General features: G+C 42.5%; 53 protein-coding genes (1 of these 53 running past the window's edge). 37 read left to right on the forward strand and 16 right to left on the reverse strand.

What is annotated here, in order from left to right; all coding sequences use genetic code 11:
* Positions 1-28 precede the first annotated feature (28 nt).
* The 10 genes from AB6735_RS07250 (at position 29) to AB6735_RS07295 (ending at position 8,134) form a co-directional block, all read left to right on the forward strand.
* Positions 29-1,240, forward strand: a complete 1,212-nt coding sequence (locus AB6735_RS07250) for a glycoside hydrolase family 88 protein (RefSeq protein WP_370995209.1) — start codon at positions 29-31, stop codon at positions 1,238-1,240.
* A 3-nt stretch (positions 1,241-1,243) separates the two neighbouring features.
* Complete coding sequence (locus AB6735_RS07255) at positions 1,244-2,341, forward strand: alginate lyase family protein (RefSeq protein ID WP_370995210.1); 1,098 nt, start codon at positions 1,244-1,246, stop codon at positions 2,339-2,341.
* Between the two features lie 138 nt (positions 2,342-2,479).
* Positions 2,480-3,172 (forward strand): hypothetical protein, encoded by a 693-nt coding sequence (locus tag AB6735_RS07260; protein WP_370995211.1) that lies wholly within the window; start codon positions 2,480-2,482, stop codon positions 3,170-3,172.
* A 209-nt stretch (positions 3,173-3,381) separates the two neighbouring features.
* Positions 3,382-3,933, forward strand: a complete 552-nt coding sequence (locus AB6735_RS07265; RefSeq protein ID WP_370995212.1) for an RNA polymerase sigma factor — start codon at positions 3,382-3,384, stop codon at positions 3,931-3,933.
* A gap of 11 nt (positions 3,934-3,944) precedes the next feature.
* On the forward strand, positions 3,945-4,760 hold the full coding sequence (locus AB6735_RS07270; protein ID WP_370995213.1) for a zf-HC2 domain-containing protein: 816 nt from the start codon (positions 3,945-3,947) through the stop codon (positions 4,758-4,760).
* Between the two features lie 9 nt (positions 4,761-4,769).
* Positions 4,770-5,618, forward strand: coding sequence for a DUF4097 domain-containing protein (locus AB6735_RS07275; RefSeq protein ID WP_370995215.1), 849 nt, complete (start codon positions 4,770-4,772; stop codon positions 5,616-5,618).
* A 14-nt stretch (positions 5,619-5,632) separates the two neighbouring features.
* Complete coding sequence (locus AB6735_RS07280; protein WP_370995216.1) at positions 5,633-6,460, forward strand: DUF4097 family beta strand repeat-containing protein; 828 nt, start codon at positions 5,633-5,635, stop codon at positions 6,458-6,460.
* 77 nt (positions 6,461-6,537) lie between these two features.
* Positions 6,538-7,119 carry a Crp/Fnr family transcriptional regulator gene (locus tag AB6735_RS07285; RefSeq protein ID WP_370995218.1) on the forward strand — a complete coding sequence of 194 codons (582 nt, stop codon included), beginning with the start codon at positions 6,538-6,540 and terminating at the stop codon, positions 7,117-7,119.
* Positions 7,120-7,200: 81 nt separating this feature from the next.
* Positions 7,201-7,617 carry a VOC family protein gene (locus tag AB6735_RS07290; RefSeq protein ID WP_370995220.1) on the forward strand — a complete coding sequence of 139 codons (417 nt, stop codon included), beginning with the start codon at positions 7,201-7,203 and terminating at the stop codon, positions 7,615-7,617.
* Positions 7,618-7,627: 10 nt separating this feature from the next.
* Positions 7,628-8,134: a cupin domain-containing protein gene (locus AB6735_RS07295; RefSeq protein ID WP_370995222.1), complete on the forward strand. Its 507-nt coding sequence runs from the start codon at positions 7,628-7,630 to the stop codon at positions 8,132-8,134.
* Here AB6735_RS07295 and AB6735_RS07300 read toward each other — a convergent pair.
* Positions 8,131-8,985, reverse strand: coding sequence for a pirin family protein (locus AB6735_RS07300; protein WP_370995224.1), 855 nt, complete (start codon positions 8,983-8,985; stop codon positions 8,131-8,133). The genes AB6735_RS07295 and AB6735_RS07300 overlap by 4 nt on opposite strands.
* Positions 8,986-9,030: 45 nt before the next feature.
* Positions 9,031-9,738: a class I SAM-dependent methyltransferase gene (locus AB6735_RS07305; RefSeq protein ID WP_370995226.1), complete on the reverse strand. Its 708-nt coding sequence runs from the start codon at positions 9,736-9,738 to the stop codon at positions 9,031-9,033.
* Positions 9,739-9,922: 184 nt separating this feature from the next.
* Here AB6735_RS07305 and AB6735_RS07310 point away from each other — a divergent pair, with 184 nt between their 5' ends.
* Entirely contained in the window at positions 9,923-10,633 is a 711-nt protein-coding gene (locus tag AB6735_RS07310; RefSeq protein ID WP_370995228.1) for a TIGR00297 family protein, read from the forward strand.
* Between the two features lie 59 nt (positions 10,634-10,692).
* The gene (locus tag AB6735_RS07315) at positions 10,693-11,460 is read left to right on the forward strand and encodes a zinc-dependent peptidase (protein WP_370995230.1); all 768 of its coding nucleotides are present in this window, start codon (positions 10,693-10,695) and stop codon (positions 11,458-11,460) included.
* Between the two features lie 115 nt (positions 11,461-11,575).
* Here the strand turns inward: AB6735_RS07315 and AB6735_RS07320 are convergent, their stop codons facing one another.
* A complete protein-coding gene (locus AB6735_RS07320; protein WP_370995232.1) occupies positions 11,576-12,394 on the reverse strand; it encodes an MBL fold metallo-hydrolase in 819 nt (272 codons plus the stop codon).
* Positions 12,395-12,503: 109 nt separating this feature from the next.
* On the opposite strand from AB6735_RS07320, the gene AB6735_RS07325 reads away from it, so the two are divergent.
* Entirely contained in the window at positions 12,504-13,163 is a 660-nt protein-coding gene (locus AB6735_RS07325; RefSeq protein WP_370995233.1) for a YceH family protein, read from the forward strand.
* Positions 13,164-13,313: 150 nt separating this feature from the next.
* On the opposite strand, the gene AB6735_RS07330 is transcribed toward AB6735_RS07325, so the two are convergent.
* The gene (locus AB6735_RS07330) at positions 13,314-17,627 is read right to left on the reverse strand and encodes a two-component regulator propeller domain-containing protein (RefSeq protein ID WP_370995234.1); all 4,314 of its coding nucleotides are present in this window, start codon (positions 17,625-17,627) and stop codon (positions 13,314-13,316) included.
* A gap of 209 nt (positions 17,628-17,836) precedes the next feature.
* Between AB6735_RS07330 and AB6735_RS07335 the strand changes: the two genes are divergently transcribed.
* On the forward strand, positions 17,837-18,058 hold the full coding sequence (locus AB6735_RS07335; protein WP_370995298.1) for a VF530 family DNA-binding protein: 222 nt from the start codon (positions 17,837-17,839) through the stop codon (positions 18,056-18,058).
* A 208-nt stretch (positions 18,059-18,266) separates the two neighbouring features.
* Here the strand turns inward: AB6735_RS07335 and AB6735_RS07340 are convergent, their stop codons facing one another.
* Entirely contained in the window at positions 18,267-19,577 is a 1,311-nt protein-coding gene (locus tag AB6735_RS07340) for a DEAD/DEAH box helicase (protein ID WP_370995236.1), read from the reverse strand.
* Positions 19,578-19,929: 352 nt separating this feature from the next.
* Positions 19,930-20,154 carry a CDGSH iron-sulfur domain-containing protein gene (locus AB6735_RS07345; RefSeq protein ID WP_370995238.1) on the reverse strand — a complete coding sequence of 75 codons (225 nt, stop codon included), beginning with the start codon at positions 20,152-20,154 and terminating at the stop codon, positions 19,930-19,932.
* A gap of 315 nt (positions 20,155-20,469) precedes the next feature.
* Between AB6735_RS07345 and AB6735_RS07350 the strand changes: the two genes are divergently transcribed.
* The 6 genes from AB6735_RS07350 to AB6735_RS07375 all read left to right on the forward strand — a co-directional run bounded on the left by AB6735_RS07350 (position 20,470) and on the right by AB6735_RS07375 (position 27,574).
* On the forward strand, positions 20,470-21,501 hold the full coding sequence (locus AB6735_RS07350; protein WP_370995241.1) for an aldo/keto reductase: 1,032 nt from the start codon (positions 20,470-20,472) through the stop codon (positions 21,499-21,501).
* 108 nt (positions 21,502-21,609) lie between these two features.
* Positions 21,610-21,957, forward strand: coding sequence for an MmcQ/YjbR family DNA-binding protein (locus AB6735_RS07355; protein WP_370995243.1), 348 nt, complete (start codon positions 21,610-21,612; stop codon positions 21,955-21,957).
* A 205-nt stretch (positions 21,958-22,162) separates the two neighbouring features.
* Positions 22,163-22,981 (forward strand): peptidoglycan-binding protein, encoded by an 819-nt coding sequence (locus tag AB6735_RS07360; protein ID WP_370995245.1) that lies wholly within the window; start codon positions 22,163-22,165, stop codon positions 22,979-22,981.
* Between the two features lie 580 nt (positions 22,982-23,561).
* Positions 23,562-24,890 carry a Gfo/Idh/MocA family protein gene (locus tag AB6735_RS07365; protein ID WP_370995247.1) on the forward strand — a complete coding sequence of 443 codons (1,329 nt, stop codon included), beginning with the start codon at positions 23,562-23,564 and terminating at the stop codon, positions 24,888-24,890.
* 78 nt (positions 24,891-24,968) lie between these two features.
* Positions 24,969-26,336, forward strand: coding sequence for a DUF1080 domain-containing protein (locus tag AB6735_RS07370; protein WP_370995249.1), 1,368 nt, complete (start codon positions 24,969-24,971; stop codon positions 26,334-26,336).
* 416 nt (positions 26,337-26,752) lie between these two features.
* Positions 26,753-27,574, forward strand: coding sequence for an alpha/beta fold hydrolase (locus AB6735_RS07375; RefSeq protein WP_370995251.1), 822 nt, complete (start codon positions 26,753-26,755; stop codon positions 27,572-27,574).
* Positions 27,575-27,654: 80 nt separating this feature from the next.
* On the opposite strand, the gene AB6735_RS07380 is transcribed toward AB6735_RS07375, so the two are convergent.
* Positions 27,655-28,683 (reverse strand): GntR family transcriptional regulator, encoded by a 1,029-nt coding sequence (locus AB6735_RS07380; RefSeq protein WP_370995253.1) that lies wholly within the window; start codon positions 28,681-28,683, stop codon positions 27,655-27,657.
* 172 nt (positions 28,684-28,855) lie between these two features.
* On the opposite strand from AB6735_RS07380, the gene AB6735_RS07385 reads away from it, so the two are divergent.
* Positions 28,856-30,514, forward strand: a complete 1,659-nt coding sequence (locus AB6735_RS07385) for a glycoside hydrolase (RefSeq protein ID WP_370995256.1) — start codon at positions 28,856-28,858, stop codon at positions 30,512-30,514.
* Between the two features lie 208 nt (positions 30,515-30,722).
* Here the strand turns inward: AB6735_RS07385 and AB6735_RS07390 are convergent, their stop codons facing one another.
* The 3 genes from AB6735_RS07390 to AB6735_RS07400 form a co-directional block, all read right to left on the reverse strand.
* On the reverse strand, positions 30,723-31,736 hold the full coding sequence (locus tag AB6735_RS07390; protein WP_370995257.1) for a cytochrome d ubiquinol oxidase subunit II: 1,014 nt from the start codon (positions 31,734-31,736) through the stop codon (positions 30,723-30,725).
* A gap of 11 nt (positions 31,737-31,747) precedes the next feature.
* A complete protein-coding gene (locus AB6735_RS07395; protein ID WP_370995258.1) occupies positions 31,748-33,055 on the reverse strand; it encodes a cytochrome ubiquinol oxidase subunit I in 1,308 nt (435 codons plus the stop codon).
* Positions 33,056-33,307: 252 nt separating this feature from the next.
* Positions 33,308-34,339 carry a LacI family DNA-binding transcriptional regulator gene (locus AB6735_RS07400; protein ID WP_370995259.1) on the reverse strand — a complete coding sequence of 344 codons (1,032 nt, stop codon included), beginning with the start codon at positions 34,337-34,339 and terminating at the stop codon, positions 33,308-33,310.
* A gap of 129 nt (positions 34,340-34,468) precedes the next feature.
* On the opposite strand from AB6735_RS07400, the gene AB6735_RS07405 reads away from it, so the two are divergent.
* From AB6735_RS07405 to AB6735_RS07440, 8 genes are all read left to right on the forward strand, one after another.
* Positions 34,469-35,977 (forward strand): xylulokinase, encoded by a 1,509-nt coding sequence (locus AB6735_RS07405; protein ID WP_370995260.1) that lies wholly within the window; start codon positions 34,469-34,471, stop codon positions 35,975-35,977.
* Between the two features lie 67 nt (positions 35,978-36,044).
* On the forward strand, positions 36,045-37,373 hold the full coding sequence (xylA, locus tag AB6735_RS07410; protein ID WP_370995261.1) for a xylose isomerase: 1,329 nt from the start codon (positions 36,045-36,047) through the stop codon (positions 37,371-37,373).
* Between the two features lie 52 nt (positions 37,374-37,425).
* Positions 37,426-39,126, forward strand: a complete 1,701-nt coding sequence (locus AB6735_RS07415; RefSeq protein ID WP_370995300.1) for a sodium/sugar symporter — start codon at positions 37,426-37,428, stop codon at positions 39,124-39,126.
* Between the two features lie 243 nt (positions 39,127-39,369).
* Positions 39,370-40,563, forward strand: coding sequence for a mannonate dehydratase (uxuA, locus tag AB6735_RS07420; RefSeq protein WP_370995263.1), 1,194 nt, complete (start codon positions 39,370-39,372; stop codon positions 40,561-40,563).
* A gap of 164 nt (positions 40,564-40,727) precedes the next feature.
* Positions 40,728-42,137, forward strand: coding sequence for a glucuronate isomerase (gene uxaC, locus AB6735_RS07425; RefSeq protein WP_370995264.1), 1,410 nt, complete (start codon positions 40,728-40,730; stop codon positions 42,135-42,137).
* Positions 42,137-43,177 (forward strand): PfkB family carbohydrate kinase, encoded by a 1,041-nt coding sequence (locus AB6735_RS07430; RefSeq protein WP_370995265.1) that lies wholly within the window; start codon positions 42,137-42,139, stop codon positions 43,175-43,177. Before uxaC ends, AB6735_RS07430 begins: the two co-directional genes overlap by 1 nt.
* Positions 43,174-43,833 (forward strand): bifunctional 4-hydroxy-2-oxoglutarate aldolase/2-dehydro-3-deoxy-phosphogluconate aldolase, encoded by a 660-nt coding sequence (locus AB6735_RS07435; RefSeq protein WP_370995266.1) that lies wholly within the window; start codon positions 43,174-43,176, stop codon positions 43,831-43,833. Before AB6735_RS07430 ends, AB6735_RS07435 begins: the two co-directional genes overlap by 4 nt.
* A 131-nt stretch (positions 43,834-43,964) precedes the next feature.
* Positions 43,965-45,272 carry an MFS transporter gene (locus AB6735_RS07440; protein WP_370995267.1) on the forward strand — a complete coding sequence of 436 codons (1,308 nt, stop codon included), beginning with the start codon at positions 43,965-43,967 and terminating at the stop codon, positions 45,270-45,272.
* A 56-nt stretch (positions 45,273-45,328) separates the two neighbouring features.
* On the opposite strand, the gene AB6735_RS07445 is transcribed toward AB6735_RS07440, so the two are convergent.
* Positions 45,329-45,562, reverse strand: a complete 234-nt coding sequence (locus tag AB6735_RS07445; RefSeq protein ID WP_370995268.1) for a hypothetical protein — start codon at positions 45,560-45,562, stop codon at positions 45,329-45,331.
* Between the two features lie 114 nt (positions 45,563-45,676).
* On the opposite strand from AB6735_RS07445, the gene AB6735_RS07450 reads away from it, so the two are divergent.
* Positions 45,677-45,955 carry a DUF3820 family protein gene (locus AB6735_RS07450; protein ID WP_370995269.1) on the forward strand — a complete coding sequence of 93 codons (279 nt, stop codon included), beginning with the start codon at positions 45,677-45,679 and terminating at the stop codon, positions 45,953-45,955.
* Positions 45,956-46,038: 83 nt separating this feature from the next.
* Positions 46,039-46,689 carry a peptide-methionine (S)-S-oxide reductase MsrA gene (gene msrA / locus AB6735_RS07455; RefSeq protein WP_370995270.1) on the forward strand — a complete coding sequence of 217 codons (651 nt, stop codon included), beginning with the start codon at positions 46,039-46,041 and terminating at the stop codon, positions 46,687-46,689.
* Positions 46,690-46,774: 85 nt separating this feature from the next.
* Here the strand turns inward: msrA and corA are convergent, their stop codons facing one another.
* Both corA and AB6735_RS07465 read right to left on the reverse strand, forming a co-directional pair.
* Positions 46,775-47,899, reverse strand: coding sequence for a magnesium/cobalt transporter CorA (gene corA / locus AB6735_RS07460; RefSeq protein WP_370995271.1), 1,125 nt, complete (start codon positions 47,897-47,899; stop codon positions 46,775-46,777).
* Positions 47,900-48,541, reverse strand: a complete 642-nt coding sequence (locus AB6735_RS07465) for a WbqC family protein (RefSeq protein ID WP_370995272.1) — start codon at positions 48,539-48,541, stop codon at positions 47,900-47,902.
* Between the two features lie 14 nt (positions 48,542-48,555).
* Here AB6735_RS07465 and AB6735_RS07470 point away from each other — a divergent pair, with 14 nt between their 5' ends.
* Both AB6735_RS07470 and AB6735_RS07475 read left to right on the forward strand, forming a co-directional pair.
* A complete protein-coding gene (locus AB6735_RS07470) occupies positions 48,556-49,440 on the forward strand; it encodes a lysophospholipid acyltransferase family protein (RefSeq protein WP_370995273.1) in 885 nt (294 codons plus the stop codon).
* Entirely contained in the window at positions 49,437-50,528 is a 1,092-nt protein-coding gene (locus AB6735_RS07475; RefSeq protein ID WP_370995274.1) for a glycosyltransferase family 2 protein, read from the forward strand. The genes AB6735_RS07470 and AB6735_RS07475 overlap by 4 nt, the downstream gene beginning before the upstream one ends.
* Here AB6735_RS07475 and AB6735_RS07480 read toward each other — a convergent pair.
* Positions 50,497-53,034 carry a mechanosensitive ion channel family protein gene (locus tag AB6735_RS07480; protein ID WP_370995275.1) on the reverse strand — a complete coding sequence of 846 codons (2,538 nt, stop codon included), beginning with the start codon at positions 53,032-53,034 and terminating at the stop codon, positions 50,497-50,499. The two genes, AB6735_RS07475 and AB6735_RS07480, sit on opposite strands and share 32 nt — an antisense overlap.
* A gap of 110 nt (positions 53,035-53,144) precedes the next feature.
* Positions 53,145-53,567: a type II 3-dehydroquinate dehydratase gene (gene aroQ, locus AB6735_RS07485; RefSeq protein WP_370995276.1), complete on the reverse strand. Its 423-nt coding sequence runs from the start codon at positions 53,565-53,567 to the stop codon at positions 53,145-53,147.
* Positions 53,568-53,609: 42 nt separating this feature from the next.
* Here aroQ and xerD point away from each other — a divergent pair, with 42 nt between their 5' ends.
* Positions 53,610-54,509: a site-specific tyrosine recombinase XerD gene (gene xerD / locus AB6735_RS07490; protein ID WP_370995277.1), complete on the forward strand. Its 900-nt coding sequence runs from the start codon at positions 53,610-53,612 to the stop codon at positions 54,507-54,509.
* Positions 54,510-54,661: 152 nt separating this feature from the next.
* Positions 54,662-55,000, forward strand: a complete 339-nt coding sequence (locus tag AB6735_RS07495; RefSeq protein WP_370995278.1) for a hypothetical protein — start codon at positions 54,662-54,664, stop codon at positions 54,998-55,000.
* Between the two features lie 68 nt (positions 55,001-55,068).
* On the opposite strand, the gene prmC is transcribed toward AB6735_RS07495, so the two are convergent.
* The gene (gene prmC / locus AB6735_RS07500; protein WP_370995279.1) at positions 55,069-55,947 is read right to left on the reverse strand and encodes a peptide chain release factor N(5)-glutamine methyltransferase; all 879 of its coding nucleotides are present in this window, start codon (positions 55,945-55,947) and stop codon (positions 55,069-55,071) included.
* A 134-nt stretch (positions 55,948-56,081) separates the two neighbouring features.
* Between prmC and ribD the strand changes: the two genes are divergently transcribed.
* Together ribD and AB6735_RS07510 are read left to right on the forward strand one after the other, a co-directional pair.
* The gene (gene ribD, locus AB6735_RS07505) at positions 56,082-57,131 is read left to right on the forward strand and encodes a bifunctional diaminohydroxyphosphoribosylaminopyrimidine deaminase/5-amino-6-(5-phosphoribosylamino)uracil reductase RibD (protein WP_370995280.1); all 1,050 of its coding nucleotides are present in this window, start codon (positions 56,082-56,084) and stop codon (positions 57,129-57,131) included.
* A 116-nt stretch (positions 57,132-57,247) separates the two neighbouring features.
* Positions 57,248-57,671: the 5' end (the start) of an EamA family transporter gene (locus tag AB6735_RS07510; protein ID WP_370995281.1), read on the forward strand. The gene runs 443 nt beyond the window's last position; only the first 424 of its 867 coding nucleotides appear in the window; its start codon is at positions 57,248-57,250; its stop codon lies off the right edge, out of view.

Raw genomic sequence — 57,671 nt, forward strand, 5'->3', positions numbered from 1 at the left:
AACTGGTTATAAATTTTTTATAAAACCCATGAGAACCAAAAACTTGATCGTCTTTTTTGTGCTGACTTTTTTGTCCACGAAAGTATTTTCACAAACCGATGTAGCCAAAGCCTTTTCATTTGCGCAAAGCCAAACCGCTTTGATGTTAAAAGAAGTGGACACTATAAAATCAGACCCGGCCAGCTCGGCACTGGTATCTCCGCGCAGTTTAAACGCTGATGGAAAATTGGTCATGGTACCTTCCAAAGATTGGTGCAGCGGCTTTTTTCCGGGTGAGCTATGGTTTTTATATGAGTATACAAAAGATAAAAAGTGGATGACGCTTGCTCAAAAATTTACCGCGAATATTGAGGTGGAGAAAACAAATGGCATTACCCATGATATGGGTTTTAAGGTATATAACAGTGTGGGTAATGGTTATCGTTTAACCAAAGACTCGCACTATAAAGAAGTACTTATTGAAGCGGCTAAAACATTATCAACCCGGTTTAACCCGATTGTGGGGTCGATTAAATCATGGGATAACCGTAAACAATGGAAATTCCCGGTTATTATTGATAATATGCTTAACCTGGAGCTGCTGTTTGAAGCCACCCGCTTAACCGGCGATTCTTCCTTTTATAAAATTGCGGTAACGCATGCCAATACAGCCATGAAAAACCATTTCAGGGCCGATTATAGCTCCTATCATGTAATTGATTATGATCCGGAAACCGGGAAAGTACTGCATAAGCAAACCCACCAGGGCTATGCCGACGAATCGGCCTGGGCACGCGGACAGGCATGGGGCCTTTATGGTTATACCATGTGTTATCGCGAAACACATAATAAAGCCTATTTAAAACAGGCCGAAAATATTGCCAAATTCATTTTCAGCAATCCCAATTTACCAGCAGACCTGGTACCATACTGGGATTATAATGACCCGGCGATACCCAATACCCCGCGCGATGCTTCGGCCGCGGCTGTAGCTGCTTCGGCATTATATGAGTTAAGTACTTATAGCACAAACGCAAAGGAATACCGCTCAACCGCCGATAAAATTGTTAAAACGTTAAGTGAAAAATATCGGGCAAAACCGGGTGGCAGCAAAGGTTTTTTATTGATCCACAGTACTGGCCACAAACCAGCCGGTACTGAAATAGATGTACCTATAATTTACGCAGATTATTATTACCTGGAAGCTTTGTTGCGTAAACAGCATTTGTATAAAGGTCAGCCTGTAATTAACCGTAATTAATCCATGAAAAAAGTAGTTTTATTGATAAGTTTTCTTATTGCAGGCCTATGTGCACGAGCGCAATACGTTAGCTTAAGCGATGCCGAAACACAGGCGTTAAAAAAGAATATAGAAAGTAAGGAAGAGGTTAAAAAAGCATTTGAATCCTATAAACATACGGCAGAACAGGCTTTAAATGAGCAGCCAAATCCTATCGAAATTATTGTATCGCAGGGGGTATTGGCGGGTAATCCGGCAAAAACAGCCAGTCTTAAAGCACTGCAGGATGGTAATAAGATTTATGCTTTGGCTTTATGCTACAGATTGTATCAGCAAAAAGCATATTTGCAAAAGGCGCAGGATTTTCTGCTGGCCTGGGCCAATACCAATAAGCCGAATGGTGATCCCATCAATGAAACCAAACTGGAAGATTTCATCACCGGGTATGATCTGATCAGGAATAACGTTTCCACGGAATTAAAACAACAGATTGATAACTGGTTGATCAAAGTTGGTGAAGCAGAGCTCAACAGCGCCTCTGCCAAACCAGGTAAAACAACAAGCTTTAATAACTGGAATTCGCATCGTATCAAAACTATCACCTTGGTTGCATTTACATTGCATAACACAGGTTATGAATCCCGGATTTACCAGGAACTGGAAAAGCAGATCAACGCTAACCTGAATGCCGATGGCAGCGGCTTTGACTTTTTGGAAAGAGACGCACTGCATTACCATACCTATACGCTTGAGCCCTTGTTGCGAGCCAGTATGGTTATTTACCGGGCCACAGGCAAAAACTATTTTAGCTATCAGTCAGAAAAAGGAGCGTCTATTCAAAAATCGGTTGACTTTTTAGTGCCCTTTGTAACAGGAGCCAAAACCCATGGCGAGTTTGTAAACAGCAAAGTCTCGTTTGATAAGAAACGCGCCGAAAATCACGAAAAGGGATATGAAGCAGGTACTTTGTTTGAACCGGCCAACGGTGTTTATACTCTTTCGCTGGCCGCTTATTTTAACCCGCTTTATATAAAAGATATACAACAGGTTAACAGCGTAAGACAAAAATTCAACTGGCAATTGATCCTTAATCAGATAATGAAACCGGTAACCAATAATTAATAAGCGGATCCAGACATTCAGCTCCACTGAAAATAGTCATTTATACGAATGCGTAAAACCCGCATACCAATAGCGTGTTTGTACTGTTGTGAATAATTGATAGTAAGCAGACTTTTACAGGTAAATGTTAAAGTCGAAATGAAAAGGGTCATCACTTTCCTCACGCTGCTGTTCTTTGGGTGTCAATTAGCCATAGCGCAAAATTGCAACCAGTTTGTTGGTGCGGTGAGTGGAAAAAAATTGACCTATTTAAATCAGGATGCCAAAGGAAATTCCACCGGAAAACTCATATACACAGCTACCAAAAAAGATGCCTCTACGGTAACCGTACACAGTGAAGTTATTGATAAAAATGGTAAATCAGCAGGTGGTGGCGATTCTGAAATAATTTGCGATGGCAACGCCATTAAAATTGATATGAAGGCCTTTGTTCCGGCTTCTTCCATGAAACAATTCAGCAATATGAAAATGACCGGAGACGCCAAATACCTGGCTTACCCGCTTAATCTGAGCATTGGTCAAAAGCTGGATGACGGAGCGGTTACTATTGATATCAGCAATAACGGGCAATCCATGTCGCAAATGCAAATGGATATTGTTAACCGGACGGTTGAAAAGGCTGAAAGTGTTACCACTAATGCCGGGAGTTTTGATTGTTACAAGATCACCTATGATGCTACCATGAAAATTAAAATGATGGGCATCGGTATTCCCGTACATATCAAAGCCGCCGAGTGGTATTCCCCCAAATTGGGTCGCTTTGTAAAATCAGAAACATACGATAAAAAATCAAAGCTCATGGGTACCATGATGCTTGACACTATAAATTAATACCCCGCCGATTGAGGTGCGATAACATTAACAACGAAGAATTTATACCTACCTTACCGCAAGAAAAGACAGGCCGACATGAATAATGAAGGCCTTCTTTTTTTACTTATTTTTTACTCACAATCAGTAAATTACAATATTTCTTAAATTTCTTGTAACCATTTCTTTTTACAGATGTCTCCAATGTAAATTAAAACAACTAAACCTGTTTGAATACGCTAAGTGACAATGCCATCATGCTCCGGGTTAAAACCGGTGAACTGGAAAAAATGGGGCTGCTTTTTGAGCGGTACCACAGGGCTCTTTATGGCTTTTTGTTTCACATGACCTATAACCGCGAGGGTAGTGAAGATATGGTTCAAACTGTTTTTTACAAGATGCTCAAATACCGTAACAGCTTTACCGGCGAAGGCGAGTTTATGGCATGGATGTACCAGGTAGCACGCAACGTATTAAAAGATAGCTATAAAAAGAAATCGGAGAATGTTTCGCACTTTGATGTTGCGGATTTTGCAGATAGGATTGAGGGAGGTATAGCGGCCGATGAACAATTTGAGCTCAGACAAACGCGTACCGAGCTTCATGGGGCAATGAAAAAATTAAGCGATGATCACCGTGAGGTTTTGATCATGAGCCGCCTCCAGGAGCTAAAATATCAGGAAATAGCACAAATACTTCAAATTACTGAGGGTGCTGTTAAAGTAAGGGCACATCGGGCTATGCAGGAGTTAAAACAGGTTTATTTAAAAAGGAAATGCTAAACAGGAATAAGATGAAGTGTGATCAATACCAGGAACTGTTTACAGATTATATAAATAAACAGTTAACCCCTCAGCAACAAACAGAACTGGAGCATCATGTTGCCGGTTGTGCTAATTGCGGGCAGGAATTGGCGGCCATGAAAGAGCTGTGGGATGAACTGGGCGATTTGGAAACACCAGAGCCATCTGTAAATGTAAAGGTGAAGTTTTACGCCATGCTGGATACTTACGCGGCATCGGTCGCGGAAAAAAAAGGCTTTTGGGATAAGCTATCGGATAACTGGAACCGGTTATGGCAATTGCAGCCACGCTGGCCGCTGGCCTATAGCCTGATTGTGATATTGATCAGTTTTGCTTGCGGGTACTGGGTTTTTTCTTCAGGCCGTAGTAACAAGCAAGATGAGCAATTACAGGTACTTTCGTCACAAGTGCATGAGTTAAGGCAAACAATGATGCTGGCCTTGTTAGAGAATCCATCAGCATCTGAGCGAATGAGGGGGGTAAGTTATACCAGCGAGATAAAACATGCCGATAAACAGGTGATCAACGCGCTGCTGACTACCTTAAATAACGACCCTAATGTAAATGTACGCTTAAGCACCTTGGATGCCCTGGCGCATTTGTCTGATCATCCCGAGGTTAGGGAAGGGCTTATCCGTTCTATTTTAGACCAAGACTCGCCACTAATGCAATCTGCCATAGCCGATGTAATGCTCAAGCTGCAGGAAAAACGTTCGATAGGCTCATTTAAAGAATTATTAAAACAAAAAGATCTGGATCGCGGTGTGCGTGAAAAGATCAAGGAAACAATAACACAACTTATTTAAAACCAGTTTATGAAAAAAATATGGATCCCCGTTTTGGCGGGAGCAGGGCTTTGTTTTGCCCAATTTTCGGCCTCGGCCCAGGAGTTTAAGCAACATATCAGCAAGCAGTTTACCTTTCAAAGTGGTGTTGTAGCTATTTACAATGTGTATGGCTCCATCAATGTAGAGGGTTATTCGGGCGATAAGGTTATCATGGAAATTGATGAAACCATCTCTGGCAGGGATCAGCAGATTGTGGATCAGGGAAAAAATGAAGTTAAGCTTGCCTTTGATCAAAAACCCGATAGTGTGATAGCCTATATCGCGAAACCCTATAATTCAAAACCGCATCATAGCTGGCATGATGGTAATGATACAGAAGTTAAGTATAAAATTAAGCTGGAATTTACAGTGAAGGTACCGTTCAATGTCAATCTCCGAGTATCAACAATTAATGATGGTCATATCACAGTTAAAGATGTTTACGGGGCGTTAAGCATCAACAATATCAATGGTCCTATAGATATCATAAACGCCAAAGGTACCACAGATGCTCATACCATTAACGGAGGGGTTACGGCCAACTATCTTAAAGTTCCGGCAGAAGCTTCATCCTATAAAACTATCAATGGAGAGGTAAAGGTTACTTATCCCGCAGGTTTGGCCGCTGATTTGGAGTTTAAAAGTATGAACGGTCAGTTTTATACAGATTTCCCCAACGCAGAGGTAATGCCCGGTAAGGTAATTACCACACAGTCAAAAAATAATAAAGGCACAACCTATAAACTGAGCAAAAACTCCGATGTAAGGATAGGGGCAGGCGGTAAACTATTCAAGTTTGAAACCCTCAACGGGGATATCTATATTAAAAAGCAATAATAAAAGCTAAGGACATGAAAATGATAAAAACTATAAAAATTACCGGGATACTGATTGCCGTTTTATTAACAAATACACGTATCCAGGCACAAAATGGTTCAGGGCAATTGGTTGTTCCCTTAAGCGATCCAGGTAAGCCTTACAAATTAAGCGCAGGGTTGGTACGTGGCTCCATTACCGTGACAGGTTATGAAGGTAAAGACATTGTAATAGACGCCCAATCGGGAGAAGAAAGGCAAGGGCATGTGAAAGAGAGCGGAAATGGCATGAAACGCCTGATAGGCAACAATAATCTGGATGTTACTGCCGAAGAAAAGAACAATGAGGTGAATGTAGGCGGCAGTGCAGGCAAGTTTGTTAACCTTACTATCAAAGTGCCGCAAAATGGAGGCAAACTAAAGGTATCAACTATAAATGACGGCAATATCATTGTCTCCAATGTAAAAGGTGAGCTGGAGATAATTAATGTGAATGGTCATATCAAACTAACCGGTGTTTCTGGTTCTGTAGTGGCCAATACTATAAATGGTGATGTAACAGTTACATTCAGATCTATCGATCCTAAGGCGGCTATGGCATTTACCACATTGAACGGGAATGTAGATGTTACTTTCCCAGCCACACTGAAAGCGAATGTAAAGCTCAAATCAGACCGGGGGGATATTTACACCGACTTTAATGTAGTAAGTAGCCTGCAGAAACCGGCTGTTACCCGTACAAATAAAGGCGGTATGTACAGCCTTAAAATTGATGATTGGGTTTACGGAAAAATTGATGGTGGTGGTCCGGAATTGCTGATGAAGAATATGAACGGTAATATTTATATCCGTAAAGCAAAGTAGGCAACCCACTTGCTATTGTAAAAGCATAAGCGTTATCTTGGTAGTTTAACTTTGGAAATCATTTAAAGAGTTGAACATTGGAAGAACTACTGGAAAAGTTTTGGAAAGGGATAAACAACTATGCCAAATTATCAGATGAAAGCCGGGCAGCCTGGGAAAAAGGTTTAAAAAGAAAGGTGTATAACAAGAATGACCTTTTTTTAACAGAAGGACAGATACCCCGAACGGTTGCCTTTGTTGGCGAAGGGTTGTTTGCACAAAGCTATACATCTGAAAATGGTGATACCATTATCAAGCGGTTTTTCCCCGAAGGATATTTCGTAGCATCAACCAGCGCCTTATTATTAAAAGGGCCAAGTATGTTCACCATTAAGGCGCTGGAGCCAAGTGTGGTGCTGGAGTATAATTTTAATGATTTTAAACAGTTAACAGAAAAATACAGCGATATAGCAGCCATGTATATTCGGTATATGGAACTGCACTGGATCATTGAAAAAGAGCCGCTGGAGATCGCCTTCCGTTCCGATACAGCCAAAACCAGGTATATTCAATTTTTAAAAAACTATCCCACACTCGAACCCAGGCTAAAGCAGCACGAGGTAGCGGCATTCCTGGGTATAACGCCCACACAATTAAGCCGTATCAGGGCCGAATTATAAATTTTTAGAGTCTCAACATTTGTAAACGTTTTTACTCAGGCGGTTATGGAAATTTGTTTTATCAAACAAAAACAAATTATCATGACACAGATCAATGCCTATTTAAAATTTAATGGAAACTGTCGCGAGGCGATGACTTTCTATAAAAATTGCTTTGGCGGGGAGTTAACCCTTCAAACCGTTGGAAACTCGCCAATGGCCGAATTTATGCCGCATGAAGCTCCGGAAACCATTATGCATGCCAGCTTAATTAGTAATGGTATTACCCTGTTTGCCTCTGAATTGACCGAGCCCGAAGGTATTAATCATGGCAATGCAGTTTATTTATGTATCGGCAGTGAAAATAAGGAAGAGGTTAAAACTTTTTTTGAAAAGCTTTCGGCAGAAGCCCGGTTCATCTCGCCATTACAGGATACGCCATGGGGCGCCTTCGGGGTAATTACAGACCGGTTTGGTTTCGGCTGGTATTTAAATTATGAAGTTAAAACTCAGGCATAATATCAATATCATGAATACTTCAACAAATCATTATGTCGACGAACTGAAAAATGAAGCGGTGATTTTTAATCCTGGCGAAGGGGAAATATTGGCGATAGCCGGCAACAAGATCACACTAAAAGTAACCAGCGAGCTATCAAATAATCAATTGGGTGTATATGAAATTGTATTGCAACCCGGTACCGTTGGCGCACAACTTCATTATCACCGTTATATGGACGAAACGTTTATAGTGAATAAAGGCACGTTAACTATTCAGCTGGCAGATAAAACTATAGATGCTGTAGAAGGTTCGGTGGTTTACATTCCCAGGTTTACGCCGCACGGGTTTCGTAACAACAGCGATAGCGTTGTTACCTCCACTTTAATATTTAATCCGGGGCAAAACCGGGAAGGTTTCTTTTTTGGCTTAAAAGAAATATTAACCGAACAACCTATTGATCAGGCTAAATTTTTAAAGCTTTATGAAAAGTACGACAGCATCCCTGTAAATACAGAAAATGTGCTGCCTGGTTAAAAGCTTAAGCTACCGAACAGGCCGTTCTTATAATCGGAAATGGCCTGTTCGTTTTCTTCTGGCGTGTTCATTACAAAATTATCTTTCGCGGCAACGGGCTCTTCAATAGGCTCTGCCGAAAGGTATAATATCTGAGTATCAGTAGCGGCGGTTACTGAAATATCCTCATTTTCTTTACTGAACACGATGAGGTTATGAGCAGATACCACAGTATCGTTAACCACTACATCGCCATGGATAATATACAGCAGAGTCCAGTAACCAGGCGTCGCGGTAAAATGGGCTGCTTTTCCCGCTGATATTTCGCCAACTATGGAAATTACAGGCGTAAAGTTTTTAATAGGTCCGGTTTTATCTTCATACTCACCGCTTAACAGGCGGAAATTCAGGCCATCACTTTGTAACACCTGTGGTTGCTGGTCTTGAGTGGCAGCCTGATAAAAAGGCTCATCCCATTTATGGGCTTTGGGCGCATTTATCCAAAGTTGTATCAATTCCTGTGTACCGCCTTGCTTTAACATTTCGTCAATTGGGCCTTCGCTGTGTAAAATGCCTTTACCTGCAAACATTTGTTGCACATCGCCGGCCTTAATCACTTTATCATTACCGGCATTATCGCGGTGATAGCCTTCGCCCTGCAGCATAATAGTATAAGGACTAAAACCACGATGCGGGTGCGGGTGTATCCGTGAGGTTTGTCCCGGTTTAATAACAACAGGCCTCATGTGGTGCAAAACAATAAAAGGGTTAGCAAACCTGAAATTTTGATGAGGTAAGGGTTGTATCACTACATCTTCCTCCGTTATTTTTTTCTCACGGCCCTCCAGTATATGGTCGATAGCTTTTTTCATGGTAGAATGCTCAAAACTTGATAAAGATAAAAAAACGGGATAGGCTTAAGGTTTCTGGACTGTCAAATTTAAAGTGAGCCTTACCAGATACTGTTTAAACTCATCTTCTAATAAAACCTCCATATCGTAACCCATTTCCCCGGCAATCCCAGTAAGTGTTTGCTCATCTATGTACAACCAGGGGAACCAATCGCTTTTTTGCTGGTTATATTGATACTGATATTGTATTTCACCGTAATATGGACCGTTTCCGGGGAGCTTACCCTCATACAGATAAGCGATGTCTGATGAATCAAACAAAAGCTGTCCGCCCGGTTTAAGCAGTTGTTTGGCGTGCTGTAAAAAAGTTTTTAGCCTGAGTAGGGTACCCGTCAAACCAATGCCATTCATGAGTAGCAGCAAAGTATCATATTGCTTCTCCTGATATTCAAATATATCGGCAGTGATCACTTGCTGAACTCCGCGTGCTTTCATCACGTCTGACGCCAGATTGGATATTTCCAGTGCGGTAACATCAAAACCACGTTCCTGCAGCAGCAATACATGCCCGCCCGCACCGGCGCCGATGTCCAATATATCGCCCCGACACTCGTTTAAGGCCAGCCACTCTATATCGGGCATATCGTCTTCTTCGCGGAAATAGGCCTCCACCGGCATCTCCTCAGGGGGGCCATATTGATTATTGATCCAGAGCTTGTGCTCCTGCTTTTCATAATAATGATCATGAATGGCCTGGCCTAATATATCTTTCATAACGCCGTAAAAATAGGGATTATTACAGAGTCAGGAATCAAGAGACAAGAATCAAGAAAAATAATATCAGCAGGTCACCCTGTTATTGAAGATTTTAATGGGAATACCTTTTCTTGCCTCTTGGTTCTTGTCTCTTGATTCTCGACTTTTGGCTCTTGATTCTAATCTCTTGACTCTAACATCCATGCTGTCTCACTACGGTTTATTAGTTCTTATCCTGATCGCGGGTGTAGTTTATAGCGTATCTACCCGTAAACTAACCCCGGTGGCGGCGTTCACAGGCGCTGTGGTTGCCTGTTTGGTTTTCGCCGGGGCGGGATATACCGGCGTTGCCATGATGACCTCCTTCTTTATTTTAGGTTCGGCTGCCACATCATGGCAAAAACATAAAAAACAAGGTTTTGCCAATCCCGAAGAACACCAGGGTGGCCGGAGCGCTACGCAGGTTCTTGCTAATGCCGGCGTGGGGGCTATTGCAGGTCTTTTGGTTTTAGTATTCCCTGCATATACCACACTATGGATATGGATGATGACTGCCAGCTTTGCCTCAGCAACAGCGGATACTTTATCTTCGGAACTGGGCATGGTTTATGGACGTCGTTTTTTCAATATCATTACGCTGAAACCTGATCAGCGCGGATTGGATGGTGTGATCAGCATGGAAGGTACTTTAATAGGTGTGGCCGGCAGCTGCATTATATCCCTGGTTTATGCCATTGGCTTTGGATGGAGCAGCAGTTTGATCTGGATTGTTATTGCCGGAACAATAGGTAATTTAACTGATTCTGTACTGGGAGCCCTGTTAGAACGCCGCGGATACCTGAGCAACAATGCCGTAAACTTTTTGAATACGCTGATAGCTGCCCTTACGATGCTGTTGATATACCTGATTTAATGTTGATATTTGACCGTTGATGGAGAGGATTCCGTTGATTCCGTTGATTTTTAAATCTCATGACGCCAATCATTATATTGCTTGTTATTGTTGTTTTTATCGGATACTTCTTTTTGAAAGGTAAGCGTAAGCCAAAAATAACGGCTTCCAATGCGGCTTATAAAGCCATCTTGGAAAGGTATATCCCGTTTTATCAAAGCCTGAATGCTGTTGATAAGCTCCTGTTTGAGCAAAAGGTAAGTGATTTTTTGGAAGGCATTACCATAGAAGGCGTGGGCACAACCATTGAAGATACCGACCAGGTCATGATCGCTTCGAGCGCCGTGATCCCTATTTTCAGACTGGGCAACTGGCGGTACAGCAACCTTACCAATGTGATACTATACCCGGATACTTTTGATGCGGAGTTTCAGTTTGAAGGCGAGGGCCGGAATATCATGGGAATGGTGGGTTCGGGCTATATGAACGGACAAATGATCTTGTCGCGGGCGGCGCTTACCAAAGGTTTTTCGCGTTCGGCCGGTAAAGAGAATACGGCCATACATGAGTTTGCGCACCTGTTGGATAAATCGGATGGGGCTACGGATGGTATCCCCGAAAACCTGATGGCGCATGATTATGTGCTACCCTGGTTAAAAATGATCCATCACGAGATCCATCAAATAGAAGAAGGTAAATCCGATATCAACCCATACGCTGCTACCAGCGAAGCAGAATTTTTTGCCGTAGCCGCCGAATACTTTTTTCAGAAACCCGAAGAACTGAAACACAAACACCCGGAGCTATATGAAATGTTATTTATGATGTTTATGCGGATAAAGCGGTGATTTTTTTTAGTATCAAGTAGTTAGTATCAAGTATCAAGACTTTTATTGTTGCCATGAAACGTGCTAAGCTAATCTCGCGGCAGCGAATTAATTCAGTAATTCACTAATTCAATAATTAATTAAAGAGGCCCAAATCAAGCTGCCCGGCAAATGAGGGTACTTTGTCGGCTCCACCAATATGAAAAACGGGTGTCTCCTCAAAGCGTGAAGCTACAACCACATGGATACCTTCGGCGCAAGCCATAAACAGATCTTCAACCAGTTTGGGATTATTGTTATTGTGCGATAAGTGGGAGAGCAGCAGATGGCTCATGTGTGCTGGCCTATGGGTGGTGAATAGCGCCAGTGCCTGTTTGTTTGACAGGTGACCTTTGCCGCCGCGGATGCGTCGTTTTAGGTGATAGGGGTAGCCACCGTTATCCAGCATGTCGTCATCGTAATTTGCTTCCAGAAAAGCGGCATGGCACTGACTAAAATAGCGGATGAGCCTGTCGCACACTACGCCGATGTCTGTAAATATACCTACGTTGATATCCCGGCAGCTTACAAAAAAGCTATGTGGCTCGGAGGCGTCATGTTCTTTGGGGAATGAGGTAACCTGCAGTTCGCCAATATTTACGGTTTCAAACTCGCGCAAATGATGCACCAATTGCATATCTACACTGTTGCCCAAATGTAACAGCGTGCCCGGCGTAATGTATACCGGCAAATTGAATTTTTTGGCCAATACCGGTATCCCGCGGATATGGTCTGAATGCTCATGCGATACAAATATGGCTTTTACCTTTTGCATGGATAAGCCCAGCCGGGCCATGCGTTTCTCCGTTTCGCGGCATGATATGCCGGCATCAACCAATATAGCCTCCCGCTCGTTTCCCACGTAATAGCAATTGCCGTTACTTCCCGAATTTAGTGATGTGATGAATAATGACATGTAAATACAAAGTAACGGATTTAAGCTAAATTTTATGTTTACTTAACGTGCAGTGTTTAAAAATAATTACTAAAATTTCGCGGCTATAAAAAGCTGCTTATATTTAGCCATGGATTCACCCCAAACTTTACCAGTACTTAATACTACAGAGCTGCGCGTTTTAGGCTCGCTAATGGAAAAAAGCAAAACCACACCCGATTATTATCCCATGACACTTAACGGCCTAACCGCTGCATGCAACCAAAAAACATCGCGGAAGCCTGTTGTAAATTATGATGAAGGCACGGTTACCGAAGCGTTAAATACACTTAAAAGGCGCGGATTGATCTCGACCGTTACCGGCGGCTCTATTCGTAATATCAAATACAAGCATAATTTTGCTATTGTTTTCCCGGTGATACCGGCCGAGGTGGCTTTGCTTTGCCTGCTGATATTGCGCGGGCCGCAAACGCCTGGCGAATTGAATACCAATTCTGGCAGGTTATACGAGTTTGAAACGATAGAAGAAGTGCAGGAAATGCTCGAGAAACTGGCCGATCCGGCTTTGCATTATGTAGTTCAGTTACCCAAACGGTCCGGACAAAAAGAGGCCCGTTATGCCCATCTGTTAGGCGGTACACCCGAGATAAGCGACGATGACGAAACCGAAGAAACAGGCGGCCGTTCAAACAGCGGTTTGGAAGCCCGTGTAAGCCATTTGGAAAATGAACTGGCGGAGGTGAAGGAAAAACTGGTTAAGCTGATGCAGGAATTAGGGGTGGGGGAGTAAAAAAGTTTCGGTTGCCAGTATTATTTAAAAGCGCGTCATTGCGAGGTACGAAGCAATCCCCGATTGGAAAGTCCGCTCTGTAGGTAGGGGATTGCCACGCTGCGCTCGCAATGACGCGTGGGTGAATGTAACACCGGTGATATCTCAATTCTATTTATACTTCTCTTTATTCAAATTCTTCTTTTCCACTATTCCGTAGGCCCTTTTGAGTATCGTTACCAGGTCATCGGTTTTCATGGGTTTGGCTATGTAATCGTCCATGCCCTGGCTTAGGCAAAGTTCACGGTCATCGGGACCGGCGTTGGCGGTCATGGCAATGATGTATGGTTGTTTAAAGGCATATTTACGGATGTGCCGGGTGGCTTCAAAGCCATCCATTTCGGGCATTTGCACATCCATGAATATCACATCAACAGGGTTTAGTTTTAGCTTATTCAGAGCCTCGAGCCCATTTTGCGCCATGATGAATTTGTAACCCAGTTTGTTCAGCATTTTGTCGACTAATTTTTGATTGATGAGGTTGTCCTCAGCCACTAAAATGCGCATCGGAAAATCATCGGCAAAGTTTTCTTCAAATAACCTGGAAGATTTGGGCTCAGAAAAAACTGTGGCGGGCTGATTTTGAAATTCCGCCTGGATACTTTTCCCTAACTGATTTTGCTTAACGGGTTTGGTAAGGATAGCGGAAAACAATCCCGGATACTTTTTCTTTGAACCATCGCCTATAGAGCTCAGCATAATTACAGGCAGGTTTTTGTAATTTCTTTTAACAGCCCGTGCCAGGTCGACTCCATCCATATCCGGCATTTCCATATCGGTAATAATCAGGTTGAATTTTTCTCCTTCAGATAAAAGATCGAGAGCTTCCACCGCCGAGGATGCGGATACGGTGAGTATTCCCCATTGTTCCAGCTGTGTTTTTAATATGAAGCGGTTGGTCTGGTTGTCATCGATCAATAGGATCTTTTTGCCTTCCATGTCGGCCGGATTAAATACGATGGGCTGATATTTCAACTGCTTTTTACTAACCGCCGCCCTGATCGTAAACATAAATACCGAGCCTTCTTTGTAAACGCTCTCCACCCAGATATCGCCGCCCATGAGTTTCACCAGGCGCTGGCTGATCACCAGGCCCAGGCCGGTGCCGCCATATTTGCGGGTAGTTGACGAATCAACCTGCGAAAAGGCGTTGAACAAGCCCGGGAGTTTTTCATCGGGGATACCTATTCCAGTGTCCATCACACTAAACCCGATCCCGATATCACCATTTTTAAAGGTTTTGGACAGGAATACTTTTATAAATACTTCTCCTTTTTGAGTGAACTTCAGGGCGTTGCCTGTTAAGTTGGTGATCACTTGTTTAAGCCGGAGGCTGTCGCCGATAATTTGTGTGGGCAGAGCAGGATCTATCTGGTAAACCAGTTCCAGGTTTTGCTGTGAGGCCTGTTGCGAAAAAAGATCCATTACCTCTTCGATACAATGACGCAGGTCAAAATCGTCCTGCTCAATATCCATTTTACCCGATTCTATTTTCGAAAAATCAAGAATGTCATTGATCACATTTACCAGGCTGTCTCCGCTGGCAATAATCGTATTGGTATATTCCCGCTGTTCGGGGTTCAATTCCGTTTCGCTTAAAAGGGAGGCCATGCCAATCACGCCATTCATGGGTGTGCGTATCTCATGACTCATGGTGGCCAGAAATATGCTTTTGGCTTTGTTGGCCTTATCGGCTTCCTCACGCGCCTGCCGCTCCTGCTGGCGCTGCAGCTCTAATTCTTCAGATTGTACCAGCAGTTCTTCATTCAAAGCCTGTAATTCTTCAGATTGCGATTGTAATTCGGTATTCAGGCCTTGCAGATCGGCTGATTGTTTTTTTAACTCGTCAGATTGTTGCAAGACTTCTGCTGTACGTTCAGATACCTGTTGTTCCAGCAAAGCTTTTTGTTTAATGATCGCATTAACCTTTAAGCGATATAAGCTATATATGGCAGCAAAAACAAGCAGGGTTACCAGGATAATAAACCACCAGGTTAGCCAAAACGGAGGCAGAATAGTTAGGTCCAGACTCAGCTCGCGGGTTGACCATACGCCGTCTCCGTTATGGCTTTTTACTTTAAAAGTGTAATGGCCTGCCGGTAAATTAGTATATGTTGCCGTGTTTTTACGCCCAACATGATTCCAGTTCTTATCAAAACCTGCTAATTGATAAGCATAAACCGTACGGTTAAATAAGGCATAATCCAGCGAAACAAATTCAAAGGAAATTACTGATTGATCATAATTTAAAGTAATAGCCTTGGTAACACTAATATCTTGTTTTAAAGGCGATGGGTCCTTGTCATTTTTAGCCACCGGTATGGAGTTGTTAAAGATCTGGAAGTCGGTTAAAACCAAAGGCGGATTATAATGATTAGGGACAATCTTTTCAGGGTCAAATATGTTAAACCCATTCACCCCTCCAAAATACAATAGGCCATCCTTGGTTTTTAAAGCCGATTTGGCTTTAAATTCATCGGCTTGCAAACCATCATCAACGGTAAAGTTTTTGAATTTTTTGGTGATAGGATTGTATTTGGATATGCCCTTATTGGTACTGATCCAAAGATTGCCACTATTATCCTCTTTAATAGCGTAGGTGTAATTATTGGGCAGTCCGTCTTTTGTTTTAAAAACGGTGAACCTGCCGGTTTTAGGGTCAAGGCGGTTTAAACCATCAAATGTACAAACCCATATATTGCCGTTAAGGTCTTCCAGCAGATCGACCGCTTTATTATTACTAAGGCTATTTTTTGAGTCATCATGTTTATAAGAGGTAAAGGTGCCCGTTTGCTGATCAAAACGGTTAATGCCCCCCGTGCCGGTGCCTATCCAGAGAATACCTTTGGAATCAACCAGCAACGAATTGATGACATTATCACTGAGGCTTTTAGCATCATCAGGATTATGCTTATAATGAATAAACTTGTTGGTTTTAGGATTGTACAGATCAAGACCCTGTCCAAAGGTGCCTATCCATATTTTATGATCGGGCGTTGCTGTAATGGCATATATATTATTACCGGCCAAACTGGCGCTGTCATTAGGGTTATGTATGTATGATTTAAACCGGTGGGTTTGCATATTCATAACGCTAACGCCATTTCCCCAGGTTGCTACCCACAGGTTACCTTTGCCGTCATCCTGCGTGCCCAAAATATAATCGCCGCTTATGCTGCCTTTATCATTATCGAGATGTTTGTATGCTGTAAAACTCCCATTTTCGGGGCTGAAATAATTTAGTCCTCCACCATCCGTACCAATCCATATATCTCCCTTATTATCCTGGTAAAAACTTAAAACATAATTACTGGATAAGCTTGTAGGTAGGGAGTTATGTTTGTAGAATAAAAAATTTTCAGTGGTTTTCCTGTATAAGTTAACACCCGAAGAAAAAGTGCCCACCCACATATTGCCGGTTTTATCCTTTAATATCGCATTGACAGAATTGCTGGCTATGCTGGTATTGTCGATATCATCATGCAAATGCGTCATGAACTTGTTTGCAGCATAATTAAATATGCTTATCCCTCCATTGTTAATGCCTATCCATAAATTTTGATTGCTGTCTTCTGCAATGGCTTGTATGTAATTGCCCGAAATAGAATTGCTGTTGCCGGGAATGTTTTTAAAGTTTTTAAAAGTACCGGTATTGCCGTCGTATAAATTTAAACCGCCGTTATCCCATGTACCTGCCCATATATGGTGGCTGCTATCTTCAAAAACACAGGTGATGTAATTGGATGATATGGATCCGGCAACCTTATCATCATGTTTAAAAGAGGTAAAGGTTTTAGTTTGGATATTAAAAAGATTTAACCCGCCAGATATGGTCCCGATCCATAAGTTATTGTGGCTATCGAGATAAATGGTTCTGGTTTTATTATCACTCAGGGTGTTATGATCAGTGTTGTTGTGTTTATAATGAGTGAATTTGTTTTGGCTTATCTTAAATTCATCAAGCCCATCCTCTAAATAGCTGATCCATAAATTACCATCCTTATCAAGAACAAGTCCTGTTAAATTATTGCTTGCTACGGTATTTGCCTCTTTTTTGTTATGTAGATAATGATAGAACCGGTTCTTTTTCCGGTCATATTTATTAAGGCCCCCGCCCATAGTGGCTATCCAGAGGTTTCCATCCTTGTCTTCGGCAATATGGTTTACGTAGTTATTGCTGATGCTGGTGCTGTCGGTAATGTTATTCTGGAAAACTTTAAATTTATTACCGTCAAAGCGGTTTAAACCATCGAGGGTTCCCACCCAGATAAAACCATAACTATCCTGAAGAATGGTATTGATGTTAAGCTCCGATAAATTAGAGCGGCTGCCAATGCGCTGAAAGTGTAAAGGCTGGTTTTGAGCAGAAACATATAATGATATAGCCTGAAAAAGTAAAACAAGATAAAACTTACAGCCCCTCATTATAGCAATAATTACGGTTTATACGGTAGCGGATAATAACATGAAATGATTATCTAATTTACTAAAATATGGTTAAATAAATGGTAATTAAGTATGGCTATTTAAACGCAACAACATGATAATTAGTTGTAAGCCAAAATACGCCTGCTATTAACCGCTTAGCCAAAGTATATTAAGTATAATACCTTAACAAGCCGTACTTTTGCATGATGCAACAACAAAGCAAAGATCCGCTGCACGGTAAAACATTACAGGTAATATTGGAAGAGCTCCTGGCCAGGTTTGGATGGGAAGAGTTAGACAAACGCATCCGCATTAATTGTTTTCATGATAACCCCAGCATATCATCCAGCCTCAAGTTTTTACGCAAAACTCCCTGGGCCCGTAAAAAAGTGGAGGACCTTTATATTGCTTACTGCGTAAAGGCTTAGTACTTTTAAGTCCGATTTGAATTTTGTTTGGCTAAAGCCTTTTTGCATATTAGAATTTAACCGTTGGCTGAAGCCGAACGGCAATGAGTAAAAATTCATTCTGCGGGTATTGAAATTCATTGCCGTCCCATTTATGGGGCGGAAATGATAAAATTGAAAAACGGCCTTAGCCGAATGGAGCTTTAAACGCTGTCTTACCTGTAAAAACTTAATGCTTACGCTTATTGTTCATCTTGGCCTTTTGACCAGAACTATAATTGTAGGTTTTGGCATTAGCAGCCTTTTTTTCATGAAAAGCAGCACCAATAACAGGCGCATCGGGGTTTGACTTGGCCGGTTTTTTATCTGCTTCTTCTTTTTTTGCTTTTATCTCTTTTTCAATAACCAGTTCATCGGGCAGGGCGGCTGTTGGTATCTTTTTACCGCTGGCTTGTTCTATCTTTTTAACCTGACTTAGTTCCAGATCGGTAGCAAAAGTAATGGCCAGGGTTTCCTGTTCATTATTGGGGGCTTGATTAATGATCCGCTCTATAAAAGTTTCTTTTTCCGGAGGCAAGTCAAAATGGATCAGGAAGGGGATACCGCTTAAATCAACGGTTTCGTTATTTTCATTGGTCACAATTAAAACCCTTGAATTTTCGGCAGTTTTAAAATCTTCGATGTTTTTAAAACCGTTGGTATCAAAAAACTGTGGGTTTAAAAAAGCTACAGCATCACGCAGGCGGCTAAAAAGGCTTTTATAAAGCTTATCGGCAGTAATTTTTGTGTTTACAAAAACCACCGTTTTGGTGAACAGTTCCTCATCGTACAGGAACAAATTAAGTAAATTGAGCTTGGTGCCAAAGTTGGGTACGTTGTATAACAGTTGAGGATGTGTTTGTAAGGGCTGCTCCTGAAGTTCCTCTATCTCAATAATGGCAGGCTGATTCATGAAGGGATCCAGCATTTTTTCCAGCCGGCTGTGCATTACCTCTGTAAATACCAAATGCTGACCTCTGCCTATGCTATTAGCCAGCTCCACAACCGGTAGCTGCAGGCCCTTTTTTACCATCATATCGGCATCATCAATTACCAGCAGATCAACCTTGTTTAAGTTAAGCGCCAGTTTCAGGTAAATAGCCCTTGCCCTGTCGGGAGTGGCCACTACAATATCGGCGCCATCGGCCAATGCATCCATCTGGGCCTCAATGCCCGGGGCCACATACAGGCCAACTATCGAGATGGATTTATTTTTATTGAGCAGGTCAAATTGTTCAATTACTGCCATTACCTGTTCTTTTTCGGGTACCAGGATCAATACACGCGGAACACCTTCGGGCGCATAATTAAACCGGTTTAAAACACCCAAAACATAAGCGGTAGTTTTGCCGCTCCCTTCGGGACCTATAGCTATAATATCCTGACCGCCAACTATACGGCTCAGTGTTTTTAATTGCAATTCTGTAGGGTTTGTAAAACCTGCCTCATTTACCGATCTAACCAGTTGCTTATTCAGCTTTAATTTTTCAAACCACACCATCAGAAATTGTATTAATTTATTTAAGAGGGCAAAATTACCAATTTAACCGGTTATATTTTTATAAAGATGAATCAGGTGGATGTGTTTAAGAACAAAGGCTCCTGAAAAAGCAAGTTGCAGACATTAAACGCGGTATCGACTCACCTTTGGTCTATACTTCGCTGGACCGTCCTCTCTCCGGCTTCGCCGCAAAGAAGGATAAGGAAAGAAATAAATCCCCTCTATACGCGAAGCGGAGAGAGGGGTGACGAGCGTAGCGATGTCGGGGTGAGTCAACCACGCCAGCATCCTGTATAAAACAAAAGTCCCCGCTGTGTAAAACGGAGACTTTTGCTGATCATATAACCGCGGCTTAAACTTTTTTAGGCGGCAGATCAAATGCTATAGCGTCATGCTCAAAATGGCCTTTGTGTGAACCATCGCAAAATGGTTTGTTGGCCGACAAGCCGCAACGGCAAATGGATAGTACGGTACGGCCTTGTAAACCATATACGTTGCCTTGCGCGTCAACAATTTCAAAGTCGCCTTCAACTTTTACAGATCCGTTATTATTAATGGTAAGTTTGGTTTTCTCCATGTGTAAATTTTTTGCCAAAGTTAACCAATGCTCTTATCCGTAAATGGTCTATTTGTTATTTAGAGTTGTTCCTGATTGGGATAACCCATGGCTATAAATGACAAATGGATGATACGTAAAATTTAATGTCGAAACCCATAAGCTTTAGCTTTGTTAGGAAAAGGGTGGAAGGGAATCAAGAGTTAAGAGTCAAGAATTAAGAGGGAAAGGTATAACGGGATAATTAAAATGCCCATCCTTTTTTACTTGTCTTGATTCTTGACTCTTAACTCTTGATTCTCTTTCCTCAGCGTTACATCAAAAAAATACTACACTATGGAATACAGACAATTAGGAGCATCGGGATTAAAAGTGCCCGTATTAAGTTTTGGAACGGCCACCTTTGGCGGAGGTAATGAGTTTTTTAAAGCCTGGGGAAATACACAGGTTACTGAAGCTAAAAAGCTGATCAACATGTGCTTAGATGCGGGTGTTAACTTTTTTGACACAGCCAATGTTTACTCGCGCGGGCTATCCGAAGAAATATTAGGTAAGGCGTTGGAGGGTTTACGCAACCAGGTACTTATTTCGTCAAAAGCTACGTTTACCATGGGCGATGGCGCTAACGATTTTGGATCATCCCGTTATCATTTAATTCAACAATGTGAAGCCAGTTTACGCCGTTTAAATACCGATCATATTGATGTTTACCACATGCATGGTTTCGATGGCACCACGCCCGTTGAAGAAACCTTACGCGCCCTGGATGATCTGGTGACCAGCGGCAAGATCCGTTACATAGCTGCTTCCAATTTTTCTGGCTGGCACCTGATGAAGTCTCTGTCGGTATCAGAACGTTATGGTTGGAGCAGGTATGTGGCCCACCAGGCCTATTACTCCTTGCTCAACCGCGAATTTGAGTGGGAATTGATGCCCTTGGGTATCGATCAAAAAGTGAGCACCATAGTTTGGAGTCCGCTGGCATCGGGTCAGCTGAGCGGTAAGTTCAGAAGAGGGCAGCCTATCCCCGAAAATTCAAGAACGGTACAAGGCGGCAGTCACGGCCCTGCAACAAATTTTGATCACTTGTATAATATAGTTGATGCGCTGGATGAAGTAGCCAAAGAAACCGGGAAATCGGTAGCGCAGGTATCATTGAACTGGCTATTACAACGACCAACCATAGCTAACCTGATTATTGGCGCCCGTGACGAAGCCCAGTTAAAACAAAACCTGGGTGCTATTGGCTGGAACCTGACTACAGAACAGGTAAAAAGACTGGACGAAGCCAGCGAGGTTGACCCGATATATCCGTACTGGCATCAACGCCAAAATACTAAACTGAATCCGCTGCCTGATTTTTATTAAGCAGAGGTCTGTTGTCTGAATCAGAATTTTCAGAATGAGAAATTTTCAGAATTTTACGTTTAAAGATCTTGTTAATTCTTAAATTCTGAAAATTCTGATTCAGACATTATGCCCACAAACATGTTTGCTTTTATGCAGTTTATGCGCGCAACCCTGCTACCGCTACCCGGAGTAATCGAAAAAATGCACTTTGAAGATCCAGCATTTTATGTAAATAAGAAGATTATGGCCAATGTCAAGCTAAAGGACGAGCTGATAGCTTTACATACCTTTGAACGGGAAAAATGGATGGCTGCCGATCCGCATACCTTTTTCATCACAGATCATTACCACAACTACAAATATATGCTGGTACGCCTCGAAACCGTATCGCCCGATGACCTGAAAATCCTACTGATCACCGCCTGGCGTAACCGGGCTACTCATAAGCTCATCAGTGAGTATGAGGGGCGATGATTGCGATAGAGGGGTATTGATACATATGCCCGCCTATAACTTTATGCGTAAAACTACGTAATGCAATAAGGTATAATTACCTGTAAATAATTAACTGATATGGTTTAACTTTATGGTGTAAATGATTACTGTTAGTAGCTGCTCAATGGGCTTTAAAAATAACAGCCATCAAACCTAAACTTTATCACTTTAAACCTAAACGGTCATGGTTAAAAAACAATACCTGAAAGAAATAGTCATAAGTGCCACTCAGCAAAGAGGTGGGAGCTCCAACACCCTAAAAGATGTTATGAAGGTGCAGAGCTGGCTTAATTTATATGCTATGGTAAACCCATCGGCAGGCACTGCTACCGGTATCGATGGTGATTTTGGTCCGGCTACGCAAACCACTGTGAAGGCCTTTCAACAAGCCAAAAGTTTACCGCAAACCGGTATTGTTGATGCCGCCCTTTTTACCGAACTATCAAAACCCATGTTAAATGCCTTTACAGGTAATGTAGCGGGTGCCGATCTGCGAACGCTTGTAGTAAATACGGCCTTTCAGCACCTTAACAATGCTCCCTTTGAACTGATTATTAAAGGACAGAGTAATAGCGGCCCCTGGGTACGCGCTTATATGGATGGTATGGAAGGTACACCCTGGTTTTGGTGCATGGGTTTTGTACAAACCATTTTAGATCAGGCTGCCAGTCAGCTTGGCAAAGATTTTCGTACGCTGATGCCTTTGTCATACAGTTGCGATACCGTAGGTACCACAGGCCTCCATAAAGGTATCCTGAGCCGTTATACCACGGTACGCAGTAATCCTTCTATAGTAAAACCCGGCGATATCTTCCTGCTGCAAAAAACTCCCTTCGACTGGATACATACCGGCATTATCACCGCCGTTCATGGGGATGTGTTTGAAACCATTGAAGGCAACACCAATAACGATGGCAGCAGCAATGGTAATGGGGTTTACAAACGTGTTCGTAATTTCCAGGGTTCCAAACTGGATGTATTTTCAATACAAGGTTTAGTTTAAAAATAAGCACTCTATGATTTAGACTGGTAATTTAAAAACTTCGGGTCTAAATATGTATATACCCAACAGCCCGGCTTTCCTGATAAAGGAAATCCGGGCTGTTGGGTTAAAGGAAACAGGCCCCAAAAACCGGCCGTTTGGTATGTTTTATTTGATGCCAATAATTAATATTTTTTAAAATTTTAAAAACCTGTCGAAATTTGTTAAAAAGTGTTAAAACCGATGGTTTTGAGTGAGTTTTGAGCTGTTTTTGAACTATTTTGATCCGGTTTTTGCTCAAAAAAATGTTAAAATAAAGCTTTAAAAAGCTTTGTGCTATACTTCAGCTTGCTCCCTGTATTATTTCATACTGGTGATAATATTTTTAACTTTAAAATAAGGCAGGCCGCTGATCTTGCCTGCCTGGATTTAGTTATTTCTTTAAGTGATTGTTTTACAGGTGGATTTACGTCACAGTTAAGTTACAATTCATTTAAAAAAAAATTATTCATTTTTCTTTAAAGCTTTCGAAAACTTAGGTAATTTGCCATCTTTGTTTACTCATAAGTGGTGGATATAAACCAATTAACCGATTTAAGACATGATTACCCGTAGAAAGTTCATCCAGACAAGTTCATTAGCAGGCACCTGCTTTCTGCTAACGCCAGAGCTATCAAAAGCCGGGGTTTTTAAAGGGTCGCCGAATGATAAGGTGGTAATAGGGATGATGGGAACCAATAGCAGGGGCCTTTACCTGGCGCAAAGCTTTGCCCGTATACCCAATGTTGAAATAGGATATATATGTGATGTAGATTCCAAAGTGGTTGATAAAACCATTAGTGAGATATTTAAGATTACCGGGAAAAAGCCACAGGGCATCACTGATATCCGTAAAATGCTCGAGATCAAGGAAATTGACGCGGTTGTTATTGCCGCGCCCGATCATTGGCATGCTCCGGCCACCATCATGGCCTGTCAGGCGGGTAAACATGTGTATGTAGAAAAGCCGTGCAGCCATAACCCGCATGAGGGTGAAATGGCAGTGGCGGCAGCCAAAAAATACAATAAATTAGTGCAAATGGGCAGCCAGCGGAGGTCATTTACCAATGTGCAGGCCCTGGTGAAGGAATTGCATGAGGGTGTTATCGGGCGTGCTTATTATGCCAAAGGTTGGTACACCAATCACCGGCCAAGCATGGGGCGTGGTAAAGAAACGGCGGTGCCCGAAAATCTGAACTATGATCTTTGGCAAGGCCCTGCACCACGTGTGGCCTATCGCGATAACCTGATCCACTATAACTGGCACTGGCTTTGGAACTGGGGTACAGGTGAAGCGCTGAATAATGGCACCCATGAGCTGGATGTGATCCGCTGGGGCCTGGGTGTTGATTTTCCGAACAAGGTAGTATCAACAGGTGGCCGTTTTCATTTTAACGATGATTGGCAAACGCCTGATACCCAAAACATCATGTACAACTTCCCCAACAATACCGCCGCCGAGTGGGAAGGCCGCAGCTGCAACGGATTTGGCATCGAAAAATTAGGCAGGGGAGTAATCTTCTATGGCGACAAGGGAACCTTGTTTTACGGTGGCGGCAACGGCTACCAGGTTTATGATGGCGATAATAAGCTGGTAAAAGATGTGAAAGACGATACCAAAGTTGATGCGAATAACAAAGTTAGCCCCACAGAGGCGCTGGATGGCTTCCACATGAAAAATTTTATTGAGGCCATTCGTGGTAACGCGACTTTAAACTGCCCTATTGAAACAGGGTTCAAATCAACGCTGCTTCCACAGTTGGGTAATATATCCTACCGGGTTGACCGGGTATTGCACATCGATCCGGCAAATGGACACATTTTAAATGATCCCGAAGCCGCAAAACTATGGAGCAGGGAGTATGAAAAAGGCTGGGAAGTAAACGTATAAATATAAAATACTGTAAGCTTTTTCTACAGCGTGCAGAGACCTGAGCATATCCAAAATATAAACCATTATAAAATACACATGAAGAAAATCATCTACCCGGCCATAGCCTTGTTTGCTGTGGCTGCCTTAATGCCTGTTAAAAGTAACGCCCAAAACGCTTTGTTTGATGGTAAAACCCTTAAAGGCTGGAAACGCCTGGCCGGTACTGCCGATTATAAGGTGGAAGACGGCCAGATAGTAGGTACTACTGTTTTAAACTCGGGCAATTCATTTTTAGTAACAGAAAAGGAGTATGGTGATTTTATATTAGAACTTGATGCTAAAATAGAAAGCAAACTGAGTAACTCGGGTGTGCAAACCCGCAGCCATTATGATCCGGCCGGACATGAAGGTAAAGGGAAAGTTTATGGTCGTCAGTTTGAAATTGACCCGTCTGACCGTAGATGGACCGGCGGTATTTATGATGAAGGCCGCAGAGACTGGCTTTACCCGCTTGACCTGAACGCTAAGGCAAAAGATGCCTTTAAAGTTGGCGAGTTTAACCATATCAAAATTGAATGTATCGGCAATGAAATGAAAACCTGGATTAATGGCATTCCTACTGCTGATGTGGTGGATACCATCGATAGTAAAGGCTTCATTGGCCTGCAGGTACACGCCGTAAGCAAAGAGGAGCAGGCAGGTAAAAAAGTATATTTTAAAAACTTTAAGCTGCAAACCACCAATTTAAAACGTACGCCTTTTCCAAAGGATATATACGTAGTAAATCTGCAGCCCAACAGCATTACCCCGGCCGAAAAAGCCGCTGGTTGGAAACTATTGTATGATGGTAAAACCAGCACCGGCTGGCGTGGGGCCACTTTAAAAACCTTTCCAACACATGGATGGGAATATAAAGATGGCACCATGCATGTTCTGCCATCTGCCGGGAAAGAGGAATCAGGAGGTGGCGATATTGTGACCAATGATCAGTACAGCGCTTTTGATCTTTCTTTTGAATTTAAATTGACACCCGGCGCCAATAGCGGTGTTAAATATTTTGTAACCCTGTCTGAAGTAACCAAAGGTTCGGCCATCGGACTGGAGTACCAGGTACTGGATGATAAACTGCACCCGGATGCCAAACTGGGCCGCGATGGTGACCGTACCCTGGCCTCCTTATATGACCTCATCAAGGCTAACAAGCAAGAACGATTTGTACATCCAATAGGCAGCTGGAACACAGGCAGAATTGTGGTTTACCCCAATAACCATGTAGAACATTATCTGAACGGTGTTAAAGTACTGGAGTACGAGCGTGGCTCCAAAGAGTTCCGTGATCTGGTAGCTATTAGTAAATACACTATCTGGAAAAACTTTGGTGAAGCAAAAGAAGGCCACCTGTTATTACAGGATCATGGAAATGAAGCATTTTTCAGGAATATTAAGATCAGAACATTAAAGTAATTACCTCTCTATATAGATTGTCATTCTGAGGGATAGTGAAGTATCTGTTTTAAGATAGCTTACTCATAGATCTTTCCTTCTTCAGAATGACAATTTCCTCTTTTAAAGCTTTCTTTTTAGGAAAAACCTTAATTGGGTAATCCCGAAATTATTTTCCTCCTGATTAAAAAGCGTTTAACGAATGTTTATAAATTTTGACTGATTTTTGATCTGTCGATTTAAAAGATCAGCGCTTTTATTTGCTAATTTTAGATTTTCAACCGGCTTTGGTCCGGACTGGATTTGCGCGCGCGATTAGCATTTAACCACGCCCAAAAATCATTTGTAGTGTAGCATTAGGGAGGCAATGTACTCTTATTTTATTCGAAACAGAAACGCATTTCCAAAATTTTATTTATAACTATAATCAACAAAAAATGAGCAAGATCACAGTAAAAGACGGAACCGAAATTTATTACAAAGACTGGGGAACCGGGCAGCCACTTTTTTTTCATCACGGCTGGCCTTTGTCTGGTGATGACTGGGACGCGCAGATGATGTTTTTTCTGAAAAAGGGATACCGGGTTATTGCCCATGATCGTCGCGGGCATGGGCGGTCAAGCCAGGTTTCCGGAGGACATGATATGGACACTTATGCAGCCGACGTAGCAGCGGTAGCCGAGGCATTGGATCTGAGAGATGCTATACATATCGGTCACTCTACCGGCGGCGGCGAAGCCATCCATTACGCTGCTAATCTGGGCAAAGGTCGTGTAGCCAAAGTGGTACTGATCAGCGCGGTTACACCGATCATGGTTCAGTCTGAAAACAATCCGGATGGCGTTCCCATGGCTATATTTGATGAAATACGTGAGGGTACAGCATTTAACCGGGCGCAATATTTTGAAGATTTTACCATTCCGTTTTATGGATATAACCGGGAGGGCGCCAAAATATCCCAGGGAATCAGGGATAACTGGTGGCGCCAGGGAATGATGGGCGGAGTAAAAGCGCATCATGATGGTATTAAGGCTTTTTCTGAAACAGATTTTACAGAAGACCTAAAAAGTGTAGATATTCCAGTGCTTGTTTTGCATGGCGAAGATGATCAGATCGTTCCATTCCCTATTTCGGGCGCCAAAGCGATAAAACTCTTAAAAAACGGAAAGCTAATTTCATATCCCGGCTTCCCCCATGGTATGCCGGCGACGGAAGCTGCAACTATCAACAGGGATCTTTTGGCGTTTATCCAGTCATAAATAAAAAAGATCGTTCTTGTTGAATAAAAGCTGTCAGCTATTATAGCAGACAGCTTTTATTTATAAATCACTGCAGTGGCCTATAATGAGCTCCTCACTGTAACATGAAATGGCACCGCGAAGTGCTCATGATAATTACTCAGTGCAAATTCCGCGGCTTTGCTGCCCATCAGCTTAAAATCGGTTGATATGGTGGTGATGCCATCAAGGATGATCTCCTTAAGGGCGGTTTCATTATAAGATATTACACCCACATCTTTAGCCACCTTCAGATCAGACGCGATGATCTTTTTGATCAGCTCAACCAGGTCGTCTTCCATCAGGCTGATGTAAACCGTTTGCGGCTGGATGGTTTCTGCCGATAGCGAATCCACCACAGCATACTCAAACGCATACTGCCTGCAAAAATTTAAAAAACCTTTCATGATCTCTTTAGAATGATAGGTTTTACCCGGAAATATTAATTTAATGGTATGGTAATTTGTCAGCTTATCCAATAGTTTTTTCAGGGCCTCGTATACGTCGGTGGCAAAGTTTTCATATATCGCCGCGAATTTTCCGCTTACCCCGGGCACCAGATTGTCCAGTAGGATCAGTTTGTCCTTGGGGATAGTATTGATGATCTCATGCGCCTTAGCCTCATTATCCATGAAATGGGGAATAATGATATACTTGGCATAATCGTTTTGGGCGCTTTCGGTAATGATCTTCTTGAAAAAATGGAAATCGTTGTTGTAGATATAAAAATCGACAGTAGCCTGTTCGCCAACAGTGGCAACAAAGGCATCATAAATGATCTTTTTATGCGCACTTAGTTTATTGAATAACAGGAATATTTTGATCGGTTTCTGAAAATCGGTGTTGGATATAAAGAAGCCCTTGCCCGGTACCGAGCTAACAATGCCTTTATCTTTTAATTCCTTATAAACCCGCTCAATGGTATTGCGCGAAGTATCCAGCGCAAAGCTCAGATCATTGATGGAAGGGAGCATGTCATCCTTAACAATATCACCGCTTTCAATACCCCTGATGATCGCGTTGGATAGCTGTAGATATTTGGGTGTGATCGAGTACTCGTCTATGGATAATATTTTCAGATAGTTCTTCACTAATTACAATTGGATCAGCACAAATGTACTATTACACAATTGCATTTTATTCATGAAAAAGATGGTAGGGGATGGTTTAGAAAATGTATATATTTATCTTGTTATAACCAATTAACCACCTTCGGCGCAACCAATTACCGGAGCCCTAAAAACTTAATTAAACTATTCCCCTATGGTATTAAATTTACTTAACCCAAAATTTCTTCTTTTATCGTTTTTTTTAATTATTGTATTTGCCAATGGTGCGAAGGCGCAGGATCCCTACCAATCATACCGGCAAGATTGGCTGAAGAAAGCAGAGGATAATAAGCCAAAGCTCATTGAAACCGAAAAGCAACCCATAAGCCTTGTTCGATTAGAGAAAGATCCCGCGGCTTTCCAGGGATGGAAAGCTGTGAATACAGATAGTGAGGGCAAACTGTACAATACTTCGTTCAAAACACAAAGCGGCGTTGTGGTTGATTTTGGAGAACATCTTACCGGGTATTTCACTTTCTCTATCAAAGCCCTGAAGGGAACCGCTGATGGGCCGGTGAGATTAAAGTTTACTTTTGGAGAGGTTCCCTCAGAGTTATCGGTACCCTTTGATCCTTACAAAGGCACCCTTAGCCGTGCCTGGCTGCAGGATGAAACGGTTACGGTAACCGAAATGCCTGCCGATATTACCATACCACGTCGCTTGGCTTGCCGTTTTGTGAAAATCGAATTATTGGGCGCTTCACCGTATTTTGATTTTCATATCAGCAACATGGTGTTTAAAGCAACTTCGTCTGTAGCTTTTAAACCACCGCTTTTGGCAGCTACTACATCCCAACTAATAGCCGATATTGACCGTGTGGGATTGGCCACCCTAAAAGAATGTATGCAAACCGTGTATGAGGATGGCCCCAAACGCGATCGCCGGCTTTGGATAGGTGATCTGTACCTGGAATCATTAGCCAATCAGTTTTCGTTCCAAAATAACCAGCTTACCCGGCGTTGTTTGTATCTGCTGGCCGGCTTATCTGCCGATGATGGTGTTTTGATATCCAATGTATTTGAAAATCCAGAGCCCCATGCCCAGGCTGGTAGCCGGCTGCTGGATTATTGCCTTTTGTATAACGTAGCGCTAAAAGAATATGTTACTGCTACTGATGATAAACAAACCGGGCTCGACCTATGGCCTGTTGCCAAAAAGCAATTGGACATCATCCGTAAATATGCAGGGAAAGATGGTATGATAGACTATCAGAAAGCCGGTAAAGAATGGTGGGTGTTTTTTGACTGGAAGGATGGTTTGGATAAACAAGCCTGTTTGCAGGGACTATCAATTTACACGTTGAATCAAACTTACGCCCTTGCAAAACTGTTGGGTAAAGAAAACGAAGTAGATGATATACAATCATTAGCCAGAAAACTGAAAGCCGCCGCTTATAAAAACCTGTATGATCCAAAATCGGGCTTGTTTGTGAGCGGGACGAGTAAACAGATCTCCTACGGTTCACAAGCCTGGATGATATTAAGTGGGGTAGCCTCCAAACAGGAAGCACAAACCGCGTTAAAAGCACTCACAACAGTTAAGGACGCGGTACATCCCGGCGCACCGTATATGTTTCATTACTATATAGCGGCCCTGATTGAGAGCGGTTTAAAGGCCGAGGCAAAAGAGGCCCTGCAAAATTACTGGGGCGGTATGGTCAAAAAAGGAGCCGATACTTTTTGGGAAGTCTATGACCCTAACGATGAGCTGAAATCGCCGTACAATTTTTACCCGGTAAATAGCTATTGTCATGCCTGGAGCTGTACCCCGGTTTATTTTATCAGGAAGTATCCGGAGATATTTCAGCGATAGACCGTTGATGGTTTTTGATGGCGCTGATTTCGTTGATTTTTTGAAAACTTGATTTTACATAATAACTAAAATTCCATTGATATCAACGAAATCAGCGTAATCATCAAAATCGTTGATTGTTTTTTGATGGAGTTGATTTTTGAAAACTTGATTTTACATAATAACTAAAATTTCATTGATATCAACGAAATCAGCGTAATCATCAAAATCAACGGTTATCTTTCTTTTTAAAGCTATAATACAGATACCCCAATGCTGGTAATATAAATAAACTACCCACCAGCAATCCCACGCCCAGATCATCTATGGATTTTCCAGCGGCATGATCGGTAAGCAGCGACATGGACCGCCCATCCTTAAAGATCACAAAGCGCGGGAAACGGGTATGTCCAACCGATATCAGGATCATACTCACCTGGAACGCGGCCAGTACCCTGATCCACTGTTTGTTCTTTTTATCGGAGATGATAAACCACAGCAATATCAGCGATAGCGTAGCCGCGATAACAGCTGCTAAACTTAACACGTTACCAAATATCCAGTCGGCCAGGTGCACATGCTCAAAATGCGATGCCAAAAACACCAATGCACCCAATATTACGGCGGCTATGTTCATGGCCTTGGCTTTTTTGATGAAGCGCTTGATATCATATACCTCAGTACATTCACCAATGAGGTAAATGGCAGCCAGGAAGCCACAGAGCGCAACCGTAAAAAGCCCTACAGAAACCGAGAACCAGTTAAGCCAGCTAAAAATATAGGCCCCTGCAAAAGATTTGGCTGTTGGATCTATCTGGCCAGATAAGGCGCTGCCTGCAATGATCCCCAGGAACATAGGCGTAACAAAGCTGGAGTAAACAAATATATGGTTATAAAAGCCCTGTGTTTTTTCGTCCTTAATAGCATCATAATTACGGAAAGCGAACGCCGTTCCGCGGGCGATGATGCCCAACAGCATAATAAGCAATGGGATATGCAGGTAAACGCACATTTCGCTATAAATGGTCGGGAAGCCAACAAACAATATCACTACGGTTATAATAAGCCACATGTGGTTAGCCTCCCATATTGGGCCAATAGCCTGGTAGCTGGTTTTTCGGGTACGGTGCTTGTTATCATTCGAGGTAAAAAGCTCAATGATTCCCGCGCCAAAATCGGCCCCGCCTAACAAAAAGTATAGGGTAATGGCAGCAAATAAAAACAAAATAACTACGTATAACATATCTTTATAGCTTAACGATCATACAATTCGGGCACCATTTGTATCTGCCTTTTCAGCAAGAAAATAACAAATACACTCAGTGTAAAATAAATAAAGGTAAACAGGTAAAAGGAGTACTGGATGCCTGGCATGGGTGTAACCGCCTCGCTGGTACGCATAACGCCCTGGATGATCCAAGGCTGTCTGCCCACCTCGGTTACTGTCCACCCGGCTTCTAATGCAATAAAGCCGGCAGGTGTAGCCCAGATAAACATTTTCAGGAACCAGCCCTTATCAAACCAGCTCTTCTTTTTCCAAAGCGCAACAAAATATAGTACGCCGATCAGCATCATCAACATGCCAAAACCAACCATAATCTGGAAAGCATAATGCGTAACGGCCACCGGCGGTTGGTTTCTAACAGGGATCTTATCCAGGCCATTAACCTGCTGCTTAAAATTATCATGCACCAGGAAACTCAGTAGGCCTGGTATCTCGATACCATAATTAACTTTTTTAGCGGCTGTATCGGGTATGCCGCCAATTACCAGGGGGGCATACTCTTGCGTATGAAAGTAAGCCTCCATTGCAGCCAGTTTGGCCGGTTGCCTTTTGGCTGCACCCTTGGCAGATATATCGCCGCTTAGTGGCTGTAAAATGGCCGCTGCCGCGCCGAATATAATGGCTATTTTGAAAGCTTTACTATGGAAACGCACATTACGATTACGATAGATCATGAGCGCATGGATACCGGCAACGGCAAAACCCGTAGCCGAAAATGCCGCGATGGTCATGTGCAGGGCCTCAGAGAACCAGGCTTCATTAAACATGGCTTTCAGCGGATCGATATTGAGGTATTTGCCATTTACAAAATCAAAGCCGGAAGGGCTGTTCATCCAGGAATTGGCCGATACTACCAGTATACCTGATGCTATACCGCTAATGCCTACCACAATACCCGTAACCCAATGGAACCAGGTGTTCAACCGGTTCCAACCGTAAAGGAAAAAGCCCAGTGCTATCGCCTCAATAAAAAAGGCCACACCTTCTAAGGAAAAAGGCATCCCGAAGATAGGGCCGGCATGTTTCATAAAGCCCGGCCAAAGCAGGCCCAGTTCAAATGATAACATGGTGCCCGATACCGCGCCGGTAGCAAAAAATATAGCTACGCCTTTACTCCAGGCAATGGTAATGTTTTTGTAAACCGGATCCTTTGTTTTGATCCATTTATAGTGTGATATGGCCATAAAAACCGGCATTACCATACCAATGCAGGAGTATATGATATGAAAACCTAAGGATAAGGCCATTTGCGACCTTGCTGCAATAAAATCATCCATACATGTAATACTAAATAATGGCTGAATTTAAAGCTATAATGTAACAAATTAGTTAAGATTTACTAATTGATATTAAATATAAAATATACTTTTTATGTGTAAGTAGTTGGATTAGTGGCTAAAATTTAGTAAACCTCATCCAACCCTCTCCAAAGGAGAGGGCTTTTGATTTGCATAGCGGTTAAAAGAAATATTAACACTTGAGTATGTGGGGTTTTAAAAGTCTCCCCTTTGGGGAGATATAGAGGGGTATTACCGGTTCCGTTTTGTCGATCCCCTGATGATCAACTCCGGTTTAATGCTGATGATCTTCGGTTTGGTCGTGGTATCGTTATTGCCTATCTCCTGGAAAAATAAATTGGCCACGGTATTGCCCATGTAAACGCTGAACTGATCGATAGTAGTAATAGACGGACTCGTGATCTCTGAAAAGCTCTCGTTGGCATAACCGCAGATCCCCAGTTCTGATGGTACTTTGATACCCATGGCATTGGCTACATCCAGTACACCCAATGCCGAGAAATCAGAGGTGGAGGCAAATATAGCATCCGGAGGGTGGGGCAAACTTAGCAGCTTGCGGGTTCCTTCGGCGCCCAGTTCTTTTGTCCAGGCGTTTTCTACGATCAATTCCTCTATTACCGGTACATTATACGCTTTGAATGCTTTTAGATAACCTTCCTTGCGTTGTTTAAAAATACTCAGGTTTTGGGGGCCTTCCAGCAGGGCTATTCTTTTATAACCGCCCTCTATCAGGTGTGATACGGCCTCGTATGAAGCCTGGAGGTTATCATTGATTACCTTGAGGGTCTCCAGCTCTTCGGCAACACGGTCGAACTGGATGAGTTGGATGCCATGATCCAACACATTTTGCAGGTGCTGATAATCATAACTATCGGCCGATACGGATATCACAATACAATCTACATGCTGGTTAATCAACGTATTTACACATTGGATCTCCTTGTCATGATCTTCGCCCGATTGGCAAATGATCAGGTTAAAACCTTTTTGATAGGTAACTTCCTCAATACCGGCAATTACATTGGAGAAAAAGTTCTGGTTAATGCGAGGTATCACTACGCCAATAGTTTTGGATTGCCCCTTACGCAAATTGGAGGCCAGTAAGTTGCGCTTATAATTGAGCTCATCGGCTGTTTTAATGATCAGCTCCTTGGTTTTTTCATTTACCTGGCTGCTGTTATTCAGCGCCCTGGAAACAGAAGAAGCGGTAATGCCTAACTTTTCGGCAATGTCATAAATGGTGGTACGTTTTACTTTCTTCATTACAAAGTGCAAGTTGGAAAAAATATTTTACGCAATCGATTGCAATTTCAAATATTTATTTAATTTCGTCTCGTTAAGTTACCAAAAAACAAACAAACCTAATTATTCACGTCATAATCATCTAAAAATATGCTGCTATTAGGCATCGATATAGGTACGTCATCAGTTAAAGTGAGCGTTGTTGACGCGGCCACTCAAAAAGTATTGGCCTCAGCACAATATCCCGACGAAGAGTCGCCCATTAAAGCTGTACATCCCGGCTGGGCCGAACAATCGCCGCAAATGTGGTGGGAGCAGGCACAGCAGGCCCTGGAGCGCTGCCATGCAAAAAATGCTTATAATCCGGCTGATATAGCTGCTATTGGTATCGCTTACCAGATGCACGGCCTGGTATTAGTTGATAAAGATCAAAATGTATTACGCGACAGTATCATTTGGTGCGATAGTCGTGCTGTGGAAATAGGCGACAAAGCTTTTGCTGACATTGGTGAGGAATATTGTTTATCACACCTGCTCAATTCGCCGGGTAATTTTACAGCATCAAAACTGGCCTGGGTAAAGGAGAATGAGCCCGAAATATACGGCAAGATAGATAAGATCATGCTGCCAGGCGACTATATCGCGATGAAGCTTACAGGAGAGATCACCACATCGGTATCGGCACTATCAGAGGGGGTATTTTTTGATTTCAAAACCAACGGTATCTCTAAAGAGATCCTGAATCATTTTGGTTTTGATGAAAGCCTTTTCCCGACGATCAACCCTGTATTCTCCTCACATGGAACTTTATCGGCATCAGTAGCAGAAAAACTAAAATTAAAAGCCGGTATCCCGGTAGCCTATAAATCGGGCGATCAACCTAATAACGCGCTTTCCTTAAATGTGCTTAATCCCGGCGAGGTGGCGGCTACGGCAGGTACTTCTGGCGTGATATACGGCGTAAGTGATGAACTCACCTATGATCAGCAATCGCGCATCAATACTTTTGCCCACGTTAATTATGCCGAACAGCAAAAACGTCTGGGAGTACTTCTATGTATCAATGGCACCGGCAGTCTATATCGCTGGGCCAAATACAATTTTGGTGCTGGCTTAAGCTATACCCAAATGAACAACGAGGCTAAAAAGGCGCCGCTGGGAAGCGATGGTTTGCAAATACTGCCCTTTGGCAACGGCGCCGAGCGCATGCTGAACAACAAACAAGTGGGTGCTCATATTCAAAATATCGACCTGAACCTGCATACACAAGCGCATATTTTCCGCGCCGTGCAGGAAGGTATAGCCAGCGCATTCCGTTACGGGTTGGATATTATGCGCAGTAATGGCATGAACCCCACGGTGATCCGCGCGGGCAAAAGCAACCTGTTCCTGAGCGAACTGTTTACCGAAACCTTTGTAAATGCCACCGGCGTACCGGTGGAATTGTATAATAATGATGGCAGCGTTGGCGCGGCATTAGGCGCAGGTATCGGCGCAGGCATATACAAGTCGCCAGCCGAGGCATTCAGCAACGCTAAGCCAATCCAACTCATTGAACCTTCAACCCAACAATTTGAACCCGTGTACCAGGAATGGAAGGAGCTTCTGAGCTTAAAGCTGAAGGCAAAAAGCCAAAAGCTAAAAAAACGAAACCACTAATTCAGTAATTCAATAATTAAAACAAATCAATAATTCACTAAATCAATAATTCAATAATTAAAAAGATATGAGTATCGTAACCGGAGAAAAACAGTTTTTTAAAGAAATAGGTCAAATTAAGTATGAAGGAACCCAGTCTGATAATCCCCTTGCTTTTAGGTGGTATGATGCGGATAGGGTAGTGGCCGGTAAAACCATGAAAGATCATTTGCGTTTTGCTTGCGCTTACTGGCATTCGTTCTGCGGTACCGGTGCCGATCCATTTGGCGGTGCGACCCACGTATTTCCATGGGACGAAAAAGCCGATGCGGTTGAACGTGCCAAAGATAAAATGGATGCTGCTTTTGAGTTCATCACCAAAATGAACCTGCCATACTATTGTTTTCATGATGTAGATGTGGTTGATTATGGTAATGACGTAAATGAAAACGACCGCCGTTTACAGACTTTGGTAGAGTATGCCAAACAAAAACAAGCGGCCAGCGGTGTTAAACTGCTTTGGGGTACCGCAAACTTATTCAGCCATAAAAGGTATATGAACGGTGCCTCTACCAATCCCGATTTTCATGTACTGGCCCATGCAGGCGCGCAGGTTAAAGCCGCTATTGATGCTACTATTGCCTTAGGCGGCGAGAACTACGTTTTCTGGGGTGGTCGTGAAGGCTATATGAGCCTGCTAAACACTGACATGAAACGTGAACAGGAGCATTTTGCCCGTTTTTTACATACGGCTAAGGATTATGCCCGCAAACAAGGCTTTAAAGGAACTTTCTTTATCGAACCAAAACCTTGTGAGCCAACCAAACACCAGTATGATTATGATGCGGCTACAGTATTAGGCTTTTTACAGAAATATGATCTGATCAATGATTTTAAACTGAATCTGGAAGTTAACCACGCTACGCTGGCTGGCCATACTTTCCAGCACGAATTGCAGGTAGCTGCCGACTCGGGTTTGTTAGGATCAATAGATGCCAACCGTGGCGATAACCAGAACGGATGGGATACCGACCAGTTCCCGAATGATATCAATGAAGTAACGGAATGTATGCTGATCATCCTGGAAGCAGGCGGTTTACAGGGTGGTGGTGTAAACTTTGATGCCAAGATCCGTCGTAACTCGACAGATCCGGCCGATCTGTTCTATGCGCACATTGGTGGTATGGACATTTTTGCCCGCGCTTTGGTAATTGCCGATAACATTTTGCAAAAATCAGATTACAAAAAGATCCGCAAAGAAAGATATGCCTCATTTGATACCGGTTCAGGTAACGATTTTGAAACAGGAAAGCTATCTTTAGAGGATTTGCGTAACTATGCCATCGCTAATGGGGAGCCTAAAACCATAAGCGGCAAACAAGAATATTTGGAAAATTTGATAAATCGCTATATATAGTTTATAATTGTCAATCTAACATATTAAAACCAATTTAACCAAAACAATGAACTTGAAAACCCTCTCGTATGGCGATTATGCTGTATTCTTGATCTACTTTGTAATAGTCGCCGGCTATGGCTGGTGGGTATATAAGCGAAAACACAACGCCGATGCCACCTCAAAAGATTACTTTTTGGCCGAAGGGTCGTTAACCTGGTGGGCTATCGGTGCATCACTGATCGCTTCCAATATATCTGCCGAACAGTTTATCGGAACCAGCGGATCGGCATTCAAGATGGGTTTGGCCATTTCAACTTACGAGTGGATGGCCGCAATTACACTGATCATTGTAGCGGTATTTTTTATCCCCGTATATCTTAAAAACAAGATATTTACCATGCCGCAGTTCCTGCATCAGCGGTATAACGGTACGGTGGCTATGGTAATGGCTATATTCTGGCTGTTGCTGTACATCGTGGTTAACCTCATGTCGATATTATACCTGGGCGCGTTGGCTATCAGTGGTATATCTGGCCTGGATATCCATTTATGTATCTGGTTGCTGGCCATATTCTCTGTCATTATCACCCTGGGCGGTATGAAAGTTATTGGCTATACCGACGTTATCCAGGTAGCTGTTCTTATTCTGGGCGGCTTAATGGCCACTTACCTGGCATTAACACTGCTAAGTGAAAAAGAAGGTACAACAGGGTTATTAAACGGGTTTAAAATACTTCATTCCGAGGCTACCGATCACTTCCACATGATATTTAAGAAGGATAATCCAAATTATATGGACCTGCCGGGCTTAACCGTATTAATTGGCGGTATGTGGATCACCAACCTTAACTATTGGGGTTGTAACCAGTATATCACACAAAGGGCATTGGGTGCGAATCTTAAAACCGCCCGTGGTGGTATCCTTTTCGCGGCATTCCTCAAATTGCTGATGCCGGTAATCGTTGTATTACCGGGTATAGCGGCTTACTTGTTGTACCAAAAAGGAATGTTCCACCAGGAAATGATGAGTTCATCAGGTGTATTAGATCCTAATAAAGCATATCCATCATTGCTGAACTTATTGCCATCAGGCTTAAAAGGGCTTTCATTTGCCGCTTTAACGGCAGCAATCGTGGCTTCATTAGCTGGTAAAGCAAACAGTATCGCCACCATATTTACACTGGATATCTACAAAAAAGCCATTAACCCGGCAGCTAATGATAAAAAATTAGTGAATTTGGGTAAATGGTCTGTAGTAGTAGCCATGGTATTAGGTATATTGTTATCAGAACTGATCGGTAAAGCATTGATGGGCGAAGGTAAGCAAGGATTTCAGTACATTCAGGAGTATACTGGCTTTGTATCTCCGGGTATATTTGCCATGTTCATCCTTGGTTTCTTCTGGAAAAAAGCTACCTCAAACGCGGCTATGTTCGCAACTATTGGCGGGTTTATCATGTCATGTTTCTTTAAACTATTACCGCGCTTTGCCGATCTGGGCTTCCTGTCGCCGTATGGCTTCTCGAAACTGGCCCTGCAGGACGATAAGGTTACAAAGCTTTATGAGATACCATTCCTTGATCGTATGGGCTTTGTATTTGTTATTTGCGTTGTAGGTATGTATATCATCTCTAAAATTGATGGCGCCCGTGGTGTTAAAACCAATGGCCTGGAAATTGACGGATCTATGTTTAAAACATCCCGCGCGTTTACAGCTGGTGCCTTGATAGTTACCGGTATTGTAATAGCGCTTTACTCCATCTTCTGGTAGTAATAATTTTTCAACATACAAAAAAGGCGGCGCATCTGATGATATGCTGCCTTTTTTGCTTAAATGGTTTTATTAATAGCTAAAATGTTATATAATTTAGTTACAGGTTAAATGTATCTTGCCCAATAACCCGCATCCGAAAACGTTTGCGTGGATTTGTTTTGATTAACCGTTCCAACTTGTACAAAATGATGTGTAATTTGCCGGTCACAACAAACCTTTTATATACGATACCATCAATCCATGGTTAATAATTTAGAACAAACATTTCGCTGGTTTGGACCTACCGATCCAGTTACGTTAACAGCTATCAGACAAACTGGTGCTACAGGCATAGTTACATCGCTTTATCACATCCCCGTTGGCGAGGTGTGGAGTTTAGAGGAGATCAACCAACGCAAAAAGATCATTGAAGATGCCGGGCTCACGTGGTCGGTAGTAGAGAGCGTAAATATTCATGAGAGTATCAAAACAGCTTCGGCCGACAGGGATAAATACATCGAGAACTATGTAAGTACGCTTAAAAATCTATCGCTGGCCGGTATAAACATTGTGTGCTACAATTTTATGCCCGTGCTCGACTGGACCCGTACCGATCTGGATTTTCTGCTACCCAATAAAGGAACGGCGCTAAGATATGATGCCAAGGCCCTGGCTGCTTTTGACCTGTATATACTGGAACGTGAAGGTGCCGAAAATGACTTTACGCCAGAGCAACAGCAGGCCGCAAGAAAATATTTAGACAGCATCAGTGCCGAAGAAAAAGCACAGCTCATCGATAACCTGATGGCCGGTTTGCCCGGTACCAATAAAGTATTGACCATCCCGGAATTTAAGGAGCATTTAAAACGCTATGCCAATACCGATGCAGCGGCATTGAAAAATAATTTAGGCTATTTCCTGAAAGGTATTATCCCTGGCGCCGAAGCTGCGGGCGTAAAAATGTGTATCCACCCGGACGATCCACCGTTTCCGATATTGGGCTTGCCTCGCGTGGTATCAACCGAGCAGGATCTGGCCGATGTGGTTAATTTTAGTCCGTCATTAAGTAATGGATTAACTTTTTGCACCGGTTCATTAGGCGCAAGACCAGATAACGACCTGCCTGGCATAGTGGAAAGGTTAGGGGAGCATATCCACTTTCTGCACTTGCGCAATGTACAGCGTGAGGACGATGGCAGCTTTTACGAAGCCGAGCATTTGAACGGCAGTACAGATATGTATGCCGTGATGAAGAATATCGTTTTAGAACAGCAAAAACGCCAGCAAAATGGTCGTACAGATGTCGCGATCCCGATGCGCCCGGATCACGGTCATAAATTACTGGATGATTTTAATTATAAAACCTACCACGGTTATTCGGCTATCGGCAGGTTAAAAGGTTTGGCCGAACTCAGAGGATTAGAAATGGGTGTTAAACGCTCGATAACCCCCTAACCCCCTGAAGGGGGAACTTTACTCTTGATTTCGGAATTTGAATTTTCGATTTCGGATTTAGTTAAGGTTAGAGTTTAGAATTCAATGTTTAGGATGAGGAGTTTAAAACTTTGAATTTAGCGTTTAGAGCTTAGAATTTAGAGTTTCGCATTTAGAATTTACTAATGAAGAATTTTTTAGATCAGGATTTTTTATTGAATACCAAAACAGCGCAGCGCCTGTACCATGAATATGCCAGCCAGCTGCCTATTATTGATTACCACTGTCATTTACCGCCCGATCAGATAGCTCAGGATATCAATTTTAATAACCTGACCCATGCCTGGCTCTATGGCGATCATTATAAATGGCGTGCTATGCGGGCCAACGGTGTTAATGAAGCTTATATAACCGGTGATAAAACCGATCAGGAAAAGTTTACCAAATGGGCTGAAACGGTGCCGTATACCCTTCGTAATCCATTATATCACTGGACACACCTGGAGCTGCAGCGTTACTTCGGTATTCACGAACTGCTTTCACCGGCTACCGCTCAAAAGATATATGAAGATTGTAATGCCCAACTCAAAACACCTGAATTTAGCGTACGCAATATCCTGAAAGGCAAAAACGTAGAGGTAGTTTGTACCACCGACGATCCATTGGATAGCCTGGCTTTTCATCAACAGATAAAGGCCGATGGTTATGGGATAAAGGTATTGCCAGCCTTCAGGCCGGATAAGGCTATGAATGCCGATGACCTGAAAGCTTTGAACAGTTATATCGATCAGTTGGAAGTGGTTACCAACATCTCAGTTTCTAATATCGATGAGTATTTAAAGGCTTTAAAGAACCGTCATGATTATTTTGCGGAAAATGGTTGTACACTGTCAGACCATGGCCTTGAGCAAATTTATGCCGATGATTATACCGACAAGGAAATAGCCGCGATCTTTTTAAAGATCAGGAACAAGCAGGTTTTATTGCCGCTGGAAATATCCAAATTCAAATCGGCTATGTTGTTCCAGTTTGCGCTGTGGGATCATGAAAAAGGCTGGGTACAGCAATATCACCTGGGTGCATTGCGCAACAATAATACACGCGGCTTAACCAATTCTGGTCCGGATACGGGCTGGGATTCTATCGGCGATTTTAAACAGGGTGTTTCCTTATCCAAATTTTTAAACAAGCTTGATTCGGATAACCGCTTAACCAAAACTATACTGTATAACTTAAATCCGGCCGATAACGAGTTATTTGCCACCATGACGGGTAACTTTAACGATGGTTCTGTTGCCGGTAAGGTACAGTTTGGCTCGGCATGGTGGTTCCTGGATCAAAAAGACGGGATGACCAAACAACTAAACGCCTTGTCGAACATTGGACTGGTAAGCCGTATGGTAGGTATGCTTACAGATTCGCGCAGCTTTCTATCCTTCCCGCGGCATGAGTACTTCCGCAGATTGGTTTGTAACTTATTTGCTGAGGATATCGAGAATGGTGAATTGCCAAGTGATATCGAATGGACAGGAAAGATCGTGCAGGATATTTGCTATTACAACGCTAAAAATTACTTTAATTTCGATAAGCAGTAATGAGTAATTCTTTTGAAAACGGATCGCCTAAAGGCAGCATACTTTCATTTGGCGAATTGCTGCTCAGAATATGCCCCGATGCTGGCGGCGAATGGTTACATGAAAACCAGTTACCCTTCTTTATAGGTGGTGCCGAATTGAATGTAGCCACGGCTTTAGCCTTGTGGGGATTGCCATCATCTTATTTTACGGCTTTGCCCGATAATGTGCTGTCCACACAGATACTGGATTATCTGCAGGATAAAAAAATTGATACTGTGCCGGTTTATATGGGCGGCGATAGGATAGGCCTGTATTACTTAACCCGCGGAAAGGATATCAAGAATAATGCGCTGATATATGACCGTGCAAATTCGGCTTTTGCGGCTTTACAACCCGGTCAAGTTGATTGGGATAAAGTACTTGATGGTGTAAGCTGGTTTCACTTTAGCGCCATTTGCCCGGCTATCAGTCAGAATGTAGCCGATGTTTGCGCTGAAGTATTGGAAGCGGCATCTGCCCGGAATATAACCATATCGGTTGATCTGAATTACCGTGCCCGGCTTTGGCAATACGGCAAACAACCTATTGATGTAATGCCGCAGCTGGTAAAACATGCCGACCTGATCATGGGTAACATATGGGCTGCTGAGCGGATGCTGGGTATACCGGTTGAACCGAATGTAACCGAATCGGGACAAAAAAGTATCTACCTTAAGGAAGCTCAGGAATCATCACAAGCCATCATGGCGCGATTCCCGAAATGCAAGGCTGTAGCCAATACCTTCCGTTTTGATGCAGGTGAAGGCATAAACTACTACACCGCTTTGTATGATGGTGACAAGCTGCACAGTTCAAAACAATATGATACCGATAAGGTGGTGGATAAAGTAGGCAGCGGCGATTGTTTCATGGCCGGTCTCATCTATGGCTTTTACAGTGATCTTGATCATTTGGAAACACTGGAGTTTGCAACTTCTGCCGCTTATCAGAAACTATTTATCGAAGGTGATGCAACCAATAAAACGGTTCAACAAATAATAAACGCTATTAAACCATGAGCAAAAAAGATATTGTATTGAATGCCATATTAACCCAGGGCTCACTACCGCTTTTCTTTTATGAAGACGCGCAGGTAAGCCTGGAAATAACGCGAACGCTGTATAGGGCTGGCATTCGCGTTTTTGAATATACTAACCGCGGCGCTGCGGCGCTGGCCAATTTTATCGTGTTAAAAAAAGCGCAGCGGGAAGAAATGCCCGATCTGCAATTGGGTATCGGTACCATAAAAACCGCTGCGGAAGCAACGGCTTTTATAGCCGCCGGTGCCGATTTTATTGTAGCTCCGGTAATAAACCCGGAAGTAGGGGCGATAGCCAAACAGCACGATCTGTTGTGGATCCCAGGTTGTATGACGCCAACCGAAATTAATACCGCGCAGCAACATGGCGCGGCATTGATCAAATTGTTCCCGGCTAACATCCTGGGACCGGAGTTTATGTCGTCTATAAAAGATCTGTTTGCGGGTCAGTTATTCATGCCAACGGGTGGGGTTGACTTGAATATTGACAGCATCAGTACCTGGTTCAGGGCCGGGGTTTGCGCGGTAGGTATGGGAAGTAAGCTTATCAGCAAAAAAGTATTGGATGACCGCTTGTATGAGCAATTATATACAGATACCGTTAAACTCGGTGAGCTGGTGTCAAGTATTAAGTAGTTAGTATCAAGTATCAAGACATATTGCGGCTTTGCTGTTAGTTGTAAATGAAAGAATAAAGTCTTGATACTTGATAAGAGTTACTTGATACCATAAAAACTAATTACAACAACCAATTAAAACCAATTATAATGAAAGAAACTAAAGTTGGGAATTACAGATGGGTCATATGCTCGCTGGTGTTTTTTGCCACTACGGTAAATTACCTGGACAGGGCGGTGATCAGTCTTTTAAAATCCGATCTCACTAAGGAATTTAACTGGAACGACGGGGATTATGCCAATATTGAAATAGCGTTTAAAATTGCCTACTCTTTGGGCTTGCTTGCAGCCGGAGGTTTTATTGACAAGGTAGGAACCAAGCTCGGGTACTTTTTATCAACCCTTTTTTGGAGCATCTCCGCGGTGTGCCACGCTTTTGTGGGCAGTACCTTTGGTTTTGGTGTAGTGCGTTCGGCTTTAGGTATCAGCGAGGCGGGGAATTTTCCGGCAGCTATCAAAACCGTGGCAGAATGGTTCCCGAAAAAAGAGCGGGCGTTTGCCACCGGCATATTTAATTCCGGCTCAAATATCGGCGCTATTGTAGCTCCTTTAACCGTGCCCTTTATAGCGGTTGCCTGGGGCTGGCGCTGGGCGTTTATCATTACCGGTTCTATCGGTTTTATATGGCTTGTACTTTGGTACCTGTTTTACGAAACACCTGCTAAGCATAAACATGTAACCCAGGCAGAGTTGGATTACATCAACAGCGACCAGGAAGTTTCGGGACAGAAAGAAGCAATCGTTGATGTCAAAAAGATATCCTGGGGTAAGTTGTTATCCTTTAAACAAACCTGGGCATTTGTTATAGGTAAGTTTTTAACCGATCCCATCTGGTGGTTCTATTTGTTCTGGTTGCCCGATTTTTTAGAGAGCCAGTATCATTTAAAGGGTACGGCCATAGCCATTCCTGTAGCATTGGTTTATACCATGTCCACATTCGGAAGTATTGGTGGTGGCTGGATTCCCATGCGCTTGATCAAAAACAACTGGCCGGTGTTCCGGGCCCGCAAAACCTCCATGTTTATTTATGCCCTGTTTGTGATCCCTATTGTATTTGCACAGGTATTGGGCGGCATCAACATGTGGCTGGCCGTAATTGTGATCGGCATTGCGGCATCGGCCCACCAGGCATGGAGCGCTAATATATTTACTACGGTTTCTGATATGTTTCCCAAAAGATCAGTTGGCTCGGTAACCGGTATTGGTGGTATGTTTGGCTCAATTGGTGGCGTGTTTTTATCATTGTTGGTACAAAAAAACCTGTTTGTGCATTACAGAGCCATTCACCAGATTGAAACAGCTTATTACATCATGTTTGTAGTTTGTGGCAGTGCTTACATATTGGCGTGGTGTATTATGCACTTGCTTGTTCCCAAAATGAAGCCTATTAATTTGTAGAATAACACGATCGATCAAAAAGCCCTGGTATTATACCGGGGCTTTTTGCTGATTAATTAAAGCTTACTCTCAACCTGTTCAGCCAGTTCATCTATCCAACTGGACAAATACGGTTCAGTCCCTGTTAATCTTATCCATTGTCCATCCGCATCCTTCGCTATAATAAGATGCAATGTCCCGTCTGTTGATTTAAATTCGTATGCGTTGGTGAAATTAGGATATGTAATTCCCTTCGCGAAACCATCAATCGTGCTGTCGGTACCCGCGAGTGTTGCTTCAAATTGTTCCATGGCGTGTATTTTATTAACTAACGCTGTTTTATGTGTTTGTGTTTGTTTTGAACCATGATTAACATGATTTGGGGATTGCCATAATAATGATAGAATCAAGAAATTCTGTTAATCATGGTTCAGAATGATTACTACCTTTATACCGTGCAAAATTTACAACCCGACCCCAAAATACTAATTGATATAGTACAAACCAAAATGCCTTATGGCAAATATAAAGGAACAATTATTGCCGATATACCCATAAGTTACCTCGAATGGATGGCAGGTAAGGGATTTGCCAAAGATAAAATGGGCATGCTGCTTTCAACCACCTTCGAGATCAAAACCAATGGCCTGAACGATATTCTGCTGATGGTAAAAAGATCGCTAAGACAGAGTAAGGGACACTGACGGCCGGATTTATTACTTATTGATGACCATCCTGCTGAAAGGTTTCAAGCGTATATACGACTAAAGAATAAAATCATTGTAATATGAAAAAGTTGATCTTATATGTCGCCGTACTGTTCTTGTTCGTAGGTTGTGCCGACGGACAATCATCCAATAAATTTGCTGTATTACCCAAGCCTAAAACAGGAGAAGCCGAAGCTACTTTTGGAGGAGGCTGTTTCTGGAGCATGAGCGAAGCCCTGTCTGAATTGAAAGGAGTAAAAAAAGTAGTTTCGGGTTATGCCGGTGGCAACACCAAAAATCCAACCTATGAAGAGGTAAGTTCGCAAAGCACCAATCATGCCGAAACGGTTGATGTTATATATGATCCTAAAGTGATCAGTTATGCACAGCTGGCCGAAGCTTTTTTCTTTGCCCATGACCCAACCACGCTCAACAGGCAAGGGCCCGATGAAGGTACTGATTATCGTTCCATCGCTTTTTACCGCACTCCAGAAGAGAAGAATATCCTGTTGGCCACTATCAAAAAGGTTAATGAATCAAAACATTATATTAACCCAATAGTGACCCAGGTTGTACCATATAATGCCTTTTACCCGGCAGAAGCTTACCATCAGGGTTATTACCGGAGCCATCCAAACCAACCGTATATTGTGTCAGTATCAGAACCCAAGGTAATGAAATTCAGAAAAGCTATGGCTGCAGAGTTGAAGCCGGAGTTTAAACCCCTCTAAATCTCCCCTGAAGGGGAGACTTTAAGAAGTAGTTGGTTTAAGACATTTAAAGGTAAAGCCCTCCCCTTCAAGGGTTGGGTGGGGTTTACAACTTATTGAACCAGCCTTTTTTCCAAAATACAAATACCTGAATAATAGCTATCGCGAACATCAGCACAATGGCGTAAACATAGCCATGCTGCCAGTAAAGTTCGGGCATGTTATCTGGGATAACATGACCTTTGTCGTCCTGCCGGGCAAAGTTCATTCCATAAATACCGGCAATAAAAGTAAGCGGGATAAATATCACCGAGATAATGGTAAGTACTTTCATGATCTCGTTCATCCGGTTGCTTACCATAGACAGGTACAGATCGATAATGCTGGAAGTTACCTCTTTATAGTTTTCAATCAGATCCATCGCTTGTATGCAATGGTCATAGGCATCGCGCAGGAACAGTTTTACCTCTGATGTGATCAAAGGGCACTCCGAGCGGATCATATCATTGATCTTATCCCGCTCAGGCCAGCTCGCCCTGCGTATAATGATCAGCGTACGTTTAATTTGCTGCGAATTGAACATGATGCTTTTATCAGCACTGTTGTAAACCTTATCCTCAATAGCATCCAGTTTGTCGCCAATAAGTGCCAGCAGCGTAAAATAGTTATCAATAATGGTATCAATAAGAGCATAGCACATATAGCCTGGCCCTGCGGTGCGTATAGCACCTTTACCAGCTTTAAGTCGTGCCTTTACCGCTTCAAAAAACTCTCCGTGGTCCTCTTCAAAACTAATGATCAGATTGTCTTTAAGTATAGCCGAAAACTGATTGTTTATCAGTTCGTCCTCTTTATTAAAACTCACCATACGACTGGTGCAAAAGGCATAATCATCGTATTCGTCAAATTTAGGACGCTGATGGGTATTGGCAATATCTTCCAGCACCAATGGATTAATATTAAGGTGAGTACCAATATCTTCAATTAAAGTGGCGTCGCCCAAACCGTTAACCTTTATCCAATGGGTATGATTATCGCATTTTTTAAGCTGGTTTAAAATTACTTTAATGTCTTTCCCTTCGGAGGTAACCAGCTCATTTTCGTTATAGGAAAACATGGCAATATGCGGTTTTAGCGCACCGTCGGGTATTACAATTGTACCAGGCCTATCACCAACATTGCCCTGGTGCTTGTTTACTTTGTAGCGTACCCTTTTTATCCTGCTGTCCATTTACAAATAATTAATACTTTGTGGTCCCTGGTTAAATAACAGATCAACAATGCTCAGATTTTTCAGAAAGCCCTTACGATCTTCAAAAACCTGAAAATAAGGTTTTTGTTCCAGTTCTGTTTCTTTTTTTGGATGGATAGAAGCCCTCAGGTCGGCAACAGATGATGGATATTCCGGATGATACTCATCCGTGTATTTAATGTCGGTTTTTATTTTAGTGAGCTTTAGCAGCAGTTGCAAAAGCTCTTCATTATAATCAAAAAGAAAAGGCACCTGTTTTTCCTTTTGGTAAAATGCGGCAAAGTCATCCTCATAATATTCAAAATAAGCCGACCGCCGGTAACACGCACCCAGGCTTTGCCAGTGCAGACGCTGCCATTCAAAATCATAGCTGATCTTCACATCTTTAACCTTAGTATGATTTTTTGACCCTTTTATAACTGGCACGGTAAGAGCCAGCATACCATCGGGTGAGTAAATATTAGCCCGGTTGCGGTAGGTTTGTTTGGGGAAATGCTCTTCTCTTTCTATCAGAATATCAGGTTTATACGCATTTACCTGTACAAAATATTGTACCGGCGGAAGATAAAACATAGGGAACACAGCGCCTTTTTCAATCATATATTTTATGTTTGTGTTCAAAATTGGTTAAAATAATGATAAAAAAAGGGTTTTTGAGGTTAGGTATATTTTTTTTATACCTCATATCGCTGCTTCCCTTTTGGTTTTTGTACATCATATCTGATGTACTGTTTGTTATTATCTACTACCTTGTGCGTTACCGCAGGGATGTGGTTCAACAAAATCTGGCCAATTCCTTCCCCGAAAAAACGACTAAAGAACGTCATGATATCGAATTTAAGTACTATTGTTACCTGGCCGATCTGATCGTTGAAACTATTAAAATGATCACCGTATCAGAAAAAGAGATACAGAAAAGGGTAGTAGCTACCAACTCTGAGCTGGTACATGAGTATTTTGCAAAAGGTAAAAGTATTATAGCCGTAGCCGGTCATTATTGCAACTGGGAAATGGCAGCGCTTAATTTTAATTTTGTTACCGACAAAAGGTTCATGATCGTGTATAAACCGCTGTCAAACGTTACATTCGATGAGTTTTTTATACAGGTACGTTCGCGCTTTGGGGGGCAACCGGTAGCTATGAAACAAACCATGCGCAAAATGGCCGAATACCGCAACGAGCTTACTGTAAGTGTACTGGTGGGCGACCAAACCCCGGTAATGCATGAAGTAAATTACTTTACTAATTTTTTAAATCAACCTACTGCCGTATTTTTGGGCATCGAAAAAATATCAAAAGCTATTGATGCCGCTGTGGTATTTTACGATATGAAACGCGTAAAAAGAGGTTATTACACTTATACATTGGTTCCCTTAACAGAAAACCCCAAACAAACTGCCGAGCATGAAATTACCGATGCTCATGTGCAATACCTGGAAAGCATGATCCGGCGGGAACCGCAATATTGGCTATGGTCGCACCGAAGGTGGAAGTTTAAGCCGGAGGATAAACATAAATGATCAACACACCTAAAGTTGCTGTAGTTATATTAAACTGGAACGGCGTTAAATATCTTAAACAATTCCTGCCATCGGTATTAGCTTCAACCTGGCCGGGGTTGGAAATTGTGATAGGGGATAATGCTTCTGCCGATGATTCCATTTCTTTTTTAAAAGAAAACTATCCGGCTATCCGGATCATTCAAAACGACAAAAATTACGGTTTTACAGGTGGATATAACCGGGTGCTGAACCAGGTTGAGGCCGATTACTATATCCTGCTCAACTCAGATGTAGAAGTAACACCCGGTTGGATAGAACCTGTGATCAGTTTAATGGAAAGTGATGAGCAGATTGCCGCAGCTGCGCCTAAACTGTTGTCGTTTGCGCAAAAAGACCAATTTGAACATGCCGGGGCAGCAGGGGGCTTTATAGATAGTTTTGGTTACCCGTTTTGCCGGGGCCGCATGTTTTATGAGGTAGAACATGATCTGGGACAATACGAGCAATCTGGTGAAGTATTTTGGGCATCAGGCGCGTCATTATTTATTAAAAAGAAATATTGGGATGAAGCAGGTGGCTTTGATGAACACTTTTTTGCCCACATGGAAGAAATAGACTTGTGCTGGCGATTAAAAAATTTGGGTTATAAGGTAATGTACTGCGCTCAATCAACTATATACCATGTTGGCGGGGGCACACTGAACGCCGAAAATCCATTTAAAACCTATCTTAATTTCAGGAACAACCTGTTGCTGCTAAAAAAGAATTTGCCTTTTTGGAGGGCATTTTTTGTGATCAGTATACGTTTTTGCATGGACCTGCTGGCTATATTCAGGTTTATGGCCGAAGGAAAGCGCAAGGATGCCTGGGCTGTAAGCCGTGCCCATCAGAACTTTGTACTGGGCCTGATGGGGATACGGGGTTCCGGGTATGGGGTTCGGGACTTTAATAACCGTACGGACAAAGCGAAACCGCGAACCACGCAACACGCTTCAGGCACCGTTAGCAAAAACCTGAAGGGTATGTACAAAGGCAGTATCGTATGGGCGTTTTTCGCAAAAAAGAAAACCAAATTTACTGATCTTGATCAGGCTGATCTGATTTAGCATCATCATCGGTATCTTTTATCCCGGTTGTCGCTTTTTCTTTGGTCGGGTTACTTATAACCAGGGTTTCTTCTGGCCATATCAAATGTACATCCTGCTGAGGGAGTTGAATCCCTGCCTTGTTCAATACGTTATAAATATCGGCCAGTATCTGGCTTTTAAGTCCAACCCAGGTATTGATATCTGCAGCCCAGAAAAGCACCCTGAAATCAACCGAGCCCGCAGTGAGGTTATGCAGCAGTACCGATGGTTCCGGTATTTGCATAATGTCGTTATGCGCATCCAGTACGCCTTTTAGCAAGCTTTTAACCTTTTCAATATCTGCTCCGTAAGCTACGGTAATAATAAGCTCTACCCGGCGGTTATTATTACTCAGCGTCCAGTTAATTACATGGTGTGATATAAGGTCGCCGTTAGGAATAATTACTTCGGCGCCATCAGCAGTGGCTATTTTGCTGGCCCGTATGCCAATGTCCAGTATAGTTCCGGAACGGCTGTCTACCTCAATAATATCGCCTACCTGTATCGGTTTTTCAAAGGCCAGTATCAACCCGGAAACTAAATTATTTACAATGTTTTGCAAGCCAAAGCCAATACCAATACCAAAGGCACTAATGATGATGGTTATCTTATCAATAGGCACCCCTGATGCTGCTACCGCAAGGAAAAAACCCACTGCAATAACCCCAATCCGGATAAGCAGGGTAGAGGTGCGGTTTTTCTTCTTGAGCACATCCATATCATGCCTGTGTTTGGCAGATACATCATACAGATAACTGATGATCTTGGAACTGATAGAGGATAGCCAGATCACCGCGATAAAGATGATAACACTTTGAAAGGTGAACACGGTATTGGTACCGCCAATACTGCGGTTTGTGGTTAAAAACGCTTCAATATGGTCAAATACCGTATCCTCAACACTCAGGTTTTGAGTAAGCATCACTACCCATAACAAACTTGCTAAAACAGTAAGCACACTCCTGAACTTGTTTTTGAGTAACTGAAAGTCAATATAAGAGCTAAAATTATTGCTGTTCTTGCTGGCCTCCAGTTGTAAAAACAAAGCCTCCATGAGCATTTGTACAATATAATACATAGCCATGGCCAACCATAGGTTATGCACGGCCGTTACCCCAATTATTTTAGCCAGGCTAAAACGACCAAAAACGTTACATAAAAAGGAGGCGATTTGCAGTAAAATAAAAATTTTAAGCACGATACCGGTATACGGTAAGAAACCTTCGGGCGACTTTTTGATAACCGGTAATAACCTGATACTGATATAAGCCGAAGCCAGCCCGAGTAGCAGTACAGCAATCCTGTCGGCGTTAGTAACCTGTATAAACAGGTTACTGATACAATAAAAATTAGTGATGATAAACAACAGCAGCAAATAATTGAACAGTGGTTTAGGGCAGGTTTTCCAGGATATGTATAGTATGGCTGCTATCAGGATCACAAAAAAGGTTTCTAATACAACTACCGGTGGATGGTCATAAAAGTTAGGAACCAGGGTAAAAGCGATGATCAACGCGGAAGCGATAGGATAAAGGATCACATAATTAGCCTGATTAAACACAGCATCGGGCGTATCATTGGCTTTTAATATTTTTTTACGGCTCGAATAAACCCAGGCTAAGAATCCCAATAATACCAGGAGTCCCGAAAGGTGGGTAAGTATATCGCGACCGATAAAAAAGCTGAAAAGCTTGGAGTTCATGGTAGCGGTTTTTGAAAGCGCTTCCTTAAAGTCACTGCCTTCACTGGCTTTCATACTCCATATATTACTGTATTCGGCCGATAATGCCCTTTCGCCAAAGTCCCTTATTTTCTGATCTATCTGATCTTTAAGGTCTAATATCGCTATATATACGGATGAAGTGCGATTTTGCAGCAGCCCGATCTTTACCATCAGCTTTTTATTAACCGTATCCAACCGATGATATTTACTGTCGATGGCTATTTTTTGGATGAGGAAAGTAGTGGCCAGCGAACTGTCGGCCGGCAGGATCTTTAATGTGCTATCTTTGGATATCGCGTTCAGATCGTTCTGATTTTGGATCATTTTGGAGTTGATATCCGCAAGTTCATCCTGCCATCCATCCAGCTTGTCACCCAGGCGGGTTAAAACATCTCTTATCGTATACAAATAACGCAGTGTGCTCGATTTATCATTATCGATCAAAGATTTGATAACGCCCACGCTTTTTTCATAACGGGGCAATTGCGCGCTGATATCAACGGTATCGATCTTTTTGGAAAGATTGGCTTTGATCTGGTTAAAAGCCGAAGTATAATACTCAACTTTTTGTAGTAAATTATTGGTTGATGTATCAGATCGTTTAAGCGCCCGCATCATGGAATCGCGCGATAGAATGGCTGCGCGAAGCGAATCTCTTACTGATCGTGATTTTTTCTTTTTGGTTTGTGCCCATACATCCGCACCAGAAAAAAGGGTGACAAGCAGTAAGCAATAAGCGGTAACTCTATATAATTTATGCATCGGGATAAATACGCTAAACGCCTTGAGTAAATACTTTATTTTAGAAAAGAATCAGATATAAGAATCAAGAATGTTTTCTGTCTTGATTCTTGGCTCTTGATTCTTGTGTCTTATTTTTCATTCACCAGATTTTCAATGGCCAGGCGGTATGAGTCCATGCCAAAACCAGCGATTACGCCCCGGCAATTAGCTGCCAGCATAGAGTGGTGCCTGAACTCTTCGCGTTTATGCACATTAGAAATATGCACTTCAATAACCGGTGTATTGATAGCCGCGATAGCATCGGCAATGGCTATTGACGTGTGTGTATATGCCCCGGCATTAATTACAATTCCGTCATAAGAAAAGCCAATTTCGTGCAGTTTGTTTATAATTTCGCCCTCAACATTACTTTGATAATAATTAATGGTGATGTTTGCATAGCGCTGGCGTAAGGTGTCAAGGTAGGTTTCGAAACTGGAATCGCCATAAATTGATTTTTCGCGTACGCCAAGCAGGTTTAAATTAGGGCCGTTTATAATTTGTATATTCATTAGCTCAAACTTAAAAATAAATCATTTAAAAAAAGTAACAAATTGGAGTGGCGTTCGGCAATAAAAGGTTTTCAGGCCTATTTGAAGTTAGAAAAATCGCTTGCCGATAATTCTATTGAGTCGTACAGCCGTGATATTGAAAAATTATTTCAGTTTGCCGATGCGCAGCAAATTCAATTGAAACCGGAGACCATTACGTTAAGCGATCTGCGCTTATTTATAGCCTGGGTAAATGAACTGGGCATGATCCCATCGTCTCAGGCCAGGATCTTGTCGGGTATCAAAGCTTTCTACAAATATCTGCTGATGGAGGACATCATCAAAACAGACCCCTCGGAATTATTAGAGTCGCCCCGGATACAGCGTAAACTGCCCGATACGCTCAGTTATCAGGACATCAACAGGCTCATAGCGGCCATTGATCTGTCAAAGCCCGAAGGTGTACGTAACAAAGCTATATTGGAAACGTTGTACGGGAGCGGTTTACGCGTTTCTGAATTGACAGAGCTTAAACTGTCAAATTTGTACCTCGATATTGAATTTATAAAAGTAACAGGCAAGGGTAGCAAGGAGCGTTTAGTGCCCATTGGTGCCGAAGCCATTAAGGCGCTTAAAATATGGATTGAGCAGGTAAGGGTGCATACTGCCATTAAAAAAGGTGAGGAGGATATCGTTTTTCTGAACCGGCGGGGTACCAGGTTAAGCCGGGTTTATATTTTTCTGCTGATTAAAGAACTGGCCGAACGTATTGGGTTAAACAAAGCGATCAGCCCGCACACTTTCCGGCACTCTTTTGCTACTCACCTGGTAGAAGGAGGAGCCGACTTGCGGGCGGTACAGGAAATGCTGGGGCATGAAAGTATAACCACCACCGAAATATACACACATCTTGATCGCGAGTACCTGAAAAGTACTATCAGTCAGTTCCATCCGCGTAGTTAATAGGTAAAAATTGTGATGGAATGGTATGGTAATTCCCCGATTGTGGCAGGATTTGCCCAGCTTGTTTTATGAAATTTAATTAACATTACATAATACTGAGTTTAAGTTGGTTTCGGCATTTGAGTTGTTATGGTTAATTAAAGATTAATACCATGTTAGATTATATAGAAGAATTAAATGAGCTAAAGGAGTTGTTTGACGGCTTGGGCAACTATTCGAAAATTAATGCTTACGTGCTTCAGGTACTTTTAGAGCGCTACGATGGCGTGGTTGAACAATTATATTGTATTAATGATCAGGTGTTCCAGTCTTCGGTTGCTACAGTTATTGAAGCGGAAAATGAATTGAATATTTTAATGAACGACGAGCTGCCATCAGTTAAAAAGAAATTGATATTTGAAATAAATAAATTTAAGCTTAAAGTTGCCGTTAACAGCGATCTCAGCAGATACGGACACTATAAGATGATCCAGCAGATCAATTATAATTAATTAATAATAGCCGGTTGGTTAACAAGTAAAATACAATAGGTTTATCAATTTCTGCAAGCCGCTGCCATTTACATGGCAGCGGCTTTTATCATTCTGTCGCGTCCGCTCATGTCCTGTTTTAAAATAATATCAACAAATCCCTTTTTCCGGAGCATTTCAACAGTTTGACTGCCATAATTTTCGTTGATCTCAAAAAATAATAAGCCATTTGCAGGCAGTTGAGCCAGGGCAAAATCGGCAATGGTATGGTAAAATAGCAGGGGATCATCCTCTGGTACAAACAAAGCGCTGTGCGGTTCATGATCAGTCACATTGATATGCATTTGTTGTTTGTCATGAAGTGTCACGTATGGTGGATTACTGACTATTAAATTATACATTTTGAATTTGGTGATTTGGGCCTGCCAGTCCAGAATATCACTATTCATAAAATTAATTTCAACTTTATTTAATGCTGTGTTAACCCTGGCGGTTTGCAGCGCAGTTTCAGATATATCAACTGCCGAAATATCTGCATTCGGCAGATTCTTTTTAAGACTGATGGCAATACAGCCGCTGCCAGTGCCAATATCAAGTATTGCTCCGTCAAATTGATTGCTGTTTTCTGCAAAATGTCCGCCGCAGGTTTCCAATATCCACTCCACCAGTTCTTCGGTCTCGGAGCGGGGTATCAATACCGAGGGGTTTACTTTAAAGGGTAGGCCATAGAATTCCGTTTCGCCTAAAATATATTGTATGGGTTCGCCGGTTTGTAGCCGGGTTAGTATGGTTTTTAACTCTTCGCTTTGTTCGGCGCTTAATTCCCGCTCCGGGAACGCCTTAACAGATGCCTTTGATAACTTACTTATTTCGCTGATAACCAATAAGGTAATGGCTTCTGTTTCCATGCTATCGTAAATATTGTTCAGCTGTTTGTAATCTTTAAAAACATCCTTTATCGTAATCATGCAACAAAAGTAACGATTTAGCCTCACCTAAATCCTCTCCAAAGGAGAGGACTTTTGGAACCCTCTCCTTTGGAGAGGGCAGGGTGAGGCTAAATAATCATGCAACAAAGTAACATAAAAGCTACTTTTGCAACATGCTTAAACATGAAAAATATATGCAGCGCTGCCTGGAGCTGGCCCAATTGGGTGCCGGACGGGTGAGTCCGAACCCAATGGTTGGGGCAGTTGTAGTTCATGACGACAAAATAATAGGCGAGGGCTATCACCAAAAATATGGCGAGGCCCATGCCGAAGTGAATGCCATTGCCCAGGTAACCTCGCGGTTTGACAATGCTGCGGAATTGTTAAAGCAATCCACCATATATGTTTCATTGGAGCCTTGTGCGCATTACGGTAAAACCCCGCCCTGTGCCGATCTGATCATCAAACATCAGATCCCCCTTGTTGTAGTAGGCTGCCGGGATACCTTTGAGCAGGTGGATGGCAAGGGTATAGCCAAATTAAAAGCTGCCGGTATTGAGGTAATAGTGGGTGTGTTAGAAAAAGAGAGCCAATGGCTTAACCGCCGTTTTTTTACACGGATACAAAAGCACAGGCCATATATTATATTAAAATGGGCGCAAACTAACGATGGTTTTTTTGCTCCTGATGACAATAGCCAGTTTTGGATCACCGGCCAACAATCGCGCAGGTTGGTGCACCGGTGGCGCAGTGAAGAGGATGCCATATTGGTGGGTAAAAACACGGTAGCCATTGACAATCCAAAGCTTAACGTGCGCTATTGGGAGGGAAGATCGCCTAAAAGGGTAGTGATTGACCGGCGACTGGAATTGGATAAGGACTTGAATGTGTTTGATCAATCTGTTGAAACATTCATATTTAATGAGGTTAAATTTGATGTAGACGGTAAAAATAAATACATAGCCCTGGAAGATTTTGACCGTTATGTACCCCAGTATATTTTGTATCAGTTATACCTGCAGGATATCCAGTCGATTATTATTGAAGGCGGCGCCCGTACACTGGAAAGTTTTATAGAAGCAGGTTTGTGGGACGAAGCCCGGGTATTTACCGGGAAAACCGTATTAAAAAAAGGTATAAAAGCCCCGCAAATAACAGGTATAATTGCAGAAGAATTATCATCGGGCGATGACCGCTTGATGATAGTAGTGAATGGTGAGTAGTGAGTTGTGAAAACGTAATGTAAAGTGATTGCCTCTAAAGTTATGGTCTTTACTATTACTCACCGCTCGCAGCCCATCGCTCACCATTCACTACTTACCAATAACTATCCTATATCATGCTCTACGTTTTTTTAAGTATTTGCTGCAGCGTTGTAGTGTCGGTTTTGTTGAAACTGGCCAAGCGCTATCATATAGATGTATTTCAGGCCATCACCTGGAACTACTCCATGGCTATATTGCTTACCTGGATATTCTTTAAACCGCAACTTGTTATCAGTTTTGAAGGCGCTCCAATTTATAATTACATAGCACTCGGTATTTTATTTCCTTCGTTGTTTGTGATCATGGCCTCGTCTGTAAGATTGGCAGGTATTGTTCGTACTGATGTGGCGCAGCGGCTGTCATTGTTCATTCCCATTTTCGCGGCATTTTTTATATTCAATGAGGCTAAGGATACCCTGAAGATCATTGGCATTGTATTGGCCTTTATTGCCATCCTGTGCTCCATCCCCTGGCAAAAAGCCTCACGCGATAAGGCAG

It is taken from the genome of Mucilaginibacter sp. RCC_168 (assembly GCF_041355315.1).
Taxonomy (GTDB): Bacteria; Bacteroidota; Bacteroidia; order Sphingobacteriales; family Sphingobacteriaceae; genus Mucilaginibacter.

Bases quoted from the DNA above. Each gene is read 5' to 3' on its own strand.
- AB6735_RS07250 (WP_370995209.1), top strand. From the start codon at position 29: ATGAGAACCAAAAACTTGATCGTCTTTTTTGTGCTGACTTTTTTGTCC.
- AB6735_RS07255 (WP_370995210.1), top strand. From the start codon at position 1,244: ATGAAAAAAGTAGTTTTATTGATAAGTTTTCTTATTGCAGGCCTATGT.
- AB6735_RS07260 (WP_370995211.1), top strand. From the start codon at position 2,480: ATGAAAAGGGTCATCACTTTCCTCACGCTGCTGTTCTTTGGGTGTCAA.
- AB6735_RS07270 (WP_370995213.1), top strand. From the start codon at position 3,945: ATGAAGTGTGATCAATACCAGGAACTGTTTACAGATTATATAAATAAA.
- AB6735_RS07275 (WP_370995215.1), top strand. From the start codon at position 4,770: ATGAAAAAAATATGGATCCCCGTTTTGGCGGGAGCAGGGCTTTGTTTT.
- AB6735_RS07280 (WP_370995216.1), top strand. From the start codon at position 5,633: ATGAAAATGATAAAAACTATAAAAATTACCGGGATACTGATTGCCGTT.
- AB6735_RS07290 (WP_370995220.1), top strand. From the start codon at position 7,201: ATGACACAGATCAATGCCTATTTAAAATTTAATGGAAACTGTCGCGAG.
- AB6735_RS07295 (WP_370995222.1), top strand. From the start codon at position 7,628: ATGAATACTTCAACAAATCATTATGTCGACGAACTGAAAAATGAAGCG.
- AB6735_RS07300 (WP_370995224.1), bottom strand. From the start codon at position 8,985: ATGAAAAAAGCTATCGACCATATACTGGAGGGCCGTGAGAAAAAAATA.
- AB6735_RS07305 (WP_370995226.1), bottom strand. From the start codon at position 9,738: ATGAAAGATATATTAGGCCAGGCCATTCATGATCATTATTATGAAAAG.
- AB6735_RS07310 (WP_370995228.1), top strand. From the start codon at position 9,923: ATGCTGTCTCACTACGGTTTATTAGTTCTTATCCTGATCGCGGGTGTA.
- AB6735_RS07315 (WP_370995230.1), top strand. From the start codon at position 10,693: ATGACGCCAATCATTATATTGCTTGTTATTGTTGTTTTTATCGGATAC.
- AB6735_RS07320 (WP_370995232.1), bottom strand. From the start codon at position 12,394: ATGTCATTATTCATCACATCACTAAATTCGGGAAGTAACGGCAATTGC.
- AB6735_RS07325 (WP_370995233.1), top strand. From the start codon at position 12,504: ATGGATTCACCCCAAACTTTACCAGTACTTAATACTACAGAGCTGCGC.
- AB6735_RS07330 (WP_370995234.1), bottom strand. From the start codon at position 17,627: ATGAGGGGCTGTAAGTTTTATCTTGTTTTACTTTTTCAGGCTATATCA.
- AB6735_RS07335 (WP_370995298.1), top strand. From the start codon at position 17,837: ATGCAACAACAAAGCAAAGATCCGCTGCACGGTAAAACATTACAGGTA.
- AB6735_RS07340 (WP_370995236.1), bottom strand. From the start codon at position 19,577: ATGGTGTGGTTTGAAAAATTAAAGCTGAATAAGCAACTGGTTAGATCG.
- AB6735_RS07345 (WP_370995238.1), bottom strand. From the start codon at position 20,154: ATGGAGAAAACCAAACTTACCATTAATAATAACGGATCTGTAAAAGTT.
- AB6735_RS07350 (WP_370995241.1), top strand. From the start codon at position 20,470: ATGGAATACAGACAATTAGGAGCATCGGGATTAAAAGTGCCCGTATTA.
- AB6735_RS07355 (WP_370995243.1), top strand. From the start codon at position 21,610: ATGCCCACAAACATGTTTGCTTTTATGCAGTTTATGCGCGCAACCCTG.
- AB6735_RS07360 (WP_370995245.1), top strand. From the start codon at position 22,163: ATGGTTAAAAAACAATACCTGAAAGAAATAGTCATAAGTGCCACTCAG.
- AB6735_RS07365 (WP_370995247.1), top strand. From the start codon at position 23,562: ATGATTACCCGTAGAAAGTTCATCCAGACAAGTTCATTAGCAGGCACC.
- AB6735_RS07370 (WP_370995249.1), top strand. From the start codon at position 24,969: ATGAAGAAAATCATCTACCCGGCCATAGCCTTGTTTGCTGTGGCTGCC.
- AB6735_RS07375 (WP_370995251.1), top strand. From the start codon at position 26,753: ATGAGCAAGATCACAGTAAAAGACGGAACCGAAATTTATTACAAAGAC.
- AB6735_RS07385 (WP_370995256.1), top strand. From the start codon at position 28,856: ATGGTATTAAATTTACTTAACCCAAAATTTCTTCTTTTATCGTTTTTT.
- AB6735_RS07390 (WP_370995257.1), bottom strand. From the start codon at position 31,736: ATGTTATACGTAGTTATTTTGTTTTTATTTGCTGCCATTACCCTATAC.
- AB6735_RS07395 (WP_370995258.1), bottom strand. From the start codon at position 33,055: ATGGATGATTTTATTGCAGCAAGGTCGCAAATGGCCTTATCCTTAGGT.
- AB6735_RS07400 (WP_370995259.1), bottom strand. From the start codon at position 34,339: ATGAAGAAAGTAAAACGTACCACCATTTATGACATTGCCGAAAAGTTA.
- AB6735_RS07405 (WP_370995260.1), top strand. From the start codon at position 34,469: ATGCTGCTATTAGGCATCGATATAGGTACGTCATCAGTTAAAGTGAGC.
- xylA (WP_370995261.1), top strand. From the start codon at position 36,045: ATGAGTATCGTAACCGGAGAAAAACAGTTTTTTAAAGAAATAGGTCAA.
- uxuA (WP_370995263.1), top strand. From the start codon at position 39,370: ATGGTTAATAATTTAGAACAAACATTTCGCTGGTTTGGACCTACCGAT.
- uxaC (WP_370995264.1), top strand. From the start codon at position 40,728: ATGAAGAATTTTTTAGATCAGGATTTTTTATTGAATACCAAAACAGCG.
- AB6735_RS07430 (WP_370995265.1), top strand. From the start codon at position 42,137: ATGAGTAATTCTTTTGAAAACGGATCGCCTAAAGGCAGCATACTTTCA.
- AB6735_RS07435 (WP_370995266.1), top strand. From the start codon at position 43,174: ATGAGCAAAAAAGATATTGTATTGAATGCCATATTAACCCAGGGCTCA.
- AB6735_RS07440 (WP_370995267.1), top strand. From the start codon at position 43,965: ATGAAAGAAACTAAAGTTGGGAATTACAGATGGGTCATATGCTCGCTG.
- AB6735_RS07445 (WP_370995268.1), bottom strand. From the start codon at position 45,562: ATGGAACAATTTGAAGCAACACTCGCGGGTACCGACAGCACGATTGAT.
- AB6735_RS07450 (WP_370995269.1), top strand. From the start codon at position 45,677: ATGGTTCAGAATGATTACTACCTTTATACCGTGCAAAATTTACAACCC.
- msrA (WP_370995270.1), top strand. From the start codon at position 46,039: ATGAAAAAGTTGATCTTATATGTCGCCGTACTGTTCTTGTTCGTAGGT.
- corA (WP_370995271.1), bottom strand. From the start codon at position 47,899: ATGGACAGCAGGATAAAAAGGGTACGCTACAAAGTAAACAAGCACCAG.
- AB6735_RS07470 (WP_370995273.1), top strand. From the start codon at position 48,556: ATGATAAAAAAAGGGTTTTTGAGGTTAGGTATATTTTTTTTATACCTC.
- AB6735_RS07475 (WP_370995274.1), top strand. From the start codon at position 49,437: ATGATCAACACACCTAAAGTTGCTGTAGTTATATTAAACTGGAACGGC.
- AB6735_RS07480 (WP_370995275.1), bottom strand. From the start codon at position 53,034: ATGCATAAATTATATAGAGTTACCGCTTATTGCTTACTGCTTGTCACC.
- aroQ (WP_370995276.1), bottom strand. From the start codon at position 53,567: ATGAATATACAAATTATAAACGGCCCTAATTTAAACCTGCTTGGCGTA.
- AB6735_RS07495 (WP_370995278.1), top strand. From the start codon at position 54,662: ATGTTAGATTATATAGAAGAATTAAATGAGCTAAAGGAGTTGTTTGAC.
- prmC (WP_370995279.1), bottom strand. From the start codon at position 55,947: ATGATTACGATAAAGGATGTTTTTAAAGATTACAAACAGCTGAACAAT.
- ribD (WP_370995280.1), top strand. From the start codon at position 56,082: ATGCTTAAACATGAAAAATATATGCAGCGCTGCCTGGAGCTGGCCCAA.